This window comes from Mesorhizobium sp. M1006 (assembly GCF_040318825.1).
Taxonomy (GTDB): Bacteria; Pseudomonadota; Alphaproteobacteria; order Rhizobiales; family Rhizobiaceae; genus Mesorhizobium.
The window spans coordinates 230,687-285,166 of sequence record NZ_JAMYMZ010000002.1 but is presented as its reverse complement, the minus strand read 5'-3'; the positions used below and the strand labels follow the sequence as shown (position 1 = coordinate 285,166).

General features: G+C 61.1%; 59 protein-coding genes, 1 tRNA gene and 6 pseudogenes (2 of these 66 only partly in view). 39 read left to right on the top strand and 27 right to left on the bottom strand.

What is annotated here, in order from left to right; translation table 11 throughout:
* From NKH60_RS03115 to NKH60_RS03100, 4 genes are all read left to right on the top strand, one after another.
* On the top strand, positions 1–191 hold the final stretch of the coding sequence (locus tag NKH60_RS03115) for a type II toxin-antitoxin system VapC family toxin (protein WP_352871140.1). 400 nt of this gene lie to the left of the window's left edge; the window shows 191 of its 591 coding nt (coding positions 401–591); the start codon falls outside the window, past its left edge; the stop codon is at positions 189–191.
* Positions 188–385, top strand: a complete 198-nt coding sequence (locus tag NKH60_RS03110) for a hypothetical protein (protein ID WP_352871138.1) — start codon at positions 188–190, stop codon at positions 383–385. Before NKH60_RS03115 ends, NKH60_RS03110 begins: the two co-directional genes overlap by 4 nt.
* A gap of 505 nt (positions 386–890) precedes the next feature.
* Positions 891–1,763: a ferritin-like domain-containing protein gene (locus NKH60_RS03105; protein ID WP_352871137.1), complete on the top strand. Its 873-nt coding sequence runs from the start codon at positions 891–893 to the stop codon at positions 1,761–1,763.
* A gap of 402 nt (positions 1,764–2,165) precedes the next feature.
* Positions 2,166–3,404 (top strand): tyrosine-type recombinase/integrase, encoded by a 1,239-nt coding sequence (locus NKH60_RS03100; RefSeq protein WP_502907730.1) that lies wholly within the window; start codon positions 2,166–2,168, stop codon positions 3,402–3,404.
* 400 nt (positions 3,405–3,804) lie between these two features.
* Here the strand turns inward: NKH60_RS03100 and NKH60_RS03095 are convergent.
* A pseudogene (locus NKH60_RS03095) lies at positions 3,805–4,519 on the bottom strand (HoxN/HupN/NixA family nickel/cobalt transporter).
* 168 nt (positions 4,520–4,687) lie between these two features.
* On the bottom strand, positions 4,688–5,584 hold the full coding sequence (locus NKH60_RS03090; protein ID WP_352871135.1) for a class I SAM-dependent methyltransferase: 897 nt from the start codon (positions 5,582–5,584) through the stop codon (positions 4,688–4,690).
* 146 nt (positions 5,585–5,730) lie between these two features.
* On the opposite strand from NKH60_RS03090, the gene NKH60_RS03085 reads away from it, so the two are divergent.
* Positions 5,731–6,336 (top strand): TetR/AcrR family transcriptional regulator, encoded by a 606-nt coding sequence (locus tag NKH60_RS03085; protein WP_352871133.1) that lies wholly within the window; start codon positions 5,731–5,733, stop codon positions 6,334–6,336.
* A gap of 215 nt (positions 6,337–6,551) precedes the next feature.
* On the opposite strand, the gene NKH60_RS03080 is transcribed toward NKH60_RS03085, so the two are convergent.
* The 3 genes from NKH60_RS03080 to NKH60_RS03070 all read right to left on the bottom strand — a co-directional run bounded on the left by NKH60_RS03080 (position 6,552) and on the right by NKH60_RS03070 (position 11,527).
* Entirely contained in the window at positions 6,552–7,505 is a 954-nt protein-coding gene (locus tag NKH60_RS03080; protein WP_352871131.1) for an ATP-grasp domain-containing protein, read from the bottom strand.
* Positions 7,506–7,828: 323 nt separating this feature from the next.
* Positions 7,829–9,052 (bottom strand): acetate/propionate family kinase, encoded by a 1,224-nt coding sequence (locus NKH60_RS03075; RefSeq protein ID WP_352871129.1) that lies wholly within the window; start codon positions 9,050–9,052, stop codon positions 7,829–7,831.
* A 51-nt stretch (positions 9,053–9,103) separates the two neighbouring features.
* On the bottom strand, positions 9,104–11,527 hold the full coding sequence (locus tag NKH60_RS03070; RefSeq protein ID WP_352871128.1) for a phosphoketolase family protein: 2,424 nt from the start codon (positions 11,525–11,527) through the stop codon (positions 9,104–9,106).
* 265 nt (positions 11,528–11,792) lie between these two features.
* Here NKH60_RS03070 and NKH60_RS03065 point away from each other — a divergent pair, with 265 nt between their 5' ends.
* On the top strand, positions 11,793–12,161 hold the full coding sequence (locus NKH60_RS03065) for a hypothetical protein (RefSeq protein ID WP_352871126.1): 369 nt from the start codon (positions 11,793–11,795) through the stop codon (positions 12,159–12,161).
* A gap of 172 nt (positions 12,162–12,333) precedes the next feature.
* Here NKH60_RS03065 and NKH60_RS03060 read toward each other — a convergent pair whose 3' ends face one another.
* Positions 12,334–12,525 (bottom strand): hypothetical protein, encoded by a 192-nt coding sequence (locus tag NKH60_RS03060; RefSeq protein ID WP_352871124.1) that lies wholly within the window; start codon positions 12,523–12,525, stop codon positions 12,334–12,336.
* Between NKH60_RS03060 and copM the strand changes: the two genes are divergently transcribed.
* From copM to NKH60_RS03010, 10 genes are all read left to right on the top strand, one after another.
* Positions 12,524–12,958: a CopM family metallochaperone gene (copM, locus tag NKH60_RS03055; protein WP_352871122.1), complete on the top strand. Its 435-nt coding sequence runs from the start codon at positions 12,524–12,526 to the stop codon at positions 12,956–12,958. The two genes, NKH60_RS03060 and copM, sit on opposite strands and share 2 nt — an antisense overlap.
* Before the next feature lie 12 nt (positions 12,959–12,970).
* A complete protein-coding gene (locus NKH60_RS03050; protein ID WP_352871120.1) occupies positions 12,971–13,249 on the top strand; it encodes a DUF5676 family membrane protein in 279 nt (92 codons plus the stop codon).
* 19 nt (positions 13,250–13,268) lie between these two features.
* Positions 13,269–13,715, top strand: coding sequence for a hypothetical protein (locus tag NKH60_RS03045; protein WP_352871118.1), 447 nt, complete (start codon positions 13,269–13,271; stop codon positions 13,713–13,715).
* A gap of 13 nt (positions 13,716–13,728) precedes the next feature.
* Positions 13,729–14,040, top strand: a complete 312-nt coding sequence (locus NKH60_RS03040) for a DUF2933 domain-containing protein (protein ID WP_502907727.1) — start codon at positions 13,729–13,731, stop codon at positions 14,038–14,040.
* Positions 14,041–14,042: 2 nt separating this feature from the next.
* Positions 14,043–14,711, top strand: a complete 669-nt coding sequence (locus tag NKH60_RS03035; RefSeq protein ID WP_352871116.1) for a methyltransferase family protein — start codon at positions 14,043–14,045, stop codon at positions 14,709–14,711.
* Positions 14,635–15,972, top strand: coding sequence for a multicopper oxidase family protein (locus NKH60_RS03030; protein WP_352871114.1), 1,338 nt, complete (start codon positions 14,635–14,637; stop codon positions 15,970–15,972). Before NKH60_RS03035 ends, NKH60_RS03030 begins: the two co-directional genes overlap by 77 nt.
* Positions 15,894–16,190 carry a multicopper oxidase domain-containing protein gene (locus NKH60_RS03025; protein ID WP_352871203.1) on the top strand — a complete coding sequence of 99 codons (297 nt, stop codon included), beginning with the start codon at positions 15,894–15,896 and terminating at the stop codon, positions 16,188–16,190. Before NKH60_RS03030 ends, NKH60_RS03025 begins: the two co-directional genes overlap by 79 nt.
* A gap of 52 nt (positions 16,191–16,242) precedes the next feature.
* The gene (locus NKH60_RS03020; RefSeq protein ID WP_352871112.1) at positions 16,243–18,405 is read left to right on the top strand and encodes a copper-translocating P-type ATPase; all 2,163 of its coding nucleotides are present in this window, start codon (positions 16,243–16,245) and stop codon (positions 18,403–18,405) included.
* Positions 18,402–19,694, top strand: coding sequence for an MFS transporter (locus NKH60_RS03015; RefSeq protein WP_352871110.1), 1,293 nt, complete (start codon positions 18,402–18,404; stop codon positions 19,692–19,694). The genes NKH60_RS03020 and NKH60_RS03015 overlap by 4 nt, the downstream gene beginning before the upstream one ends.
* Positions 19,695–19,757: 63 nt before the next feature.
* Complete coding sequence (locus NKH60_RS03010) at positions 19,758–20,204, top strand: pyridoxamine 5'-phosphate oxidase family protein (protein ID WP_352871109.1); 447 nt, start codon at positions 19,758–19,760, stop codon at positions 20,202–20,204.
* Between the two features lie 207 nt (positions 20,205–20,411).
* Here NKH60_RS03010 and NKH60_RS03005 read toward each other — a convergent pair whose 3' ends face one another.
* The 4 genes from NKH60_RS03005 to NKH60_RS02990 all read right to left on the bottom strand — a co-directional run bounded on the left by NKH60_RS03005 (position 20,412) and on the right by NKH60_RS02990 (position 23,663).
* Positions 20,412–20,759 (bottom strand): hypothetical protein, encoded by a 348-nt coding sequence (locus NKH60_RS03005; protein WP_352871107.1) that lies wholly within the window; start codon positions 20,757–20,759, stop codon positions 20,412–20,414.
* Between the two features lie 2 nt (positions 20,760–20,761).
* The gene (locus NKH60_RS03000) at positions 20,762–21,340 is read right to left on the bottom strand and encodes a hypothetical protein (RefSeq protein WP_352871105.1); all 579 of its coding nucleotides are present in this window, start codon (positions 21,338–21,340) and stop codon (positions 20,762–20,764) included.
* A 293-nt stretch (positions 21,341–21,633) separates the two neighbouring features.
* Positions 21,634–22,947 carry a glucoamylase family protein gene (locus tag NKH60_RS02995; RefSeq protein WP_352871103.1) on the bottom strand — a complete coding sequence of 438 codons (1,314 nt, stop codon included), beginning with the start codon at positions 22,945–22,947 and terminating at the stop codon, positions 21,634–21,636.
* A 71-nt stretch (positions 22,948–23,018) separates the two neighbouring features.
* Complete coding sequence (locus NKH60_RS02990; RefSeq protein WP_502907726.1) at positions 23,019–23,663, bottom strand: CBS domain-containing protein; 645 nt, start codon at positions 23,661–23,663, stop codon at positions 23,019–23,021.
* Positions 23,664–23,942: 279 nt separating this feature from the next.
* Here NKH60_RS02990 and NKH60_RS02985 point away from each other — a divergent pair, with 279 nt between their 5' ends.
* From NKH60_RS02985 to NKH60_RS02975, 3 genes are read left to right on the top strand one after another with little or no spacing between them, the layout of a single operon-like run.
* Positions 23,943–24,650 (top strand): ABC transporter ATP-binding protein, encoded by a 708-nt coding sequence (locus NKH60_RS02985; RefSeq protein WP_352871099.1) that lies wholly within the window; start codon positions 23,943–23,945, stop codon positions 24,648–24,650.
* A 5-nt stretch (positions 24,651–24,655) separates the two neighbouring features.
* Complete coding sequence (locus NKH60_RS02980) at positions 24,656–27,019, top strand: ABC transporter permease (RefSeq protein ID WP_352871097.1); 2,364 nt, start codon at positions 24,656–24,658, stop codon at positions 27,017–27,019.
* A 3-nt stretch (positions 27,020–27,022) separates the two neighbouring features.
* Positions 27,023–28,240, top strand: coding sequence for an efflux RND transporter periplasmic adaptor subunit (locus tag NKH60_RS02975; RefSeq protein WP_352871095.1), 1,218 nt, complete (start codon positions 27,023–27,025; stop codon positions 28,238–28,240).
* Positions 28,241–28,737: 497 nt separating this feature from the next.
* Here NKH60_RS02975 and NKH60_RS02970 read toward each other — a convergent pair whose 3' ends face one another.
* Both NKH60_RS02970 and NKH60_RS02965 read right to left on the bottom strand, forming a co-directional pair.
* A complete protein-coding gene (locus NKH60_RS02970; RefSeq protein ID WP_352871093.1) occupies positions 28,738–29,172 on the bottom strand; it encodes a YqaA family protein in 435 nt (144 codons plus the stop codon).
* A gap of 24 nt (positions 29,173–29,196) precedes the next feature.
* Entirely contained in the window at positions 29,197–30,054 is an 858-nt protein-coding gene (locus NKH60_RS02965; protein ID WP_352871091.1) for a cation diffusion facilitator family transporter, read from the bottom strand.
* Here NKH60_RS02965 and NKH60_RS02960 point away from each other — a divergent pair.
* A complete protein-coding gene (locus tag NKH60_RS02960) occupies positions 30,006–30,323 on the top strand; it encodes a cytochrome b (protein ID WP_352871089.1) in 318 nt (105 codons plus the stop codon). The two genes, NKH60_RS02965 and NKH60_RS02960, sit on opposite strands and share 49 nt — an antisense overlap.
* 189 nt (positions 30,324–30,512) lie before the next feature.
* Here NKH60_RS02960 and NKH60_RS02955 read toward each other — a convergent pair.
* Both NKH60_RS02955 and soxR read right to left on the bottom strand, forming a co-directional pair.
* Positions 30,513–30,598: transfer RNA gene (locus NKH60_RS02955), tRNA-Leu, on the bottom strand.
* A 305-nt stretch (positions 30,599–30,903) separates the two neighbouring features.
* Entirely contained in the window at positions 30,904–31,329 is a 426-nt protein-coding gene (gene soxR / locus NKH60_RS02950) for a redox-sensitive transcriptional activator SoxR (RefSeq protein ID WP_502895522.1), read from the bottom strand.
* 94 nt (positions 31,330–31,423) lie between these two features.
* Here soxR and NKH60_RS02945 point away from each other — a divergent pair, with 94 nt between their 5' ends.
* From NKH60_RS02945 to NKH60_RS02930, 4 genes and pseudogenes are all read left to right on the top strand, one after another.
* Positions 31,424–32,146 carry an SDR family NAD(P)-dependent oxidoreductase gene (locus NKH60_RS02945; protein ID WP_352871087.1) on the top strand — a complete coding sequence of 241 codons (723 nt, stop codon included), beginning with the start codon at positions 31,424–31,426 and terminating at the stop codon, positions 32,144–32,146.
* On the top strand, positions 32,143–33,267 hold the full coding sequence (locus NKH60_RS02940) for an S-adenosylmethionine:tRNA ribosyltransferase-isomerase (RefSeq protein ID WP_352871085.1): 1,125 nt from the start codon (positions 32,143–32,145) through the stop codon (positions 33,265–33,267). Before NKH60_RS02945 ends, NKH60_RS02940 begins: the two co-directional genes overlap by 4 nt.
* Positions 33,201–33,627 (top strand): annotated as a pseudogene (locus NKH60_RS02935) (type IV secretory system conjugative DNA transfer family protein); the annotation flags it as partial. The gene NKH60_RS02940 and the pseudogene NKH60_RS02935, both read left to right, overlap by 67 nt.
* The gene (locus NKH60_RS02930) at positions 33,628–33,996 is read left to right on the top strand and encodes a CopG family transcriptional regulator (RefSeq protein ID WP_352871201.1); all 369 of its coding nucleotides are present in this window, start codon (positions 33,628–33,630) and stop codon (positions 33,994–33,996) included. It begins immediately after the preceding pseudogene.
* Positions 33,997–34,070: 74 nt separating this feature from the next.
* Here NKH60_RS02930 and NKH60_RS02925 read toward each other — a convergent pair whose 3' ends face one another.
* Positions 34,071–34,715, bottom strand: a complete 645-nt coding sequence (locus tag NKH60_RS02925) for an FMN-dependent NADH-azoreductase (protein ID WP_352871083.1) — start codon at positions 34,713–34,715, stop codon at positions 34,071–34,073.
* A gap of 137 nt (positions 34,716–34,852) precedes the next feature.
* Here NKH60_RS02925 and NKH60_RS02920 point away from each other — a divergent pair, with 137 nt between their 5' ends.
* Together NKH60_RS02920 and NKH60_RS02915 are read left to right on the top strand one after the other, a co-directional pair.
* Complete coding sequence (locus tag NKH60_RS02920) at positions 34,853–35,704, top strand: LysR substrate-binding domain-containing protein (protein WP_352871081.1); 852 nt, start codon at positions 34,853–34,855, stop codon at positions 35,702–35,704.
* Positions 35,705–35,841: 137 nt separating this feature from the next.
* Positions 35,842–36,093 (top strand): hypothetical protein, encoded by a 252-nt coding sequence (locus NKH60_RS02915; RefSeq protein ID WP_352871079.1) that lies wholly within the window; start codon positions 35,842–35,844, stop codon positions 36,091–36,093.
* Positions 36,094–36,220: 127 nt separating this feature from the next.
* Here NKH60_RS02915 and NKH60_RS02910 read toward each other — a convergent pair whose 3' ends face one another.
* Positions 36,221–36,478 (bottom strand): ATP-dependent DNA ligase, encoded by a 258-nt coding sequence (locus NKH60_RS02910; RefSeq protein ID WP_352871199.1) that lies wholly within the window; start codon positions 36,476–36,478, stop codon positions 36,221–36,223.
* A 141-nt stretch (positions 36,479–36,619) separates the two neighbouring features.
* Positions 36,620–36,979, bottom strand: coding sequence for an OB-fold nucleic acid binding domain-containing protein (locus NKH60_RS35095; protein ID WP_502907725.1), 360 nt, complete (start codon positions 36,977–36,979; stop codon positions 36,620–36,622).
* Positions 36,980–37,267: 288 nt separating this feature from the next.
* Between NKH60_RS35095 and NKH60_RS02900 the strand changes: the two are divergent.
* From NKH60_RS02900 to NKH60_RS02885, 4 genes and pseudogenes are all read left to right on the top strand, one after another.
* Positions 37,268–37,429, top strand: a pseudogene (locus tag NKH60_RS02900) (hypothetical protein); the annotation flags it as partial.
* 185 nt (positions 37,430–37,614) lie between these two features.
* On the top strand, positions 37,615–38,655 hold the full coding sequence (locus tag NKH60_RS02895; protein WP_352473011.1) for a glycosyltransferase family 2 protein: 1,041 nt from the start codon (positions 37,615–37,617) through the stop codon (positions 38,653–38,655).
* Positions 38,630–39,322, top strand: a complete 693-nt coding sequence (locus tag NKH60_RS02890) for a class I SAM-dependent methyltransferase (protein ID WP_352871077.1) — start codon at positions 38,630–38,632, stop codon at positions 39,320–39,322. Before NKH60_RS02895 ends, NKH60_RS02890 begins: the two co-directional genes overlap by 26 nt.
* Positions 39,300–39,755 carry a GtrA family protein gene (locus NKH60_RS02885; RefSeq protein WP_352770920.1) on the top strand — a complete coding sequence of 152 codons (456 nt, stop codon included), beginning with the start codon at positions 39,300–39,302 and terminating at the stop codon, positions 39,753–39,755. The genes NKH60_RS02890 and NKH60_RS02885 overlap by 23 nt, the downstream gene beginning before the upstream one ends.
* Here NKH60_RS02885 and NKH60_RS02880 read toward each other — a convergent pair.
* From NKH60_RS02880 to NKH60_RS02865, 4 genes and pseudogenes are all read right to left on the bottom strand, one after another.
* Positions 39,752–40,384 carry a hypothetical protein gene (locus tag NKH60_RS02880; protein ID WP_352871075.1) on the bottom strand — a complete coding sequence of 211 codons (633 nt, stop codon included), beginning with the start codon at positions 40,382–40,384 and terminating at the stop codon, positions 39,752–39,754. The genes NKH60_RS02885 and NKH60_RS02880 overlap by 4 nt on opposite strands.
* Positions 40,371–41,528 (bottom strand): putative hexosyltransferase, encoded by a 1,158-nt coding sequence (locus tag NKH60_RS02875; RefSeq protein ID WP_352871073.1) that lies wholly within the window; start codon positions 41,526–41,528, stop codon positions 40,371–40,373. The genes NKH60_RS02880 and NKH60_RS02875 overlap by 14 nt, the downstream gene beginning before the upstream one ends.
* A 101-nt stretch (positions 41,529–41,629) precedes the next feature.
* Positions 41,630–41,698, bottom strand: a complete 69-nt coding sequence (locus tag NKH60_RS02870; RefSeq protein ID WP_352819499.1) for a hypothetical protein — start codon at positions 41,696–41,698, stop codon at positions 41,630–41,632.
* Between the two features lie 26 nt (positions 41,699–41,724).
* Positions 41,725–41,844, bottom strand: a pseudogene (locus tag NKH60_RS02865) (phosphatidate cytidylyltransferase); the annotation flags it as partial.
* A 24-nt stretch (positions 41,845–41,868) separates the two neighbouring features.
* Here NKH60_RS02865 and NKH60_RS02860 point away from each other — a divergent pair.
* The 3 genes from NKH60_RS02860 (at position 41,869) to NKH60_RS02850 (ending at position 43,262) form a co-directional block, all read left to right on the top strand.
* Positions 41,869–42,072 (top strand): DUF6074 family protein, encoded by a 204-nt coding sequence (locus NKH60_RS02860; protein ID WP_502898610.1) that lies wholly within the window; start codon positions 41,869–41,871, stop codon positions 42,070–42,072.
* A gap of 106 nt (positions 42,073–42,178) precedes the next feature.
* Complete coding sequence (locus tag NKH60_RS02855) at positions 42,179–42,784, top strand: cupin domain-containing protein (protein ID WP_352835337.1); 606 nt, start codon at positions 42,179–42,181, stop codon at positions 42,782–42,784.
* Positions 42,774–43,262 (top strand): hypothetical protein, encoded by a 489-nt coding sequence (locus tag NKH60_RS02850; protein WP_352503494.1) that lies wholly within the window; start codon positions 42,774–42,776, stop codon positions 43,260–43,262. Before NKH60_RS02855 ends, NKH60_RS02850 begins: the two co-directional genes overlap by 11 nt.
* A 220-nt stretch (positions 43,263–43,482) precedes the next feature.
* Here the strand turns inward: NKH60_RS02850 and NKH60_RS02845 are convergent, their stop codons facing one another.
* A complete protein-coding gene (locus NKH60_RS02845; protein ID WP_352871070.1) occupies positions 43,483–46,908 on the bottom strand; it encodes an acyl-[ACP]--phospholipid O-acyltransferase in 3,426 nt (1,141 codons plus the stop codon).
* A 27-nt stretch (positions 46,909–46,935) separates the two neighbouring features.
* On the opposite strand from NKH60_RS02845, the gene NKH60_RS02840 reads away from it, so the two are divergent.
* Positions 46,936–47,181, top strand: coding sequence for a hypothetical protein (locus NKH60_RS02840; protein ID WP_352835342.1), 246 nt, complete (start codon positions 46,936–46,938; stop codon positions 47,179–47,181).
* Positions 47,182–47,795: 614 nt separating this feature from the next.
* Here the strand turns inward: NKH60_RS02840 and NKH60_RS02835 are convergent.
* Positions 47,796–48,287 carry a hypothetical protein gene (locus tag NKH60_RS02835; RefSeq protein WP_352835345.1) on the bottom strand — a complete coding sequence of 164 codons (492 nt, stop codon included), beginning with the start codon at positions 48,285–48,287 and terminating at the stop codon, positions 47,796–47,798.
* 60 nt (positions 48,288–48,347) lie between these two features.
* Here NKH60_RS02835 and NKH60_RS02830 point away from each other — a divergent pair, with 60 nt between their 5' ends.
* From NKH60_RS02830 to NKH60_RS02815, 4 genes and pseudogenes are all read left to right on the top strand, one after another.
* Entirely contained in the window at positions 48,348–48,524 is a 177-nt protein-coding gene (locus NKH60_RS02830) for a hypothetical protein (RefSeq protein ID WP_352835348.1), read from the top strand.
* 98 nt (positions 48,525–48,622) lie between these two features.
* Positions 48,623–48,898: a hypothetical protein gene (locus NKH60_RS02825; protein WP_352835350.1), complete on the top strand. Its 276-nt coding sequence runs from the start codon at positions 48,623–48,625 to the stop codon at positions 48,896–48,898.
* Positions 48,899–49,174: 276 nt separating this feature from the next.
* Positions 49,175–49,684 (top strand): ferritin-like domain-containing protein, encoded by a 510-nt coding sequence (locus NKH60_RS02820; RefSeq protein WP_352612666.1) that lies wholly within the window; start codon positions 49,175–49,177, stop codon positions 49,682–49,684.
* 555 nt (positions 49,685–50,239) lie between these two features.
* Positions 50,240–50,626 (top strand): annotated as a pseudogene (locus tag NKH60_RS02815) (hypothetical protein); the annotation flags it as partial.
* Between the two features lie 261 nt (positions 50,627–50,887).
* Here NKH60_RS02815 and NKH60_RS02810 read toward each other — a convergent pair.
* Complete coding sequence (locus NKH60_RS02810; RefSeq protein ID WP_352612663.1) at positions 50,888–51,286, bottom strand: hypothetical protein; 399 nt, start codon at positions 51,284–51,286, stop codon at positions 50,888–50,890.
* 255 nt (positions 51,287–51,541) lie between these two features.
* On the opposite strand from NKH60_RS02810, the gene NKH60_RS02805 reads away from it, so the two are divergent.
* Entirely contained in the window at positions 51,542–53,128 is a 1,587-nt protein-coding gene (locus NKH60_RS02805; RefSeq protein WP_352835352.1) for a serine hydrolase, read from the top strand.
* A gap of 287 nt (positions 53,129–53,415) precedes the next feature.
* On the opposite strand, the gene NKH60_RS02800 is transcribed toward NKH60_RS02805, so the two are convergent.
* The 3 genes and pseudogenes from NKH60_RS02800 to NKH60_RS02790 form a co-directional block, all read right to left on the bottom strand.
* Positions 53,416–53,673: an RES domain-containing protein gene (locus NKH60_RS02800; RefSeq protein WP_352871066.1), complete on the bottom strand. Its 258-nt coding sequence runs from the start codon at positions 53,671–53,673 to the stop codon at positions 53,416–53,418.
* 43 nt (positions 53,674–53,716) lie between these two features.
* A pseudogene (locus NKH60_RS02795) lies at positions 53,717–54,025 on the bottom strand (RES family NAD+ phosphorylase); the annotation flags it as partial.
* A protein-coding gene (locus tag NKH60_RS02790; RefSeq protein WP_352472974.1) for an XRE family transcriptional regulator crosses the window boundary here: on the bottom strand, positions 54,026–54,480 show its 3' portion. Its footprint extends 229 nt past the window's final position; 455 of the gene's 684 nt are visible here — the last part of the coding sequence; the start codon falls outside the window, past its right edge; the stop codon is at positions 54,026–54,028.

Below are 54,480 nucleotides of genomic sequence, written 5' to 3'. Positions count from 1 at the left end.
TGAGCAATCTGCCCAAGAGGGAGGGGCACGAGCGCCGCTTCCTAAATGACGCCCTCGTGTTCCTGCAGGCGCGTCAGTTGGGTGCGAGCGTGCTGACCGGCAACGTCCGCGATTTTGATTTCCTCACCCAGATTCTGCCGACGGGACGGATCATCCTCTATCGAGCTCCGCCGAAACGGCGGTCATCATGAACGTCACGGTTGGTCCTCCTGTCGATATTCTCCACGAACTGGAACAGCTGGATCGGGGGCCGGCGACTGACGTCAATCATCTGCAGAATACGCCGGCCTTTCTGGGTTTTGTGAAGTTCGGTCAAACTCGATACCCCACATTAGATCCGGCTCTATTTTGCGGTTTTCGCTTGCCTTGGCGGCCCGGCAGCTAGGCTTGGCCTGTCTCGTCCGTGGCCAGGGTTCCGGTTTGGCGGCGAGTGCAACCGGGATCGCGGACCGGCTTGATTACGCAATGAAAAGTACAGCGTCGAGACGACTGCACCTCTACCCGCTTATCTGGCATCACACCTTCCGGCAATCTCGTTCGGTCCAAACCAAGTGCAGCGCTTTTCTGCGATCGAGCTTGAGCAGCTTTTTGATGTTCCGCAGCTTCACCGCGCGAACGAAAAGTGGTCGTTCGATAGCGGACGTTTCTCCCAGTTCCGACGCGGGCGTAGCCTATCCGGCTCATAATGTGTCACCTGAATGTCTAGGCTCGAGGCTTGGTCACAAATAGTCGATACCAACTCAGACGTTACGCGCCCAGAAAGCCGATGATCCGGAGCACGACCGCTGCAAAGTCCGACCTTTACAGGAACATTTCGCCTATCGCGGAGTTGGGCGCGTTGCCCGCGATAAGGTGCCAACGGTGGTGCCGGCGGGCTTTTGGAGGAAGCCATGATACGTGCCATCCCTTCACTCCACCTTTCCCGTCGCCGCGCATTGCAATTTGGGCTGGGAGCCAGCCTCGCCGCCACGACGGGCCTGGCGCCGGTTTCTCGCGCCTATGCCAAGGAGGAAGTGCAGGACGAGGACATCTTCCGCTTTGCGCTCAACCTGGAATACATGGAGGCCGAATATTATCTTCGCGGCACCACCGGAAAAGGCATCGACGCCGCCGATGCCGGTTCGAAACCCGGCGATGTCGTCGGCGGAAAGAAAGTGTCCTTCGAAACACCCGCCATCGGCGAATTCATGCAGGAGGTTGCTGAAAACGAACTCGCGCATGTCCGGTTCTACCGCAAGACGCTTGCAAAGAACGCAGTCGACAGGCCGGCCATCGATTTCGATGCGGGGTTCAAGGCGGTTGCGGAGGCAGCGGGCCTCGGGCGGGACTTCGATCCCTTCGGCAACGAAACGAACTTCGTTCTCGGCGGCATGCTGTTCGAGGATGTCGGCGTCACCGCCTATGCCGGTGCCGCGACGGTTCTGAAGAACAAGGACTTCCTCGCCGCCGCCGCCGGCATATTGGCGGTCGAGGCCTATCACATGGGAATGGCGCGCTCCACTCTATACCGGAAGGGAGAGAAAGCCTGGAAGGCCGCCAACGCCGTCTCCGATGCACGAGACAAGATCGATGGGCCGGAAGACAAGGACCAGGGCATCCAGGTGAATGGCAAGGCCAATTTCGTTCCTTCGACGCCCGACGCGATCGCGTTCACCAGGACGCCGCAGGAAGTGCTGCGGATCGTCTATCTCACCGACAAGGACGGAGTGAGCAAGGGCGGCTTCTATCCGGAAGGGATGAACGGGACCCTGAAGAGCACCTGAGTCGCTCGCGACAGGCGATCGGATCGCCGGAAGAGATGCAGCGGGCCTGCGGGCGGCACTGCTGGTACGGCTGCGCGACGATCACGAATCAAATCCGCCGCAGGAGTCTCACGCTCCCGGTTTGTCCATCCTAACGATGCCAACCCCGGCGGATCGGGAGCCTTCCATCGCATCGATTTTGAGCAGCTCTTGTTCTGACCCCTTGTTGACCGCGGTTTTGAGCGACCGGATATGGCCTAACTTTATCCGGCGGTATCCAATCGTACGATAACCGATTGTAGCTACTAGCTTTTTCGGCCCGTCCAATCATCCATACCTAACCGGATTTACGCCACGGTTGATTTCTGGCTGCACCCATACTGCACCTGAAATCGACTTTAATGGAGGTTAGGAACGCCCAAAATCAAGCTCACCAAGACGATCGTCGATGCTGCAACGGCCGATCAGGAACCCTACGAACTTCGCGACACCATCATACCGGGGTTCTTGCTGAAGGTCACCCCGACCGGGCGCAAGATATTCATGGTGGCCTACGCCGCCGCCAACGGCCAGCGGCGGAAGCCCGCCATCGGCCGCTTCGGCGAAATCACTGAGGAGCAGGCTCGAACGATTGCCCAGAACTGGCTCGCCGACGTCCGCAAGGGCAAGGACCCGAGCGCCGAACGCTCCGCCGCGCGAAAGGCACCGACGGTCAAGGAACTCTTCGGTCGCTTTATCGACGACTATTCCGAAAGCCGAAACAAGCCCTCGACCGTCACATCCAACCGGGGGTACGGGAAGCTCTACATCGTCCCACACCTCAGCCAGATGAAGGTGCCCGACGTTACGCGGGCCGACATCGCGACCCTCATGAAAAAAATGTCGAGGACCCCGACAAATGCGAACCGCGTCCTCGCGGTCGTCCGAAAGATGTTCAACATGGCCGAGGTCTGGGGAATTGCGGCCCGACGGGTCGAAGCCATGCCGACATGTTCCCAAGTTCCCGGAACGGGGAGAGACAAGGCTGATCACCGATACGGAATTGAAGAGACTCTACGCCTACCTCGACAGGGCCGAAACCGAGGGCCTGGAGCATCCCTTCATCCTCCACGCAGTCCGGCTCCAATTCGAGTTCGCCGCGCGCATGTCGGAGATCCGGCAGCTCGAATGGGCTTGGATCGATCTAGACAACCGGCGCATCGAATGGATAGCAAGACCGGCGTTATGTCCAAGTCCATGAGCGCGGAGGCGGCCCGGCTGTTCAGGACGGCCCCGCGCCTCGAGGCCTCGCCCTTCGTTTGCCCATCAATCTTAGATCCAAACCTCCCTATGTCGAAGCACACCTACTATCACGGCTGGAAGCGCATCCTTGAGCGGGCCGGCCTGCCGCACATCGGCACGCACGGCATCCGACACCGCTCGGCAACCGACATCGCCAACTCCGGTGTGCCGGTGAATGTCGGCATGGCGCTCACCGCGCATAAGACTGTCACCATGTTCATGCGCTACGTCCACACCGAGAATGACCCAATAAGACCCGCCGCCGAGGCCGTGGCGCAGAGGCGTCTGACCCTGATCGGTGGCGCGCCAGCAGTCCCAGCCGCAACGCTCATTCTCGAGCCAGTCATCGCGCCCCCCCACCATCGCCCCCGAGCCCGCTGAACCGCTGACCCAGGCGGCAGATCAGAAGCCGTTCGATCTTGCCGACGGCAAATACTCCTCACGCACCAAACTCGGAAATTACAGGCCGTTCCGCCATCGTAATGGCCAGAGCCGGGCAGTGCCTCCCGGAACCAGGCGCGCAGACGGTGAGCAGGATTCCTCCGGTTTCGAATAACCCAACACAGTAGCGCTGGCCGCCGCCGGACATCCTCTGTCGCGCAATTCGTGGGTGACGCAGCCTGAGCAGCCACTTGCCGTCGGGTGACGACCGCCTCGCCCGCGGCGCCGCGCATCCCTGCACAACGTTGACACTCTGCGCCACCCACGTAGGACAGAAATCGCTACAGCGGAGTTCGACAGGCTGCAGCGCTCCTGCACCGACAGTCGTGTCTTTGTCAAATCAGCGAAGTAAGATTTCATGGATCGCGAGGGCGATCAGGGCAGCGCCAGCCAAAACCCTCGACAGAGCGGGTGATCGCTTCGAACAGACGCGACCTGCCTTCGACAAACCACACCAGGCGTTCGCGCGGTAGGATCGAGAGAATTGCGACGGCTGACAGCGTGATCGCCACGCCAATCATCATCGTGCCAGCGAACAGGATGCCGGCCGCCGGCACGCCGCGCGCGATCGCAAACGTCATGACGAACAGCGTGAGCGGACAAGGAATCAGTCCAGCCATGACTCCGACGGCTTCGCCTCGTGGTTCCGATGATGCCCATGGCCGAGTGCTCGCCACAGCATCCATACGCCGATCAACCCAAGCAGTCCGCGGCTGATGTCTTCCAGCAGAGGAGCGCGGCCAACGCTCCCCAGGGCGATTGAGACAAGTGGCGAGGAGAGGACCGCAGTCAGAACTGCTGTTGTCACATGGGTGATCGATCAGGGTTGTCGATACGAGGAAGCCTCGAGAAACCTTTGCGTCCGAACCAGCCAGATACGTCGCAAGGACCGCCTTGCTGTGTCCTGGTGTCAGCGCATGCGATGCACCGAACAGAATGCCCATCGGCAGAAAGGCCGTGAAGGCCGGCCAACCGCCACCGGCCGCAAGCAGTTTGATCTGCTCGGCCAGCGCCAGGTAGATCGTGCGTCGGAACTCGGCATTGGTTTGGAACATCATGCTGGAACCGGCCTCATTCTCAGGTCAATTCATGGCGCATGGCGAAGATTCACTTTCGGGTTCTTGTTGCAGCTGGCATTGCAAGCAGACCGAATTGGGATGTGCCCACTGCCTATACATGGCCCTTTTTCAGAACAGGTCGCCATTCAGCCAGCCTTGGCATGATCACGGCGCGGCCGGAGACGCCTGGCATGGCTGGTCCTCTTTCGTCGTCGCGCAAATGTAATTCAGGTTCTTGGTTCCGACGGCGCCGATAGCGCTGACCTGGAAACCGCTCTCGGTCAACAGCGGGGCGACCGAATGCATATCGACGTGACCATGCTTGTGGAGCCTGGGCAATCTTGACTTGCGCACCGGCCTGCCGAAATCGATGAGCAACAGCCGGCCTGCTGGCTTCAGGACGCGTGCCGCCTCGCGGATGAAGGCCGATCGAGCGGGCTTCGACAGATGATGCAGCATCAGCGTGCCGACGACGATGTCGAATTGCGCGTCCTTGAAGGGAAGCTCCTGCGCCGTCCCGTTGACGAAAGTCAGATCGAGACCGGACCGTTCGGCCTTGGCGCGCGCCCTCTCGATCATTTCGGCCGATGCGTCGACGCCGGTGACACTTCCGCCCGAACCGACCAGCCGCTTCGCGGCAACGGCAAGGGTTCCCGTTCCACAGGCCACATCGAGCACCGCTTCGCCGGGCTGGAGCTTTGCCGGGCGAATCATGAGCTCGCGAAAGCGGCCCTCGCGCCCAAAGGTCAGAACGCGCGCAAGCAAGTCATAGGCCGCCGCCCGATGCAGGACGATGCCGATGCCCCTGTCGCTCGCGCTCTGCGCAGCGTTGCCGACGAGCCCCCCGTGACGCAGGCTGCCCCACAGCGCCAATCCGGCGATCACCGCAAGGACCAGGCCGTGGAATGCCGCCGTCCAGGCGCCGGCCTGAATATAGCCAGTGCCCAATTTGGCGAGGACGAGGAAACCGGCGACCAGCGACAGCTTGGCAAGCAGGGCCAACGCAATCACCTTCTTGCGCGAATGCGATCCGTTACCGGCGTGATGATCAGATGAGTGCATGTCTGGCGACCTTCTGCTTCATTGCGGCGTGCCCAAACCCGATTTGAGCTCCTGGACTTGGCGTATCATAATGGACACAATGTCTGGAAATGCTGTTGTCGGACACCGGACCGCCGAATGTCCGAAACCGGGCACCGCAGTGGGCCATGGCCATGAAAATCGAACGGGCGGGCGAGCGGAACACGATCGATCGACGCGTCGCGCGGACGCGCGGCCTGCTGCAGGACGCGCTCATCGCCCTGATCCCGGAGCAGGGATATGCCGCCATCACCGTCGATGACATCTGCCAGCGGGCCAATGTCGGCAGGTCGACCTTCTATACCCACTACGCCGACAAGGATGCTCTGCGCAGCGCGACCATTGAGGCGCATCTGCGGTCGATAGGCCGCAGGCGCGAGGCGGCAGGTCAAGAAACAGGTGGCCGCCTGTTCGAGTTCAGCCTGCCCATGTTCGAGCACGCACACGCATTCCGACCGCTTCACCACGCATTGCTTGCAAGCAGCGGTGACACGATCCACGACGAATTGCGTGAGCGTATCCGGCGAGCCGTCCGGGAAGAACTGGTCGAAAAACGGATCGGCGATCGCGGCATGCCTGCCGAATTCGCCGTTCAGTTCATCGCCGGCGCATTTCTTGCAGTCCTCGCCTGGTGGGTCGCCACCGACATGAACCTTTCACCGGCACAGGCCGACGACCTGTTCCAGAGGATGGCGGGAAAAGGCATCGGAGCCTGGGATAGGCCAGGCTCCTGAACGGTGATTGGCCTTGGAGCAGCGGACGTCGCGCTTGACCAGCTAAAAGCCCAGCGTAGCTGCCTCGAGCGCGACGTATCGGGCCGGCCTTGGCGAAGGTGACGATGGCGAGAAGCTCCACAGCGGCTCGCGCAGCAGCTGGCATGGTATCTGACCATGGCGGAGGCCGATCCCGCCAGGCGTGATGGTCCTCCTGCTGACACCACCTTGCACGTTCAGATGACTAAGACCGGAGCAAACCCGCCGCCGGGAGTTCTGAAATTCGTGGTCTGGCCCTGGTAGAGGCGCGCGGCGGCGAGCAACAGCTGCCCGTCATAAGTATAAAGGCGCACGTCCATCTTGCGCGGTGCGGGTGCGCCATCCATCTCGATCATGCGCTGCCCCGGTGCGGCAAATGCCTGGGCCACATAGCCACCCTGGGCGATCTCGGCCCACACCCCCTTCGTTACCTTGTCGCCTCGATAGACCGCTTTGCTGCCATGACCGGAGAGCGGCTTGAAGAACATGTCCTTGCGCGATTGCCACATGGCATCCGAATTGTCCGGCGTGACGAGCGTTGTCCGCGGAATACCATTGAGCCGCGAGCGCATCTCCGGAGAAAGGCCCAATGCTTTCAGCGCCTTTGGATCGGACAGCAATGTCAGATTACGCTTGCTCGCATAGAGCGCATGGTTGTGCGGATTGGGCGTGACCACCACCGCGCCGTCCTGATAAGCCGCCCTGAGCACTGCATGCTCCGGCCGATCGAGGGTAAAATCGACCAGGCGATTGTAGACGAGGTCAATCTCCTGTCCGCCAAGCCGAAGCCTGCCGCCATCATACTTCAGCTCACTCGCGTCGCCGATCATCGCGTCGATGCCGTGCTTCAGCAATAGCTGCCGGGCTAGCACGAATTCAGGATAGAGATACTGCTCCGTAGGCTGGTCATCGACGATGGCAATCGTTCGCGGCGAGCCGGCTCCGCGCTGATGGCGCCATTCGTTCTCCAACATCGCAATGACACTGGTTTCGAAGTGATCGTCCCTGGCTCCGATCAACGCACGATAGACTTCGGAGCAGCAGGCCTTCTGTGCCCTGGCCAGCAAGGCATTGAGGAAAGCGCCGCCAGCGTTGGTGTTGACCTCAATCAGCTTGGGCCCCTGATCGTCGAGGTGGAAGTCGTAGCCCATCAGAGCGCCGACGGGTCCAAAATCCCTTTGCGCGATTTCGGGAGCCCAGGAGAGGACCGTTTCGCGGTAAGCTGGCAACTTTGCTGTTGCCTCGATGGCGACGACGATTGCTTGCATCTCATCGAGCGCGGATGCGGCGAGGAAGACCGGAACGTTGGAAAACAGATGCGGCCGCGACGCTATGAAGGTTTCGCAGAAGCCGGGATCGCCGGCCTCGTGGTTCAGCGCTGCCCAAAGCGCTGTTCGATCGAGCGTGATGCAGAAGCAGTTGCGATTGCGTCGCGCCGACAGGGACGTGGTGACTTCCGCCACGCCGGAGACTGTTAGCATGTCAGTGTTTCCTCTGCGATGGAGTGCTGGGGTCCTGCCCAGCTCGGCGTCGGCGCAGAGAGCAGCTGGCTGGCAACGGCTCTCTCTTCATCCGTAGGGATTACAAGAACCTCGACGCGTGAATTGGTAAGGCTGATGATCTCCTTGGCGTTTCGGTTCCGATGATGATCGATACCGACACCAAGCCAGCCGGCAGCAACTCCGATTTTCTCCCGGATCGCTGGCGCGTTTTCGCCGATGCCGGCAGTGAATACCAGAGTGTCCAGACCTCCGAGAGCGGCGGCCAGCGATCCGATCTCGCGCGCGATGCGATAGACAAACAGGTCGATCGCCTCGGTGGCGAAAGGATCGTCCGAGCCGATCAGCGTTCGCATGTCACCGGAGATTCCCGACACACCGAGCAGACCGGATTGGTCATAGAGAAGCGTGACCAGTTCGTCGGCCGAGAGCTTCCTGTCCTGCAGGAGGTGGAGAATGATCCCCGGGTCGAGCGCGCCGCAACGCGTGCTCATGATCAGGCCATCCAGCGTCGAAAATCCCATAGTCGTGGCGATGCTTGCTCCGGCACTCATGGCGCACATGCTGGCGCCGCTGCCGAGATGGGCAACAATTGCCCGGCCGCCGGCCCCGGCGCCATAGCGGTTGCGCAGCCGCGAAGCGATGTGGCTGTAGGACAACCCGTGAAAGCCGTAGGAAACGATACCCGCCTCGGTCATCGCACGTGGAATGCCGTAGATCTTCGCACGGCTCGGGCGGGTTGAATGAAACGCTGTGTCGAAGCATCCGACCTGCATGGCCTGCGGGAGGAGGTCGGCAGCCAGCGCCACAATCTCGAGATTGATCCGCTGATGGATCGGCGCCATCGGCTCGAGCCGGGCGAGCGCGTCGAGCGCGGGCGCATCCAGCAGCGTCGCTTGCGTGAAGTCGCGGCCGCCATGAACGATCCTATGCCCCACCCTGCCTATGCGGCGCAGGAGATCGCGATCGCCAAGGAGGGAGACGACGGAAGTGAATGCTTCGCCGATGTCGATCGGTTTCTCGCCCAGGCCCTTCAAGATCTCCGGTCTGTCACCTGCGGCCTCGGCATGCAGCTGCGGATGTCCGCCAAGCGAGGCGATGTGGCCGCGCAGCAGCAGGGGCAGGCCATCGCGTTCCTCGAAGACAGCGAATTTCAGGCTGGAGGAACCGCCGTTCAGGATGAGGATAGCGTCAGTCATGGGTTCGTCCGATGTGCTGTCACCGCAGCTCGCTGAAGACGTGTCATCGGCTCAAGCTGGGCGGATATGCGTCACATCCAGGTCCTGATCCCACTTCCAATCAAGTATCTCCGGCATATCCTGCCCATGGGCGCGAATATAGGCTCGATGTTCAAGCAGCTTGCTGTCCATCGCCTGCTTGAGACCGACTTGAACGCTCTTGAGTTCCGGGACCCGTTCAAGCACGCTTTTGACGAGATGGAACCGATCGAGGCCGTTCAGAACGGTCATGTCGAAGGGCGTCGTCGTCGTGCCCTCCTCGTTATAGCCACGCACGTGGATATTGTCGTGGTTGGTACGCCGATAGGTCAGGCGATGAATGGCCCAAGGATAGCCATGATAGGCGAAGATGACGGGTTTGCCGGCGGTGAACAATGCGTCGAAATCGCGATCTGGCAGCCCGTGCGGATGATGCTCCTTGGGCTGCAGTGTCATCAGGTCGACGACGTTGACCACCCTGATCCTGAGCCCGGGGGCGTGATGCCGGAGGATCTGCACGGCCGCAAGCGTTTCAAGTGTCGGAACGTCGCCGGCGCACGCCATGACCACGTCCGGCTCTTCGCCGTTCTCGCTCGATGCCCAGTCCCAGATGCCGATCCCTGTCTTGCAATGGACGATGGCCTTGTCCATCGACAGCCACTGCCACGATGGCGGCTTGCCAGCGACGATGATGTTGATGCGGTTCCATGTCTGTAGCACGTGATCGGTCACGCAAAGCAAGGTGTTGGCGTCCGGCGGCAGGTAGACGCGCACTATGTCGGCCTTCTTGTTGAGGGCAACGTCGATGAAGCCGGGATCCTGGTGGCTGAAGCCGTTGTGTTCCTGATGCCAGACATGGCTCGACAGCAGGTAGTTCAGGGATGCGACCGGCCGCCGCCACGGAATGTGTCGGGAGGCATCCAGCCATTTCGCATGCTGGTTGAACATGGAATCGACGATATGGATGAACGCCTCGTAGCAGGAAAACAGACCGTGCCGCCCGGACAGCAGGTAGCCTTCAAGCCAGCCCTGGCAGGTATGCTCGGAGAGGATTTCCAGAACCCTGCCGTTGCGGCTGAGATGAACGTCTTCCGGCAGGGTCTTTTCCATCCAGGCGCGCTCGGTGACTTCGAATAGGTCCTGAAGCCGGTTCGAGGCGGTCTCGTCGGGACCAACGATGCGGAAGTTCTTTGCCGCCTCATTCAACTGCATGACGGCGCGCAGGAACTTGCCCATAGCCCGTGTTGACTCGGCCTTCACCGCGCCTGGCCGTTCGACCGCCACCGCATGGTCGCGTAGCGAGGGCAGATCGAGCGACCGGCGCAACAGGCCGCCATTGGCGTGCGGGTTGGATCCCATCCGCCGCGTAGCCCGGGGCGTGGTGGCGCGGATCGATGCGATGGCGACGCCGGCATCATCGAACAGTTCCTCAGGCCGATAGCTTCTCAGCCACTCCTCAAGCAGCTTCAGATGCGCCGGGTTTTCAGCGATGCCGGATAAAGGGACTTGGTGCGAGCGCCAGAATCCTTCCGTCTTCAGCCCGTCGACCTCCTTCGGGCCGGTCCAGCCCTTGGGGCTTCGCAGCACGATCATCGGCCATTTCGGTCTCAAGGCCGATACCGCGGAACCATCACGCGCCGCGCGCTGGATCGCCTGGATGCGGTCGAGCGCATCGTAGAGCGTGGTCGCCATCAGCTCATGCATCAACACCGGATCATGCCCCTCGACGAACAGCGGTTCATAGCCATAGCCAACGAACAGCGCTCGCAGTTCTTCTTCGGGAATGCGGCCTAGGATGGTGGGATTGGCGATCTTGTAGCCGTTCAGGTGCAGGATCGGCAGCACCGCACCATCGCGTGCCGGGTTGAGAAATTTGTTCGAATGCCATGCGGTGGCAAGCGGTCCGGTCTCCGCCTCGCCGTCGCCGACGACACAGGCCACGACGAGATCAGGATTGTCGAAGGCAGCACCATAGGCATGGGATAGTGCGTAGCCCAGCTCGCCTCCTTCGTGGATCGAACCCGGCACGTCGGGAGCGGCGTGGCTAGGAATCCCGCCTGGAAAGGAGAACTGCCGGAACAGCCTGCGCATTCCCTGCTCGTCCATCGAAATGTCGGGATTGAGTTCGCTGTAGGTGCCCTCCAGATAAGTGTTTGCCACCATGGCCGGGCCGCCATGACCGGGACCGCAGACATAGATGACGTTCGCGTCCCGAAGCCGTATGGCGCGATTGAGATGGGTATAGATGAAGCTCAGGCCCGGAGACGTTCCCCAGTGACCGAGTAGGCGCGGCTTGACGTGCTCCAGCCGTAAGGGCTCGCGCAGCAGCGGATTGTCGAGCAGATAGATCTGCCCGATCGTCAGATAGTTGGCGGCGCGCCAATAGGCGTCGATGTCACGCAGCTCGTGTTCGGACAACCGGCTGGTGGGGATCGGTATTGCCTTGTGCTGGGTCATGCCTGTCTCTCGTTGCCGATTGCGAATGCCGCCGGATTGCGACGCGCCCATGCTCATCGAACCCTAGCGAATGGATACCTACGCGTTCGCGCACCCTTCAGCCCGCCATTGTTCGGCTGACCTTCTAGATGCTCGCCCGATAGGGATTGCGTGCATCTCCGGGAAAAGCTGGGAAAAGAGGGCTCGCTGAAACTAGGCGCTCTCCCAGAGCCGCGGCATTGATTTGCATCAATGTGGCGGCGCACAGTTGCGCTAGACTGAATGCATGAAAATCGCGTTGGCTCAGCTTCGGTTATGGGTGGCCGTGATCCTCCTGATCGCGGGCGGTGCCTTTGCCGCTTCTGCAGTTGGCGCCGGTGCCGGTGACGCTGCGAGGCTCTCGACGAGCGCAACGCAGAAGGCGATGGGTCACGTCGCGTCCACAGACCAGGACAACCATCGCGCCCCTTGTGATGACTGTCTGGATTGCGTGCATTCGGCTGGTTCGGGCTGTTGTGCTGCCAGCACTTCCGTCGACCAATGCGCCGTTCTTCATCACGCGCCGGTTGCCGTCCGCTTCATCGTGGGCAAGGCATTCCTGCCCACGGGCATCGACGCCGAGGCTCTCCTGCAACCTCCCCAAACCTTCGCCTGATATCGCGCCGTCGCGGCCCTGGGGACTGTTGAATCCAGCAGTGCCTGTCAAGCCACACAACGCGCGATGATCCGCGACACCATAACCGGCAGCGGCGATCTGGGCTGCCTTGCGCACCATTTGGCGTTCGCCTGTCGGTTCATACCAACGAAAAGGAATTTATCGTGAAAACTCATCTTCGATTCATCGCGCTTGCCGCATTCGCAACCCTGTCGGGCGCGGCTTTTGCACAGACAGATCCGCACCATCCGGCGGTCGACGCACCACAAACGACGACAACGGCACCGGCCGCGGCGGCGATGCCGGGCGGGTCGCCCGAGCAATGCACGGTCATGATGTCCACGATGCAGAAGATGAAGCCCATGATGGAGAAGATGGCTCCCATGATGCAGCAGATGATGCCGATGATGCAGCAGATGATGCAGGGCGGCATGATGGAGGGTGAGGAAGGCGGAATGCAAGGCGGGATGATGCAGGGTCAAGGCGGCATGACGCAGGGCGGCGGCATGACGAACATGCCGATGGATACCGCCAACATGTCAGAGGCCTCCAGAAATTATATGCAGGCGATGAAGCGAATGGAACCGCCGATGATGCAGGGCGTCCAGGCCGCCGATCCCGATGTCGCTTTCGTCCAGGCGATGATCCCTCACCACCAGGGCGCCATCGATATGGCACGGGCCGTCCTGCAATACGGCAAGGATGATCGGGTCAAGGTTTGGGCAAATCAGATCATCACGGCTCAGCAGTCTGAGATCGCCGCCATGCAGGAATGGCTCAAGCAACACGCGAAGTAACAGGAGGAAGACATGGACAAACTCAGCGTTCTGTCCGTCGGCATTGCGCTGGGCGTGACGTCGGCCCTGATGAGCATGTTCTGCGCTTTGGCCTTCGCCATCTGGCCGGATGCAACACTCGATTTCTTCAACGCCATCATGCACGGGCTCGACCTCAGCGCGGTCAGGTCTACAGCACCGATAAGCCCTGTCCGAGATCTCTACGGCGTTCTCGGGCTTGGCATCCTCGGACCGTTGGCGGGTGTCGTTTACGCCTCGATCTACAATGTTGTCGGAACGGGGCGCCGGTAGGCAAGTCAAGGTTCAGCCCATGAAAGCCACAGTCAATCCATGGACGACGTCGTCCGTCACTCTTGCCCTGGCGGGGATGATCATCGCCGGGATCGGATTGTATTTCATCGCCCTCAGGCCACCCCTGCTGCCCGAGGACGTCCGCTATATCAACCTCTCGGCGGCCGAACTCGAAGCCATCGGTCCACGGCTTGCGATGTGGCTCACCCAGGTTTTCCGGGTGCTCGGCGGCTACGCCTTGGCCGCCGGCGTTCTCCTGGTTGCGCTGGCAATCACTGCGTTCCGGGCGCGCCATCCGGTCGCGGTGGCCGGCGCTCTGGTCGGAGGAGCGTCATCCATCGGCTTGATGTCGATGGTCAACTTCACGATCGGCTCCGACTTCAGGTGGCCCCTGTTCGCCTGCGCGCTGGTCTGGGCTGTGAGCCTCATTGCCTATGGGCTCGAAAGCTCCAATCGACACAAATAAGGGAACCTATCCCATGAATACCAACAATGTTCACCGCATGTCGGATCCTACGACCGGGCCCGAATCACAACCGAAAGCTGAGGCTGACGGTTTTTGGACTTCGAAGGCCGGTCTGGTCACGATCGCTTTCCTGCTGATCGCCGCGTTTTTCCTTCTCACCGAGCACCGAGCTCACACCTTCGGTGTCCTTCCCTTTCTGCTGCTGCTCGCCTGTCCTCTGCTTCACATGTTTCACCGCGGGCATGGCGGTCACAGCGGTCATCCAAGGCACAAGGAACCCGAGCCGGGCGCGCAAGACAGCACCACCCACCATAAAGGAGCATGACGATGGTCGAGCAATCTCCTGCCTATGGCCTCTGGGGCCTGGTGATCGTCAATTCGGCGGTTTTCATCCTGTTCGCGTTCAGCTTCTTCAAGCCGCGAACCGGTGGTGACTGGCTCTCCTTCGGTGCCTTCAGCGCCTTCCTCGTGGCACTGTTTGCCGAAATGTATGGCTTCCCTCTGACGATTTACCTGTTCTCGGGGTGGCTGCAGTCGCGATACCCCGGCGTCGACTGGTTCTCGCACGATGCCGGTCACCTCCCGGAGATGATGTTCGGCTGGCGTATCAATCCGCATTTCGGCCCGTTTCACGTTCTCAGCTTCTTCCTGATTGGCGGCGGTTTCATGCTGATCTCGACTGCTTGGCGGGTGCTTTACGAAGCGCAGCGTCACAATCGGCTCGCAACGGGTGGGCCATATGCCTCCATCCGGCACCCGCAATATGTCGGCTTCGTCCTCGTCATGGCGGGGTTCCTCGTGCAGTGGCCGACGCTGCTGACGCTGGCGATGTTCCCCATTCTGGTCGGCATGTATGTGCGGCTCTCCTTCATCGAAGAGCGTGAAGCGAGAAAGGAATTCGGCGACGCATACGACCGTTATGCGGCCCGTGTGCCGGCCTTTTTCCCGCATTTGGCCAGGCTGTTCGGTTCCAGCCGCGAGCGCCGCGCGCCCTGAGTGTGTTGAACGAAACAACGAAGTTCCCAATCGAAGAGAAGGAACGATTATGAAACGTCGAGATATCCTGAAGGGCGCGGTTGCAGGCGCCGCAGCTTTGGCAATCCCATCGAGCTTGATTGCGGCAGCCTCCGCCAGTCAGTCAGGCAGCCAGACGCTTGGTATCTCGCGCCGCACCATCGAGGTGAACGGTAAAGCTGCAAGCGTCTTCGGCCTGCGACGGGCCGACGGCGCCCCCGGTCTGCACCTGCGGGCGGGCGATGCCTTCAATGTCCTGCTTCGAAACGAGACGCCCGAGCCGACGATCATACATTGGCACGGCCTGACGCCACCGTGGCCGAGCGATGGCGTCCCCGACGCGCCACTACCGCTCATCGGCGCTCTAACCGACCGCAGTTTCGATTTTCCGGTTGGCGAGCCCGGCACCTTCTGGATGCACGCCCATACGCTGCAGGAACAATTGCTGCTCGCGGCGCCGCTCATCGTCGCCGCTCCCGCCGATGAGGCAAAAGACGAGCAGGAGGTCGTCATCCTGCTCCACGATTTCTCGTTTTCATCGCCCCAGGAGCTGCTGGCTGGGCTGAAGGGTAAGAACGCCGGCGGATCCATGCCGATGGACGGCATGGATATGTCGGGAGCGAAGACCGACGCCATGGCAGGGATGAAAGATGGCGGCATGGCGATGGATATCAACGACATCGAGTATGACGCCTATCTAGCCAATGACCGGTCCCTGAACGACCCCGAGATCGTGCCGGTCGAACGGGGCGGACGCGTGCGCGTGCGGATCATCAACGGCGCCACGGCGACGGCATTTACAATCGATTTTGGGGAACTTGAAGGCGAACTGATCGCGGTCGACGGTCAGCCTGTCGAACCGGTCAGAGGCCGGCGGTTTCCGATGACAATGGGGCAGCGCATCGACGTGCGCCTGCAGTTGCCGCGCGACCTCAGCCCCTCCTTGCCGATCCTGGCGCTGCGCGAGGGAAGCAAGGAACGGACCGGAATTATCCTGCGCCCGGCGGGGGCTGCGGTGGCCAAGCTAGAGACGGCGGCTGATGTCGACGCCCCGGTTTTGGACCTGGCGCTCGAGGCGCAACTTCGAGCAATCGCGCCGCTTGCATCACGCCCTGCCGAAAAGACGTTCGAAATGGCGCTGACCGGCGATATGGCGGCCTATCGCTGGGGACTCGAAACCAGTGCTCCCATCCTCTGGATCCAGGCGATCGCGTCGAGGTCACGCTGCGCAATGACACCATGATGGCTCACCCGATGCACCTTCACGGCCACCATTTCCAGCTGGTCGCGATTGACGGGCAACGCTTCCGGGGCGCGGTTCGCGACACCGTGCTGGTGCCGCCGATGCGCTCGATCACCATCGCCGTCGATGCAATCAATCCCGGCAAATGGGCGTTCCACTGTCACCATCTCTACCACATGGCGAGCGGCATGATGTCGACCTTTGCCTACCGAAGCTGAGACACCGCAGGCGGTGCGACTGCCGCCACGAACCGTGGCACGGAGAACAATGATGAAAAAGGTCAATCTGGAAGTGCGCGACCTTGTCGGCATGATGGATTTCGCGGCGGTCGAAAAACGTCTCGCGGCTCTGCCCCCTGCAGCCAAGGCGCCGCACGACGCCATGGCTCATGAGATGGGACACGGCGCCGGCATGGACATGCAGGGCATGGTCAAGGACATGCGCAACCGGTTCTTCATCAGCCTGGCCTTTTCTCTGCCGATTTTCGCCATGGAGCCGATGGGTCTGGGCGAGCCTTGGTTGCGCCCGCCTTTCGGACTGAGCGAAGACGTCGCGATGTTTTTCCTGGCCAGCGCCGCGATCCTCTACCCGGTCTGGCCATTCCTCGTCGCCGCCTGGCGGGCCTTGCGCAACGGCGTCCTCAACATGGCCGTGCTGGTGGTGCTGAGCGTTGGCACCGGCTACTTGTTCAGCGTCGGCGCGACCTTCTTCTTCGAGGGGCAGCAATTCTATGAGGCGGCGAGCGTGCTGCTGGTGTTCATCCTGCTCGGCCATTGGCTGGAGATGCGCGCACGTGCCGGGGCGTCGGCCGCGATCAGGGCCCTGCTCAACCTCGCCCCGCCCAGGGCTTCCGTCCTCCGTGGTGGCAAGGAGATCGAGGTTGCAACCGCCGACGTCGTGCTCGGCGACATCGTGGTCCTGCGGCCCGGCAACAAGCTTCCGGTCGACGGCGAGGTGGTCGAGGGCACGTCGACGATCGACGAATCGATGCTGACGGGCGAATCGATGCCGGTGACCAAGAAGGTTGGGGACAAGGTCATCGGGGCGACCATCAACAAGAGCGGCACGCTGCGCTATCGCTCGACCAAGGTGGGTGCTGACACCGCTCTTGCCCAGATCGTCAAGCTGGTCCAGGAGGCCCAGAACTCGAAGGCGCCGGCGCAACTGCTCGCGGATCGTGCTTCGCAATGGCTGGTGCTCGCCGCGATCCTCATCGGGCTTGCGACCTTCGCCGTCTGGTTCTGGTGGCTTGGCCAGCCCCTGCTGTTTGCGATGACCTTGACCATAACCGTCTTTGTCATCGCTTGTCCCGATGCGCTCGGCCTCGCCACGCCGATGGCCGTCATGGTCGGCACCGGTCTTGGCGCTTCAAACGGCATTCTGTTCAAGAATGCCGCGGCTCTCGAGGAGGCGACCAAGCTCAACGTAATCGTCTTCGATAAGACCGGCACGCTCACCATGGGCCAGCCCAAAGTTGTCGAAATCGTGCCAGCCGCCGGCGTTTCGCCGGACGAGGTTTTACAAGTCGCGGCCGCCGTGGACCAGGGCTCCGATCATCCGCTGGCCGTTGCCATCGTCGAACGGGCCAGGGATATGAAGCTTCCCAAAGTTTCGGGCTTCCTTAATATCGAAGGCAAGGGCGCCACAGCCGCCATCGGCGGGGGCCAGGTTTTCCTCGGCAACCGGCGCCTCATGGACGAGCAGAAGATCGATCTTCTGGCGCTCGGTGACGAGGCCGAAACGCTCAAGGGCGAAGGCCGCACCGTCATCCATGTGGCACGCTCTGGCAAGCTGCTCGGGCTGATCGCGATCGCCGATACGCCGCGCCCAACAGCCATCGCAACGATTGCTAAACTGCACGAGCAGGGCGTGCGCGTAGCGATGCTCACGGGAGATAATGCCGGCACCGCCAAACGCATCGCGGACGTGCTCGGCATCGACATCGTGCTCGCGGACGTGCTGCCAGGGCAGAAGGCGGAAAAGATCAAGGAACTGCAGGGACAAGGCCTCAAGGTCGGCATGGTCGGCGATGGCGTCAACGACGCGCCAGCGCTGACGCAAGCCGATGTCGGGTTTGCCATCGGTGCAGGCACAGATGTTGCCATTGAAAGTGCCGACATCGTGCTGATGAAGAGCGATCCCTACGATGTGGTCGGTGCGATGACGCTCTCGCGCGCCACGCTGCGCAAGATGCACCAGAACCTGTGGTGGGCGGTCGGCTATAACCTCATCGCCTTCCCGATCGCGGCGGGCGTGTTCTACCCGTTCCTGCTGAGCCCCGAGCTTGCGGCGCTGGCAATGTCGGGCAGCTCGGCTCTCGTGGCCATCAACGCCCTGCTGCTCAAGCGAACCAGGCTGGAAGGCATTCGACCTGCCGCCGCATCGACGACCGAAGGCGTCGCTCATCAGCACCCGCGCGGCTCGCTGGCATGACCGTGTCGATGCAAGCTCGCCTGCCCACGTCTCGATGGGGCCTGGGCGCAGTCCTGGCCTCGGCCTTTGTCGTTGCGCTCGGCTACGGAATTGTCTTGCCGGTCCTGCCGATGATGGTCGAGCGGCTTGCCGGGTCCACCGACCCGGCATTCAATGCGCGGCAGATTGGCCTTTTGACCGCTGCCTATGTCGCTGCGCCGGTGGTCGCCGCTTTCCTCTGGGGGAAGTGGTCGGATTTGATCGGTCGCAGACCTGTCCTTGTCATCGGCCTGATCGGCTTTGCCGTGACCTTGGCGGCATCGGCGCTGGCACCGAGCTTGCTCGTTCTTTATATCGGGCGGATCCTGAATGGCGGCTTCGCCGCTGCCGTGGGGCCAACCGCCCTTGCGTTCATTGCCGACACCGAAGGCGGGGCCGGCACTGAAGGCGGGGACGATCGCCGCACAAGGGCGTTCGGCTGGATGAGCATGGCGTCGATCGCAGGCTTCCTGGTCGGGCCGACGCTTGGCGGGCTCGCTGCGGAACTGAAATTCGACTTGGGCGCGGCGACTGCTCCGCCACAGGCGGTCCCCTTCTTTCTTGCGTCCGGCCTCGCATTAGTAGCAGCCCTTGGCGTGTGGTTTGCGCTGCCTGGCAAGTTGCCGGGGGCCCGTGCCGAGGTGAGCAAGAGCGGCTCGTCAATGTTCGCACCCGGAGAGCTCCGGCTGCTCGTTCTCGCCACTGTCGCCGCGGCGGGGCTTGGCGCATTCGAGGTCGGGCTCACTCTGCGAAACGTTGAACTCACAATGGGTCCCGCCGCGCTCGGCCTCATGTTCGCGACATGCAGCGTTGTCATGTTTGCGGTCCAGGGCCTCGTCTTTTCGCCGCTCGTCAAACCGGCAGCGGCGAGGCTGCTTGTGGCTCCTGCCTTCCTGGTGATGGCGATCGGTCTGGCAGTTTTGCCGACACTAGCCGGGCTCACGGAAATGCTGTTTGCGGTTTCCGTGGTTTCGGCGTCGGCCGGCGTGATCAGCCCCCTGCTCGCCTACTGGGTGTCCCACATCAGCGCACGAAGCCAGGGGATGGAACTCGGTATCCAGTCGGCAGCGGTCAGCCTCGGGCTGTCAGTGGGCTCCGCGGCCGCCGGCCTGCTGTTCGGTTACAACTGTCTGCAAGGCGCTGCCTTCCTCGTCGCTGCCGCAGCCATGGGTCTAGCCGCAATCGCAAGCCTGAAACTGCCGCGGCCATTGGCGCCCGCGCGTCACGAAGCGCGGCCGATCCCCGCTGACCAAACGGACGCAGCAGTTTGATCCAGGTCATTGCGAGTGCAACTGCCAAGATGTGAAATGTAAGAAAATAGGAGGGTCGCATCGATGCTGATCCGCACGCTTTCCACTTTGGAATGCACGAAAATGCTGGCAGCCAATCGCGTCGGCCACTTGGCATGCGCGAAGGACGGGCAACCCTACGTCGTGTGTTTCAACTACGCCTACGCTGACACTCACCTCTATGCGTTTTCCTTGGTAGGCAAGAAGATCGAATGGATGAGAGCCAATCCCTTGGTGTGCGCCCAGGTCGAGGAACACGGCCAAGGACGCGGATGGAGAAGCGTCATTGTCGACGGCCGCTTTGAAGAACTGAGTGACCGGACCGGCCACGAGTTTCAACGCGGTCATGCATGGGCAGTGTTGAGCAAGCACACGGACTGGTGGGAACCAGGCGCGCTCAGGCCGGTCACACCTCCCATGTCAGACAGCACGCCGCATGTTTTCTTCCGGATTCTCGTAGAAGAAATTTCGGGCCGGGAGGCAATAGAATAGGCTGTTTTCCGGTAGATTGGAGCGTTGCACGGAACGGAAGCACCTTGCCGGCATTGGATTGCGCCGGCCCGATCGTTTTTCAGCCTTTGAATTCTCAGCTCGACGTTTCGATCGGCGCCGATGATCGCGAACGTCCGGTGGCAAGGGGAAGCTATAGATCGCGCGAACTTGGCCGCTTTCGACGGACCAAGCCCGCGCATTCTCTCTCTACCTGCCCTGGATGAGGTCCATGACAGGCGGGAACGTCAGCAATACGCCTACCGCCAGCAACGCGAAAGACACAGAAAGGACCTTTGCCATTTCCACGTTCTTTGGGGCCCACCTGCGCGAAAGGATAAACCAGGCAACCAACCAGACGAAGACTGCGCTGGTCGAGACGCCGGACAGGGCGCCGGTTGGCGTGTAGAACGTGAAAAAGTGGTTGATTGATGTAAAGGCATCGCCGGCCAAGGCGAATATCCCCATAGCGGCAGATCCAATTCCAGCGGCCAGGATGGCGGCCGCACCGAGACCGTTGGGAATCTCGTCAGGCCTGATAGGCTTGATATTGGCCATGACTATTGGCCCTCCTGTTCACCGGCGATGATCTCGATCATTGCGCCACCACGAACCGGAGCGTACTTGTTGAGAAACGCTCCAAAAGCTCCCGCGACTCCTGTCGCCACGAAAGCAACGACCGCAAAGCCGATGACGGCAGTGCGTATCTGCTTCTGCTTGGCCAACGCCGGTCCGTATTTGGCAAAGACATAGGCGACCATGGTCATGGCAATTGGCGCAAGCCAAGCCACATGCTCCTTCCACTCCATGCCCAAGCTATGCCACGCGGATGTTTTCGGGCTGGAGGTGAGCAGGAACTTTGGATAATCGGCCAGATCGGCAACCCCTGGGGGTACCGCCGCTCGATACCATGGATACACAATGTAAGCACCCGACAGCACCGCTCCCCAGGCAAGGATGACCATTACCGAGAGATAAAGCAAAAGCAGATTGTGTTCTCTGGCGCTTGGGATGGATGGGGCTCCAGGCGCAGACATTCGATAGAGTTCGGCAATCGCTGCCGAAAACGCTAGCATAAATAGCGCTCCAAATCCCATGCCGTGGAATACTGTCATAAGATCACGAAAAGAGATTTCCATGATGTCATCTCCTACGTTTACAAGCTTTGATCAAAGGCCGATGGGCGCGTTCCGCTTTGATCGAAATCAATTTGCGACATCCGACAACATTATTTTGAAGCTTTATTTGACCAAATTTGCCGCTACCCTGCTTCGTAATCCAAGACGCCTACGCGCAGCTGTTGGCGGCCGGCGCTGAAGGGGTCGTGAGGACGGACCTCCATTCCGCATCCGCCGAATGCGATTTCCCTTGCCGGCTTAACGCTCGCCTATTTCTCAGCCTTCGTATCCACCCGAACTCAATCCATGCCGAATCAAGCAGCCGGCGTCGACTCCTGATCGAACTCTCCCAGCCAGCCGCCTTTAAACCCCGCTCGTTGCAGACCGCTTCGGATATAAGGGCTCGAGCGCATCAATCGCCACAAGAGGCCGCTGCGTTCGTTCTCGATCATCAGCACGACGGGGCCCTCGTTGAGGCCGAAGTGCCAAGGCGAAACCCACCACCCAAAGGCGTTGCCGGATGTTCCTGGATGCGTCGGATTGAAGGCCGCCTTGAAACCATAGGCATGGGCGGCCTTGAGCTTGGCTTGGTGGATGCAGAAGCTGATCGCCGGCCGGACGATTTCGGGAGCAAAAGGCAGGGAGGCAGCGACCGACCATGGAGCGAGCGTGCCATCGTCGGGACCATAGGGCACGCCGCGCGCGACATAGCCCTCGAACTGGCGTTGGATGCCGTTCAACTTCAGCGTGGAAGGGCCTGGGCCCTCGCTTGCGGTGATGCCCCAGCAGTGTTCGCCATAGCCCTCAAATCCACGCGGATTTTCAACTGCGTAACGTTGATGGACGATGGTGGCGCGTCGGCTGTTCTCGAAATAGTCGCTTGCCTTGCTGCGCATGAACGCATCCTGCATGCCGCGAAAATCGATCCACACGTGGGAGAGCTGGTGGATGAACAGCGGTCCCGCATAGAGGTAGTCGTAGCCGTAACTGTGCTCCCATCTGAAGGTCGAGGTCCAGGCCGTGTAGCTGCTTTTGGGTAAGGGGTGGGTCGGCGAACCCAGTCCCAGGACATAGAGCAAGAGCGCTTCGTCATAGCCTTCCCAGCGATACTTCAGGAATCCGTGCTCCGGTGTCCAACCATGGGTGACCGTCTCTCCCCCATCTTGCGCCCAGCGCCAATCGGCTCGGTGATAGAGCGCATCCGCCAAGGTCCGGATTTCCGTTTCGGCCTCGGTGTCGGCATCGAAATACTGCCCGGCAGCCAGTGCGCCCGCCAGCAGGAGCGTGCTGTCGATGGTCGACAGCTCGCATTGCCAGGCCCGCCGGCCGGTTTGCATGTCCAAGAAGTGATAGTAGAAGCCGCGATACCCCGTGGCGTCTGGCTCCGGGCCCTGTGGACTGTTCCAGAAGAAGCGCAGCGTTGCCAAAGTGCGTTCCGCAGCCGCGCCTCGGCTGATAAATCCGCGCTCGACTCCCACCGGATAGCAAGCCAGCGCCAAGCCGGTCGCCGCGATGCTTGCGGGCCAATTCGCTTCGGTCTTGTCCAGAATGAGACCGTTGGCAGGGTTCGCCTCATGGATGAAGTAGTCGAATGTCTCCCGCTGCAATATCGCCAGATCGTCTTGCATGGCCGAGGTTTCACCAGATGGTTGGTTTCCGAAGGATGCGCCTGCATCGCTGTAGCCCCTCGAACCGCTATTCACGGAAGGGCCAGGTACAAATGGTCGTACACACCTTTAACGCCCCTGACACCCTCGGCAACCACGCGGACGGTATCCCGTTCACGCTGCGATGAGACCGTTCCCGAAAAATGCACCAGACCATTGCTGACCCTAAGCGTCAACGCGTCTCCTTTGACGCCTGCGTGCTCTCGCAGCCGGGTGAGAATGCTGCGCCGGATCGCATCGTCACCTGCCGCCGTGTCGTCGTCGAATTTCGCCGCAACGACGACACGCAAAAGATCGGCGCGGCTGACGACGCCGACCAGACGCTGTCCTCTCATCACCGGAATGCGCTTGATGCCGTGCTCCTGCATCAGCATAACAATTCGCTCTATTGGAGTTTCCTCGTCGGCCGTGACGACATCCGACGTCATCAGATCCGCCACTTTCCAGCTGTGGCCCTTCACATAGCCACGCGCCTCATTTGGCGAGATCGCTGCGGGGCCGAGTTCCGACCTGTGCAGGAAATCGCCTTCGCTCACAATCCCAACCAGTCGGCTGTCGTCGTCAACGACCGGCATGCCGCTGATGCGATGATCCAGCATGATCTGGGCGGCGTGCCTTACGCTGTGGTCGGGCGACACCGTAACGACGTTTGCAGTCATTTCATGCTTTGCTCTCATCTGCCTTTATCCCTAGGTCAGTTCAAGTGAAGGGCGCCGGAGCACCAATCGCTGGCATCGTAGCGTAGATGCCGCCGACCTCCTTGAGGCAAATCAATACCGGTTCGGAACCGGCCGATCCGGGCGACTTGGACGCTCACACCACTCCCTATTGATGGCGGGTGCTGGCATCGGTGACGGCCCTCGGATCGCCTGTTTTGACTTGCATCAATGTCGCGCTCGCCTCGACGGGTGACTGTGGCAAGCGACGCGACAGATGCCTCAAAATCCCCAACGGCCATGGCTGACACCGTCTTCACTGCAAAAGCGCTGACCAAAACCTACACCTCGGGCGAGACGCAGGTGCTTGCGTTGAGTAAGCTGGACCTAGAGATTTCGGCGGGAGAGATGGTTGTTCTGCTTGGTCCGTCGGGCAGCGGGAAGTCGACCCTGCTCAACATCATGGGCGGGCTTGACCATGCCACGAGCGGCCAGCTGTTCTTCAGGGATCAGGAACTGACCAATCTGGACGACCGGGGGCTGACCGCCTACCGACGCCAGCACATCGGGTTCGTTTTCCAGTTCTACAATCTGATCCCCAGCCTGACGGCTTACGAGAATGTCGCTCTTGTCACGGAGATTTCCGACAATCCGATACGCCCGGACGAGGCCCTGGCGCTAGTCGGACTCGAAGCGAGGATGCATCATTTCCCGGCTCAGCTCTCCGGTGGTGAGCAGCAGCGCGTGGCCATTGCCCGCGCCATCGCCAAGCTCCCCGATGTCTTGCTCTGCGACGAGCCGACCGGCGCGCTGGATTCCAAAACGGGCATTCGGGTGATTGAGACATTGCTCGGCATCAATGCGCAGCTTGGCACCACGACACTGATCATCACGCACAACGCCAGCATCCAGGATGTCGCCGACCGCGTGCTGTTTTTTGCCGACGGCCAAATCTCTAGAATTGCCAAGAACGAGGTGCGCCGGACTGCCGCCGAGCTTGTCTGGTGATCCGGATGCGCGCGCTGGACATCAAGCTTCTTCGCGACTTCGGCCGGCTCTGGGCGCAGGCGCTGGCGATTGCACTCGTCATCGCCGGAGGCGTGGCGACGCTCATCCTCGCGGTCGGCTCCTACCGTTCCCTCGATGAAACGCGCACCGCATACTACGAGCGCTACCGGTTTGCCGATGTCTTTGCCACGGTGAGCCGCGCGCCAAGGACGCTTGTCGATCAGATTACAGAGATTCCTGGCGTTGCTTCGGTCGACGCGCGAATAGCGAAGCTCGTGCTTATCGACATACCGGGCTATCTGGAGCCGGCAACGGGCGAAGTGATTTCCCTGCCGCAGAGCGATGACGCTTCGCTCAACCGCCTCTACATGCGCGTTGGCCGCATGCCAGAGCCTGGACGAGCCGAAGAGGTCGTCGTGAACGAAGGCTTTGCCTTGTCACACGGCTTTCAGCCCGGGGCCCGCTTCTCGGCAATATTGAACGGCCGAAAGCGCGAACTGACGATTGTCGGGATCGCGCTGTCTCCCGAGTTCATCTATGCGGTCGGACCCGGCGACATCATGCCGGACGACCGCCGATTCGGCCTCATCTGGATGTCGGAAAAGGCGCTCGCCAGCGCCTATGATCTCGACGATGCGTTTTCGTCCGTTTCGTTGAAGCTGCTGCGTGGCACCTCCGAGAGCGAGGTCATGATGCGTCTCGATACGATGCTTGAGCGATACGGTGGGCGAGCGGCCTATGGCCGGAAGGACGAGACTTCGCATGCCTGGCTGAACCACGAACTCGACATGCTCAACAATATGAGCCGGACGCTGCCACCGATCTTCCTTCTGGTGTCGGCATTTCTGGTCAATCTCACTCTCAGCCGGCTGGTTGCCCTGGAGCGCGAGCAGGTCGGGCTCATGAAGGCGCTAGGATACAGCAACGCCAGCATCGTCACGCACTACCTCAAGTTCGTCATCGTCATCGTGATGATCGGCATTTTGATCGGCAGTGCAGCGGGCACGTGGCTGGGCATGCGTATCACCGGTCTTTTCGGCGACTTTTTCCATTTTCCGTTTCTCGTCTTCACCAAGAGCCCTGACCTCTACGTCATTGCCGCCGCGCTTAGTCTCGTCGCTGCAATCATCGGGGCCGTGCGTGCGCTTGGGGAAGTCGTGCGATTGGCGCCGGCCGTGGCGATGCAGGCGCCGGCGCCTCCGCGCTATCGGCGACTGCTGCCGGCGAGCTTTGCAGTCGATAGGTTCATGTCGCAACCGACCACGATGATGTTGCGCAACATCACTCGCCATCCAGTCAGGTCATTGTTCACCTCGCTTGGAATCGCACTGGCAACAGCCATCCTGATCGTTTCACTCTTCACCGGCGACGCGATGGAGCAGCTCATCGACGTGACGTATTTCCTGGCCGACCGTCAGGACGCCACCGTCAGTTTCGTGGAAAAACGCCCGCTGAACGTCGTCCGGCAGATCGCGCGGCTTCCGGGCGTTCTCTCGGCCGAGCCTTACCGCGAGGTGCCCGTCCGCATCAGGAACGGAAACATCGAGCGACGGATCATGATCAGCGGCAGGCCGCGTAATGCCGATCTCAACCGCATCATCGATGTCGACCTGCGTCCGGTCGTCCTGCCGGAAGCGGGCCTGGCGATTTCGAGCATGCTTGCGAAGATTCTCGGGGTGAGGGTCGGTGATTCCGTCGAAGTCGACCTCCTCGAAGGAACGCGGCGGACCGTTGTCGTCCCTGTGACAGCCTTGGTCGAAGATTACTTCGGCATCCGCGGAATGATGGATTCGGAGACGCTCTCACGCCTGATGCGCGAAGGGCCGTCGGTAAACAGCATCAATGTCAGCTTCGACCAGAACAGCCGCGGAACGTTCTATGCTGCCATCAAGGGCATCCCCATAGTCGGTGGCTTGGCTCTGCAGCGCGTCTCGCTTGCCAATTTCCGAAAGCTGGTTGCTCTTCTGATCACGACGATGGCCAGCATCTACACCGGGCTGGCTGCAGTCATCGCGTTCGGTGTCGTCTACAACAGCGCACGTATCTCGCTTTCCGAACGGGCGCGGGAGCTGGCCAGCTTGCGCGTCCTCGGCTTCACTCGCGGTGAGGTATTGCGCATTCTCCTCCTCGAACTCACCCTGCTCACTGTGGTCGCGCAGCCACCTGGCTGGCTCATTGGCTATGGCCTTGCCTGGATCATGCAGAAGAACCTGGCCGGCGAATTGATGCGGGTGCGCCTTATCGTCGAGCAATCCACCTACGTCTTCGCCAGCACGATTGTGATCGCCGCGGCAGTGCTTTCCGCGCTCGTCGTTCGCCGAAGGCTCAACGAGCTGGACCTTGTCACTGTTCTCAAGACACGAGATTGAACCATGCGTGCGATCTGGATGAAACGAACGTTGGGAATTGCGGCCGTGCTGGCGATGGCCGCCGGCGCTGTCTGGTTCGCATGGCCGCGGCCAATTGCAGTGGATTTGGCAACGCTGACGAAAGGTCCAATGGAGGTCACGATCGATGACGAGGCGAAAACGCAGGTGCGTCACGTCTATACGGTGTCCGCTCCCATCGCTGGCAAGGTCCTGCGGATTTCCCCACCTCGCCACATCGGAGATCAGGTCACCAAGGACGAAACCGTCTTGGCGGTGATGCAGCCGACACTGCCGAGCTTTCACGATGCGCGCACCCACGAGGAACTGCTGGCGGGGCTGGCTGCGGCCGATGCGACGGTAAACCTTGCGGCAGCCGAAATGCGCCGCATCGAGGCCGCGCTGGCATTTTCGCGAACGGAGCTCAGGCGGGCCGAAGCCCTTGCCCGCACCGAGGCGATCTCTCTCAAAACCCTCGACGGAGCCAAGTTCGACGTCGAAACCAATGATGCGGCCCTGGCCAGTGCGAAGGCTCAGCTGGAGGTCCGCCGAAACGAGCGTGACAGCGTTGCAGCCCGGGTCGGTGAGCAGTCGGGTGTTGCACCAGAGCCAGATCCTGCCTGCTGCATACAGTTGCATGCCCCCGTAACCGGCAACGTCCTGAAGATCATCCAGGAGAGCGAAGGAGTCGTCCAGGCCGGCGCGCCGCTGATCGAAGTCGGCGACCCGCTCGATCTCGAAATTGTCGCGGACCTGCTGTCGACCGACGCTGTCCGTATCAAACGAGGCGCGCCCGTTTGGATCGACAATTGGGGTGGCCCGCCAATCCAGGGCCGCGTCGATCGCGTCGACCCAGCCGGTTTCACCAAGGTCTCCGCACTTGGCATCGAGGAGCAACGCGTCCGCACGACCATCGACTTCACTGATCCTCCCGCGAAATGGTCTGCGCTAGGACACGATTATCGGGTCATCGTGCATGTCACGATCTGGAAAGCCGAAGACGTCCTGACCGTGCCGGTGGGCGCCCTGTTTCGACAAGGGAACGACTGGGCGGTGTTCGCGGTTAAGGATGGCCGTGCGCGGGCGAGTATCATAAGGGTCGGAGAGCGAAACAATCGGACAGCGGAGGTTCTGTCAGGCCTTGCCGCAGGCGATCCCGTGGTGCTGCACCCGAGTGACAGGATTACGGACGGCGTGAGAGTAGCGGAGCGCGTTGTTCAATAGGCTAACGCACTTGGCGTGGCTCTCAGGCTTTATATTCAGCCAGTTTTGGCAAGCCGTTCACACTAATTCTTCCGCCGACTGCGGCGGGAGGGGAAGAACGGACATTCCTTCGAGCTCTGTCGCAACTTGGCGTACGCGCGACGGGGAGAGGAAGTGAAGCCCCCCTGTCTCCTAAGAGCGGCCGCGTTCGAAACGCATGCGGCATCGACTGACCGCCAAGTCGTAACCGATGAACAGATTTGGAGGGGACCGTAAACCGGAATGCGGATCTGACGATCGTTGCCTTGCCATCCCGAGCTTCCAAAGTCGCGATCGCGCCAGAGAACGGGCCCACTTGCCCCGGGGGAACGGGGCGTCGAAGCTGGCGGGCAGACGGCAGCGTGACAGACCGGTGATCTGCCTCCGTAGTCCGCCTAAATTAAATCAGACGGGGCTCTTCGGCTGGTTCCTTCGAACCAGCCGACCTAACCAGCTCAGCTTGGAGAAGATTCGCGACGTCAGATGACGCTCAGCGTCAAGGCGGCAAGAACGAGATAACGGCTGAGCTTGGCGGCAGTGACCAGCAAAAGGAAAACCCGAAAGGGCTCGCGCAGGACGCCCGCGACGACGGTTAGCGGATCACCGACAACCGGCAGCCAACTCAGCAGGAGCGACCACTTTCCGCAGCGGCGATACCACACTTGCGCGCGCTCCAGTTGCGCTTGGTTCATCGGAAACCACCATTGGCTCCGGAATCGCTCGATGCCCCGCCCGAGCAGCCAGTTGATCACCGATCCAAGCACGTTGCCGACGCTCGCGACTGCGATCAGCAGCCAGGGCGAGTAATCCGCAAGCAACAGCCCGACCAGCACTGCTTCCGATTGCATCGGAAGGATCGTAGCGGCGAGCAAGGCCGCCAGGAACAGACCAGCATAGGCCGCGAGATCCGTCATTGAACCGCATATCCGCTAGTCGACCTAATGATGGTGACCTTCGGGTTCGACCATCTTGAACGGCAGCACCTGTTCGCGATCTTTCGCAATCAGCACCAGCCTTGCCTGGAATTCATGCGGCTCGGCAGGGGCGACGGTGCTCTCAAGGCGGTGATGGTTGGCGCCGACAGGTTCGAGGCGAATCGTTTCTGGCCCGCCGGACCGGTCAATGAATACCGTCGCCGTCAGATCGTCGGCATGCCGGTCGATCGTCAGCCGCATCCGCTCGCCGGCCGGTGTGTCGACGATTTCCAACGTCCCTTCAGCCAGATCGCAGGCGACCTTGAGGGGCTCCGGCGCATGATGGTGAGCATGAGAGTTTTCCGCGCCAGTGACGGCCGGCGCGGCCGGGCTCAACAGGCGGACATTGGGTTCCGCCAACCCCGGCAAGTGGGCGAACAACTCCTCCTTGAGGGCTTCGGTAACACCCAGCACGTCCTTGGCCGTTGCCGCATCGGCGACGCTGATGGCGACGTCGGCATGCAGGCGATGACCGATCCAGCGTGCCTGCATGCTATGGACATGCTCGATGCCGGATATGTGCTCGGCAGCGTGATGGATCTCGCCGACGATGCCAAGTTTGACACCGTCCAGCATGCGGGTCAACACCGCTTTCGACGACCGCCGGACGATGGCGAAGATCGCCACAGTGATCAGAAGTGCGATGATCGGATCGGCAAGCGGAAAGCCCAGCCAGATGCCGATAGCGCCGAGCACGACCGCCAGGCTGGTAAAGCCGTCGGTGCGGGCACTCCGAGCGGTTTGCGAGCGTTTTCGTCCATTTATCTCTCTACGTGATAATTCTTGCCGTCCTGATAACGGGATGGCTGGGCTATCGGCCAATGCCTTTCATGCCTCCTGCACGGCTTTTCGGAAACTTGCCCGTGCCGTTGGCGCCATCCGGCGGCGCGCTGTCGGCAAGGGGTTTCGCGTTCGTCCATGCAAAGCTGGTCTGGATATTGCTCGGATTCGTCGGCGTTCATGTCCTGGCCGCGATGGTGCATTTCGTGCTTCTTCGCGACGGTGTCATGCGAAGCATGTTCTTCGGGAAGTCGAACACCGCTTCGCGGCAAGAGAACGCGCAGCTTACTGTCGACGATGAAGCCGGCTGATCACGCCATGACGGCCAATCTCATGTCGGCCAATCATCTTACTGCCGGAGCTCGATACGCAAACGCGAAAAAAGGACAACACACCTACCTCCCATAATTGCGCAGCTTACGCGCGGCCCTCGCGGCCCGCTTGGGAACTCGCTCCAAGGGATCCAATTGTGCAACAGCCTTGCACGAGATTTGAGAAGATGGTGCGGGTGGTCGGGCTCGAACCGACACTCCTTTCGGAACTGGATTTTTGAATCCAGCGCGTCTATCAATTCCACCACACCCGCAAGGTGCTAACTCATTGACCTCTTAACGACCTCTTAACGCTCTCATGCCGCACCTAGGTAGAAAGTGGCAGTTTGAGAATTAGGCGGCCCTCAAGTCCTAGCCTATTGAACTCTATTCCTATTGCCCTGTGTGCTGAAGCTAGACGCATCCTGATTTTGAGACAAATGCAGGAGCTGTCCGATTCAGCGCGATTCCTGAATTGACATCAGGGCCGCCGCGCCCTGACCTTACCGGGCCGCAGCGTCTCGCACCTAGCGAAGTCTTGCGCTGCCGAGTTCTGCAAAGGGACAGGCACGCTGCCAACTCACCCCAGCCAATACCTCGGCCCCGGCCCCTTGCGTCCTGCCATATCGGCAGGGTTCGCAAGGCTACACCGGTCCATCGACAGGCAGCCGCAACCGATGCACTCGGTAAGCCCCGACCTCAGGCGCTGCAACTCGGCGATGCGCTGGTCTATGCGCTTGGTCCACTGGCCTGATAACCGCGACCAATCCCGACGCGACGGCACGCGATCGGCTGGCAACTTGGCCAGCTCGGCGCCGATCTCCTCAAGCGTCAGCCCAATTCGCTGCGCGAAGACGATGAAGGCGATTCGACGCAGCACGGATCGCGGGTAGCGTCTGTGTCCCGAGCCGGCCCGCTCGGACGCGATCAGCCCGCGCTCCTCGTAGAAGCGCAGGGCCGATGAGGCGACGCCGCTGCGCCGTGACACGTCGGTGATGGTCAGCATGGAATCCATGCATGAATGAAAGCACAATTCCCGCTTGACTTCAAGTTAACTTGAACTTGTAGCAAGAGGCATACGGATTAAGGGAGCACTGGCAATGCAGACGAATATCGAACTTCAGGGACTTCGCGTGGCGGTCACGGGCGGCACGTCCGGCCTCGGACTGGCGCTTGTGCGCCAGCTTGCCGCACAGGGTGCGTGCGTCGCCTTCGTCGCCCGCACGGCCGCGAACGTCGCACGCATCGCTGACGAGACGGGCGCGCACGGCATTGTCGGCGACGTCGGCAAGAAGGAGGACACCTACTCGATCGCGCTACAGGTAACCGCGAGCCTCGGCGGGCTCGACGTCCTGATCAACAATGCCTCGAGCCTCGGCCCTGTCCCTCTGGCGCTCCTCGCCGATACTGAGTGCGAGGAGCTGGAAACGGCGCTCGCCGTCAACCTGGTCGGCGCGTTCCGGCTGACCAAGGCTCTTTTCGGTGCGCTTGCGGCGTCCGCGCGTGGCGGCCGTGGCGCGCTGGTGATCAACCTTTCCAGCGACGCCGCGGTGAACGCCTATCCCGGCTGGGGAGCATACGGCGCGAGCAAGGCCGCTCTTGCCCATCTGACGGCGATTTGGGACGAGGAGGCGAAAGCAGACGGCATCCGGCTCCTCGCGCTTGACCCCGGCGATATGGACACCCCACTGCACGCGCTCGCGATCCCTGATGCTGATCCGGCGACCTTGAAGCGCCCCGAGGAGGCAGCTGCCGAGATCATCGAAAAGATGCTCGACGCGTTGCCGGTCCGCTCTACGCTTCTGGCCGGAGCACATGGATGATTGCCGCCGATCGTCCCGATCGGCGCTCCGCCAGGCTGTTCGTCGTCGAGGCGGACGGCACGATGCGCGACCTGCCGCGAGCTGGACTCGCGACGCTGTTCAACCCCGGCGATCTGGTCGTCGCCAATGACGCCGCGACCTTGCCTGCCAGCTTGCACGGCACGCATGTCCCAAGCGGTGAGGCGATCGAGATCCGCCTGGCGGGCTGGCTATCGTTTCCCGATCCAACCCGATTCGTGGCGATTGCCTTCGGCTCGGGCGATCACCGCACGCGCACGGAAGACCGGCTGCCTCCACCTCCGCTGTTACTAGGCGATCGCCTCCGGCTCGGCTCGCTTGACGCCGTCGTCGAGCGCCTTCTCAACCATCCACGCCTTCTCGAGTTGCACTTCCCAGGCAATCGCGCAGCGGTGCTTGCAGGACTGGCGCAGCACGGCCGGCCGATCCAATACGCGCATGTTCCCGAGCCGTTGGCACTGTGGGATGTTTGGACGAAGATTGCCGCCGAGCCGGTCGCGTTCGAGGCGCCATCGGCAGGCTTCGCGCTCGACTGGCGCACGCTCCAAGCCTGGCGTCGGCACGACGTTGGCTTTGCAACACTCACGCATGCTGCGGGCGTCTCTTCTACCGGCGATCCCGCGCTCGACTCGCGCCTTCCCTTCGACGAGCCATACCGCATCCCTGGGCACACCGCGGCGCAGGTCGCGTGGGCGAAGCTGCGCGGCAGCCGCATCATTGCGATCGGCACGAGCGTAGTGCGCGCACTTGAGGCAGCCGCCAATCCCGGCGGCAATGTGCGTGCCGGAAATGGCATTGCGACAGGGCGCATCGCGCGGGGCACGCGGCTTCGCGTGGTCGATGCGGTTCTCACGGGCGTCCACCAGCCCGGCGAAAGCCATTTCGAGCTCCTGCGCGCCTTTGCCGACGATGCTCTGCTCGCCAAGGCCTCCGCAGCCTTCATCGCGTATCGATACCGCGCGCATGAATTCGGTGATTCCATGCTGCTCAGTCGCCAACCGCTGCTTCTATCGCGCGAACGGAACCGTGCCGAGGTGCTCCCGAGATGCGCGCCATGCGCAACTATGCGGGCCATCGGCTCTCGCCCTGGCTTGGCCATCTGATGGTGTCGCGCTCCGAGACCGCCAGACCGTTTCTAACCCGGGCGAGATCATGCAGCTCCCGCCCGCCGACGAGATCGTCATGGGTGGCGGGCACGCCGCCGATCCGCGGGAAGAAGGCGCGCTACGAGGATCGCCGTTTCAAGGACCGGATCATGGCGCCGCCGGTGCTTACCAGGCCGGCACAGCCGGGCACAGACGACTGGAGCCCGGCTGCCGCTTCGGGCCAGGCCGGCGAGCATCGTGTCGGCCGACGCAGCCGGCGCCGCAGACATCGGCGACGAAGATCCAACGGGATCGGAACGGCGTCACCAGCCCGAGCTGAACCGCGCCGCGCCGGTGGAGAAGAGGGCGCCGATCGAGATGCTCGCGGCCCACGCGGCACGACGTGACCAATCGCGCACGCTGATTGCAGAGGCGGCCATCGCATCCTTCCTGTCGCCGGACGCCGCCGAGCGACAACAGGCCGCGACGACCAAGCGCCTCGACCAGCTCGATCGCCGCATGACGCGCATGGAGCGCGATGTCGGCATCTCGGTCGAGATGCTCGCCGTTTTCGTGCGCTTCTGGCTTACCACCAATCTGCCGCTGCCCGGGCCGGCGCAGGCCGCAGCAAGGGCTCAGGCTGGCGAGCGCTACGACGCCTTCGTCGCGGCGCTGGGGCGCAGACTCGCCAAGAACCCAAAGCTGCGGCAGGAGATTTCCGAAGATATCCCGGGCGACCCTGTGTAGCGAAGGCGACCCCGCTGGTCGCTCCGCCTGGAGCGCAGCGAACACATGCGCAAACAGTCCAGCCGATGACCGCTTCACTTGAGATCAAACTCAAGCGCGAGCCGTTCTGCCTCGAACTTTGCGTTCGCACGCGCCGCCTGCTCAGCTTCAAGCCCAAACAGCGTGCGCTCGATCAAAATTGAATCGATATCCGTCACTCCGATCAGCTTAAGCCAAGCCTCGACGTAGGGTCTCTGGAAATCGTAGCTCTCGCCCGGCGTCCAAGTTGAAGTTGGCGCATAGTCCAAGCCCCGAGCATAGATCACAGCGGCTCGATTGGCTTTGACCCGCCCCGCGAATCCATCATCGTCGAATGAGAACAGCACATCCTTCTGCGAAATGAGGTCGATCAACTGCTTAAAGCGATAAGGAATCGAAAAATTCCAGAGTGGTACAGTCAGCAAGATCTTGTCGGCCACTAGGAAGGGCTCGGCGAGCGTCTCAATCACATCCCACACGCGTTGCTGCTCGGGCGTTCGCCCTTCGCCATATAAGCCGGCATATTTGGCGTTGAGTGCCGCTTCGCCAAATTCCGGCAAGGGCTTCTCCCAGATGTCGTACGTTTCAATCGCATCGTCTGGGTGGACACGCCGGTAGACGTCTAGAAAGGCACGACCGACCTCGATTGAGGCGGACATCGTCTTTCGTGGCGAACACTCCACATACAACAGCTTGGTCATGGTTCGTCCCTTCGCGGTATCGGAAATCTTCCCTCGCACTCGGCGAGAATGACCGCGACGCATAAAACGCACAAACGAATATATTCACTGCCATTTAGCGGATTTATGGGTTAATAGCATGATGGAGGAGATCCATCATGTTCGAGACCGAACTGCTGCGTAGCTTTGTCACTATCACGGAGGCTGGCGGCTTCACACGCGCGGCAGCCGTTCTGAACTCGACCCAATCAACCGTGAGCGCTCAAATCCGACGGTTAGAAGAACAGGCTGGCCAGACCTTATTCGCGCGGAGCACGCGATCCGTCCAACTCACGCTAGCCGGTGAGACGCTGCTTGGTTATGCCCGCACGATCCTTCGGCTGAATGAAGATGCGCGACTGAGGCTCTCCGGCAGTCGGCAGGACCAGCGCATTCGCCTGGGAGCGTCTGAAGATCTCGCCAGCTCTTGGCTGCCACGCATACTGCGCCGCTTCGCCGGTCTCTATCCCGGCGTGCAGGTCGACCTTGAGATTGGAATTGGCCCACGTCTGGTTCAGATGCTCGACGGGGAAGGACTAGACGTTGCGGTGAGCGGCGCGTGCGACGGAAGCTTCGACGGTTCGGTCCTGTGGAGCGAGCCGTTGGTTTGGGCGTTTGCAAAGCAGGGCGTGCTTTCCACACCGCCTCAACTCGCCTTCTTTCCCGAGTCCTGCCCCTATCGCGACGTTGCGATTCGGACCCTGGCCAAGACACGAACCGAGTGGCGGATCAGCTGCACAAGCTCAAGTTTGGCGGGTGTGCGCGCTGCGGCGCTCGGTAGTTTCGCGGCTAGCCCGTTGCCCCAGAGTCTCGTTGGGCAGGGCCTGCGAGCACTTTCGGAGAACGAGGGACTGCCGGCCTTGCCGGACGTCACATACGTTTTGAGAGTTGCACCCGGCGAACCTTCGACTGCTGTTTCAGCGCTCATCACTGTCATACAGAGCGCATCGGGTATGAATACTGCGGCTTGAATTGCCAGGGCATGCCGACCTGCCGGGATCGCGATCCGATCCTGACGGCAGTGGACCATCTGCGGGCATATACGATAGGCCGGAAATTGCCCTCGCAGGTGCCGCTCGCATTTATGACCAGCAAATGGCGACGGCGTGTGCGCTCAGATGGCACCCATATCGACCTGCGCGCCTGGGAAGTGGCGGTTCTCGTTCATCTGCGGGAGCGCCTCTTGCGGGCCGGTGATATCTGGGTCGATGTTAGCCGCGCATGGCGCGGTTTCGAGGATTATCTTCTGCCTCGGCCGATCTTCGCCCTGATGCGCGCCGAAGGACGGCTCGGGCCTGCAATCCCCGACAGCTGTGCGGAGTGGCGGGCCGAGCGCACCGCCACACTCGACGCGAATTGAAAGGCCAGGCATGTCGGTCGAAAACAGGCCTTCCAGTCCGCTTTGCGATCGACGAACGGCAGCTTCGCAATGCTCTCTCCGTTCAGGAACAGCAGATCGAAAGCAAAGAAGACAAGATCGCCTGCGCTCATCCATAGCGGCCCTGCAACCGGCTGAAAGAGGTGGCGCCGTCTGCCCGGATAGCGCACAGCTCCCCGTCGACATAGGCGTCTTTCACCGGGAGCGCGCGCAGAGCCGCTATCGTCGCTTGATGGCGATGCGACCAGTCAAGGCCCGTCCAGGTCAGCAATCGGATGTCGCTCCCCTCGATGCGCGCATGCATCCGGTACCCGTCATACTTGATCTCGTGAAGCCAATCGGGGCCGTCGGGCGCTTCGTCGACCAGGCGCGTCAGCTGAGGCTCGATCCATTTCGGCGGATGCGTTTTATTCGGCCTGAGGGATCCACCGTCTTCCGCGTCAATTGAGATAAAGCATCGTCATGCGGGCCAGACTACCACATGATGACGGTATATCCGCTGCAGCTTCTATCGGAAATCCCGCGTCTTCACCTTGATGCTTGATGCGATCGATGTGCTCGTATGGATCGACGATGTTTCGGCCCTTCGGCAGGCTCCGCGGATCGACACCCGGCGCGCCGTGATGGGCTTCGTCACGCCGGCATGCGGCACGGGAAACGGCGTCTCGCGGTTTCCCAGGCTGGCCAGCTCGGCCGACAGGTCGGTCAACTGATGGGAGACGAGATGCACCACCTTCCCTTCCCGCTGGATGCGGCCGCGCACGCCGAGCATGGCCGACGAAAGAAGCACGCGACGGAATTTCTCGAATACCTTGACCCAGACGACGACGTTGGCGGCGCCCGTCTCATCCTCCACGGTGAGGAACATGACGCCTTTGGCCGAGCCTGGCCGTTGCCGGACCAGAACCAGGCCGGCAGCCTCGAGCCAGCTTCTGTCTCGCGCCTGCATGGCCTCCTGACAGCTCACGATGCTGCGGCGGCGAAGATCGGCACGCGCCGGATGGCTGCGCAAGGTCAGCCCGATATGGCCATAATCCTCGACAACGTCGCGGCCGGCCGTCATGGGCCTGAGCGCAACAACAGGCTGGTGGATCTCGGGCAAAGTCCTCTTCTCACGGCAAGCAGCGGCCGCAAACAGCGGCAGAGGTTCGTCGCGAAACCGGCAACGCTGTCCAACGGCGTGCGCACCCTGGTACCGCTATACATCAGCGCCGGCACCCGCGTCGTGGTGATGACTGCCGATGGCGCCTACGTGGAGCGCGCGAAGGAGGGCGTGCAGCGATCTTCAGGGCGGTCAAACAGCTTTGTGCTGGCGTAGTCGCCAGACGAACCTCGCTGGCGACCTATCGAGTTCGCGCCTCGGTGCGGACGCTCATCTCTCACTGAGAACCGGCATTTAATCAAGAACTAGCTAAATTAGCAGTTTCTTGCACACCTTTGGAACTTTGTAGCTTTCGTTACATTTTCAACCGCATGCGAGACTCTGTGGTCCACGGCCCTGGAATGACGGTGAACAGATCACCGCCTCGCTACTCGCTCGTCCTGCCCATATACAATGAAGAACAGGTGCTGCCTCGGCTGATCGAGCGGATCAGTTCGCTTATCGACCGGCTGGACGGCGAAACCGAGGCCATCTTCGTCGATGACGGAAGCCTCGATGGAAGCGTCGAATACCTCCAAAAAGTGGTTGCCGCCGAGCCGCGCTTTCGGCTGATCGAATTTTCCCGCAATTTCGGCCACCAAGTGGCGATTACCGCCGGTATGGATGCCGCTGCGGGCGATGCCGTCATCGTCATGGATGCCGACCTGCAGGATCCGCCGGAAGTCGTTCTCGATCTGGTGGCCAAGTGGAAGGAAGGCTTCGAGATCGTCTATGCCCGCCGGGTCAAGCGCGAGGGCGAATCCTGGTTCAAGCGCTTTACGGCAAGTCTTTTCTATCGCCTGCTGGAGAAAATGACGTCGGTCGATATTCCGCGCGACGTCGGCGACTTCCGCCTGGTCGGCCGCAAGCCGCTGGAAACCTTCAAGCGTATGCCCGAACATGACCGCTTCGTCAGGGGCATGTTCGGCTGGATGGGCTTCAAGCAAACGACCGTGCCATTTGAGCGCCACGCGCGAACCCTGGGCCAGACCAAATACCCATTCTGGAAGATGGTGCACCTTGCGGTTCACGGCATCGTCAGTTTCTCCGAGAAGCCCTTACGCCTGGCGCTCTGGGGCGGATTGGCCATTTCCGCGCTTGCGGTGGTCTTTGGCGCCTATGCCATCTTTGCCTCGTTTTTTGAAACCGGCATCATTGCCGGGTGGACATCCACGGTGGTGATCGTGTCGCTCCTGTGCGGCATCAATCTTTTCATGACCGGTGTGGTCGGGCTCTACGTTGGCAGCATCCACGCCGAGGTGAAACGCCGCCCGCTTTATGTGATTAACCGGCTCACCGGCTTCGACGAGGCGATGCGTACCGTCTCTGGTGAGCGCCGCCTATCGTTTCACAAGCCCAGGAGTGGAGTCCCCGCCAATGGCCGAACTCTTCGACAGCTATAATTCCAACTATGGCGAGGCGGTCGAAGGGTCCATCCGATTTTCCGGACTCGGGCACGACTTCTTCCTTGTCGCCAAGGCGGACCTGCTGCGGCGTCTGGTGGTCGAGCGAAAGCTTCGGCGGGGTGGGGCGGCTGTAAGGGCGCTGGATATCGGCTGCGGCGTCGGTTCGCTCCACCCCTACCTCGACGGCGCTTTCGACAGCCTCGATGGCTGCGACGTGTCGGAGCAATCAATTTTGCGCGCCGGCCAGGACAATCCAGGTGTGACCTATAGGGCCTGCACGTCGCCGAGTCTGCCCTACGGGGATGGCGCGTTCGATCTGGCTTTTGCCAGTTGCGTCGTCCATCACGTTCCGCCCTCCTCCTGGTCCGATTTCTTGCTGGAATTGCGGCGTGTCGTGCGGCCAGGTGGCGTCGCCTGCATCATCGAGCACAATCCCTATAATCCCCTGACGCGTCTTGCGGTGTTCCGGTGTCCGTTCGACCACGACGCGGTCCTCCTCAACGCTGCCAACGCAGCGTCCCTCTTTCGGGAGACCGGGTTCCGGGACATCCGATCCGAGCATTTCCTGCTGCTGCCGTCGGCAAGGCCTTTCGCCAGAAGAGTCGAGCGCGCGCTCGCGTCGCTGCCGCTTGGAGCGCAGTATGCCTGCAGTGCGCAAGTCTGAGGGCCCCTCGACCAGCGACGCCGGCCTGAAACTGCTGGTGCGTTTCGGGTCGGTCGGCATCGCTGCAACGATCCTATATGCAGTGATGGCCACCGCTTTGGTCGAATGGCAACGGTTCGGCCTCTCGCCGGTCGGTGCCTCGCTCGCAGCTTATACCGCTGCCGCCCTGTTTTCTTATCTCGCGCATAAGTTCGTGACCTTCGCGTCGAGCGGATCGCATCGATCGGAGGCTCCGCGTTTTCTCTTGCTGACGGCAACCGGCTTCGCGGTGGCTTACGCGGCGCCGGCGCTTTTGACGGCGAAACTCAGTCTGCCGCCGATAATTGCCATCCTGGTTACATGCTTGCTTGTTCCAGCGGTCAATCTCCTCATGCTCGACCGCTGGGTTTTTGCGCAGCGAAGACGCGGCCAGCAGCGCGATCGCCCGCCCTAATCCGCGTCAATGGGATCGAGCCGGAGCGACAACAATTTGATGGAGCGCTTATAGATGTTGCTGGCGGCAGGAGTTTGCGGAATGCCGTCGAGGTAGTCGAAGGCAATGTCGAGTGTCTTGGCCTCGCCGAGAGCCGCCGGTGGGATGACGAACGAGACGGTGCGTGGCTCTTTGCCGGACAGCGTCACCGCATGCACCCGAACGCCGTTCACCGAGATCACAATCCTTTGCGTGATCTGTGGCGGACGAATGACGGCGGCCATTTGCAGCGTGGCAGTCAGGCCGTCGCGAAGCGGCGGTATGTCCAGGCGAAGCCGCGAGGTCTCGCCCAGCGAATGGGTGCCGTCGGCTACCGGCCCCGACCAGCCACAGACCATCATGCCGGTTGCCTTTTTGGCTCCGTCGGACCGGAACGACACCGTCTCGCCAAGTGTGTAGCTGCCGACCGCATCGCGATTGAGGCAGGTCGTCGTCCGGTCGATGTAATAGGCGCGATAGTCGGCATTGACGTCTGGATTGAGAGCAAGCGCAAGCATGATGATTTCCGCCCCGGCCAGAACCGCCGCCAGCGTGTAGCCGCCAAGCGAGGCCGCGCGCCGATGCGAGCCCGGAGTGCTAGACCAGGGCAAGATAGCCCCCGATCCACGCGACGGTCATGAAATAGCAGGCGCCCAGGAAGAGACCCAGAGTCGCAAGAAAAGTCAGCTTCGACGCCGACAACAACGTGGTCAGCAACATTGTCAGAGGCGCAAGCCCAATGACGTATCTGACCATCGAGGCCAGGTTGGTGATCAGCGGCAGGATGATGCAGCAGGCGCAGAACAACGCGGCGCCATATTGCCTGCGAACCGCCAGAACCGCCGATAGCGCCAGTCCTATGAGTGCGGCGAGCGCGCTCCATTGCGGCGCCGTAGGCAGCCATCCAGTCGTCGGAACGGCCGAGAGTCCATCCCATATGAAGGCGAGCGGATTGCCCGCCACACGTCCAAACGCACGCTGGACGTGCAGGAAGGCAAAGCCGTCCCCGACCGTCAGATAGAGGAACAGGATGTAGGCGAAGAAGCCGGCAGGCGAGATGAGAATTGCAACGAGCAGATCCGGTCGGCCAAGCACCCAACGTGGGAACGAAAGCGCCGATCCGCCCTTTGCGCGGTAATCCCTGAACATCTGAATGACGGTCGCAAATACAACAAGCACTCCGACGAGCCTGGTTGCCGACAGCAGAGCCGATGACAGCCCCGCGGTCAGATAGCTGGAGCGTTTGAGTGCCAGAAAAACGCACGACGTCAGGAGCACGAAAAGAGGTTCGGTCAGGAAAGTCGTAAAATGAAAGGAGAACGGGCCGCTGAGCAGAAAGGCGCAATATAGCACATAAGCGCGCATGTTCTTCTCGAGCAGCGGCCACGCCACCAGACAGGCCGCGTAGCTGCACGCAACCGATGTGATCGACGCGAGCAGTATCGTCGGCAAAGGGAAAACAGACCGGATTGCCGCCACCAGCATCGGATAGAATGGGAAGAAGCCCCAGCGTCCGACATTGCTCTGGTTTGGAATGGGAAAGCGCTCATAACCGTGTTCGGAAATGTCGACATACCACGCGCAATCCCACCGGCAGAGCGCCTGGGCATAGGCTGCGAAGCCTGGTTCCGCCGAGATCGAGGCAAATGCCGCATAGCGGATGGCCAGTCCACCGACGACGAATAGCAGCGGCACCACCACGACCGCAATAAAGCGGCCACCGGCGTTCGGACGCGCGACAGCTTCGAGCGCCATAATCTGCCTCCACCCGTTCAAGTGACTGGCGCCACTCAAAGCTAGATGACGCGCGCCCGGGCGAATTCAAGGCATGCAACGCGGCTCAGATGGCGATAGAGCTACCCCGCGCTTCTGAGCCAGACCAGCATCTCGCCGGGGTCGCGATTGTCCCAGGTAAAGTACGGCACGGCGGTGAGTTTCGCTTCCGCCACCGCGCCAGGAGATGCCGGCCGAACAGCTTGCCGAAGATAAATTGCAGCACGTCGCTGCCTTGCACGGTGATGATCAGGAAAGCGATCAGCAACAGGTTGCGGCCTTCGAAGCTTGGGCGATCCGGTGAGGTGATCGATCATTCAACATAAGCGCGTTTCCGCTGAATCGGCGGCGGAAATTGGTCGAAGGTATCGCCCGGGTCCTGGAATCCAAAAACCTGGAGGACGCGAATGCCTTCTGGCGCAGCACCGCCAAGACAATTCTCGTTCAACTCCGGCAGGCACAAGCTGAGCGGCCGACATGCGGGCGCTTCTCTGAGTTTCAGTTCTCCTCACGGGCCGCAGCTTAATAGCGGCCATTCGGCAAAAGGAACAAAGTGCGGTGTCGCTGGTTGAGATTTGTTGAGACCAGAGCGGAGGCTTTCGCCGCTGTCTCATCCAGCGCAAGGATTCGCCGTGGGCATTCTCGAGAGCCTGAAGAAAGCTACCGAGCAGGCGACGGGTATCGCGCGACCGAGAAAGCAAGATCTCGCCGAATTTGTGAAGATGAAGAAGCCACTCGAATTTCGGTTCAAGGATGACGGCCTCGTGCCGAACCACCCCTTCTGGCCGTTTGTCGTCTATCGCGGCGCCGTAAGGTCGGTGGAACAATTTGATTCCGCAGCCGTGCCGGAAGAGCTTTTCGAGGCCAATGGCTGGTGTAGCGGCTGGCGGGACGGCATCTACCACTACGTCCATTACCATTCCCGCAAAAATGAAGTGCTTGGGGTTGCGGGCGGCACCGGCAAGGTTCGGTTCGGGGGCAACAGGGGCCGTACATTGTCCTGGAAGGCCGGCGACATGGCAGTTCTTCCGGCCGGCACCGGTCACCAATGTCTCTCCGAGTCTGCTGGTTTCCTGGTGGTCGGCGCTTATCCCGCATCCGAGGCTTATGACGAATGCACGACAGCCCAGGAACATGAGCGGGCATTACGAACGATTCCCAAGTTGGCCGTCAACGCAAGGATCCGGTCTATGGGAGCAAAATGCCGCTGGTGTCAGTGTGGAAAAAATGAAGCTTGAAGATGAAGTCCGCCACGTTTCCGAAGACTTGGACGATGATGTACTGAGTGACGCTGTGCGGGCGCTGCATCGTCGGGTGAAGATCGTTCATGATTTCGATATCCCCTACATTGCTGGCTACAGCAAAGATGGCAGGACGATTTATATCGATCGCCATATGCCTCGCACTATGGATTGGAAATCGGCCAAGGTCCGGCTTGCCCCATTTCTGCTAACGCACGAAATCGTTGAAAAGGCGCTCCTAGACGAACTCGGGCTTCATTATCTGCACGCGCATCAAATCGCTCTTCGAGCCGAACGCGATGCAGTGAAGGCGGCGGGTGTTGGCTGGTCCGCTTACCAGGCCTTCAACAAAAAGAACGAAAAACCGATCTCCGAAGAGAAGCTCAAGAAGATCCCCAAGGATCTTGACCTGACGCCCTACCGCGACATGAGTGACTTTTCAACGCTAGAGCGTCTGCTGAAGGCGCAACGATAGTCGGACAAGCCAATGGTCCTCGCTTGCCAGTTCTATGACCGCCGCCTCGACAGTTCAACATCGACGAGCTCGCGGCACATGTGCAAATGAGCGCATCGACCCTGCACCATCGTTTTCGCCAGCTGCAGCTCGTTCGCGTGGCGCTGCGTGCACCGAACTTTCGCGGTGGTCCCGTGTTCTCAACCGAGATACACAAAAGTTACCCGTAAAAGCGAGTCGTTCAAGCCGCTTGGGTTTTCATGTCTTCGCCGCTCACCATTTTGATCACAGCGGAGAAATCGAGCTTGCCTGAGCCGAGGACAGGCACTTTCGCAACGACGCGCACTTCGGCCGGCACCATCAGGTCCATGGCGCCGTTGGCCCTGGCGAAGGCCAGGAATTCGGCACGCGTGGCGTTGACAGCCTCGGTAATGAGGACCAGCTTTTCGCCCTTGCGCGCATCTGGCACGGCGGCGACTGCCGAGAGCGAGCCTTTCCACAATTCGCCCGCCAGCGCCTCGACGGCGGCCAGCGAAACCATCTCGCCACCGATCTTGGCAAAGCGCTTCGCGCGGCCTCGAATGGTGATGAAGCCGACGTCGTCGACGGCGACCACGTCACCGGTGTCATGCCAGCCGTCTTCGAGCGGCTCGAGCACGCCCGGCTTCTCGGTGCGCAGATAGCCCGCCATGACATTGGGCCCGCGCACGAAAAGCCGTCCGCCATCCTCGACGCCAGGCACCGGGTCCAGGCGGTACTCCATACCCGGCATGATTTTGCCGACACTGCCGGAGCGGTTGTACATCGGCGTGTTGATGGAGATCACGGGCGCGGTTTCGGTCACGCCATAGCCTTCGAGGATGCGCAGGCCGAACTTTTCCATATAGGTCGCGCGCGTAGAAGCCTTGACCGGTTCCGCGCCGGCAAAGCAATAGCGCACTGAGCGGAAGTCGTAAGGGTGTGCCGTACGCGCATAGCCGCTGAGGAACGTATCGGTCCCGAAGATGATCGTCGCGTTCGATGCGTAGACCAACTCCGGCACCATGCGATAGTGCAGCGGGGAGGGATAGAAATAGACCGGCACGCCCGAGATCAGCGGCAGCACCGTACCTGCTGTCATGCCGAACGAGTGGAAGATCGGCAGCACGTTGAAGACCTTGTCGCCCGAATGGAAGTCGATACGCGAGGCGGCCTGGGCGGCATTAGCCAGGATGTTGCGATGGGTGAGCACCACGCCCTTAGGCGTGCCTTCAGAACCTGAGGTGAACAGGATCACCGCCGGTTGGCCGGGCTTGCGGGCGACCCGGGGTGTATTTTTGCGCAAAAGGCCGAGCAGCTTGTCCTTGAGGCCAATGGTGGCCCTCAGATCATCAAGCCACACAATATCTACCGAGCGGCCGAGTTCCTCGACCACGGCGCCAAGTTTCGCTTGTTCGACAAAGGCGCGTGAAGTCAGCACGGTGCGCACCTCGGCGGCCTTGCAAGCGGAGAGGATGTTGGCCGCACCGGCAGTGAAGTTCATCATCGCCGGAACCTTGCCGGCGGACATGACGCCGAGCAGCGTCGCACAGGCGCCGTTGGCATTGGGCAGCATGATGCCGAGCGTCTGCTGGCCGGCATAGAGGTTCTTGAATTTCTCGCCAAGCACGGCGGCGGCTGCCAGCAGCTTGCCGTAGCTCAGCGAACCGGTGACGGGGTCCTGCACGGCCAGTTGCTTCATGCCGCGTTCGCTCGCCGTCTGGATGATCTTCTCCAGCACAGTCTTGTCGATGTCCTGGGTGCGGAAGACGAGATCCGACATGACCTGGTAGAGGGCAGCACCCGCCGCTGCGCGGCGCTTCCGGCCCTTGAGGTCCGGCGGTACTTCAAGTTTGGCCGGTTCTAGTATCGTCACCCTGACCTTTGGGAACAGCTGGCGGCGCACATGCAGCGAACTCAGCCGCGAAAAATAGCTCTTCTCCAGGCCGTCGATGCGCACTGGCACGATCATCGAGCCGGTCTTGTCGGCCACCATGGCGCCACCGTCATAGACCTTCATTAGGCCGCCGGTCACGGTGATCCGGCCTTCGGGGAAGATGACAAGCGGATCGCCGCCTTGCACGGCCTTGATAAGCGTGCGGGTCGACATCGGCTTGGCCGGATTGAGCGGCAGGGCGCGCGCAAGTTTCATGAACGGCTTCATCCACCAGGCTTGGGCGATGGTGTAGTCGATGGCAAACACCGGCTCCTCATCCGTCAGCGTCAAAGCCAATGGGCCGTCGAGGAAACTGACATGGTTGAGCGCCAGGATGGGTGCCGGGCCGGCCGCCTTAAGGTTTTCCAGCCCCTCCACCTCCAGACGATGGAAGGCTCGGAACAGAATGGAAACGAAGTCGCGGAAGGCGTTGGTTGGCAGATATCTCAGCATCAGCCAGGCGGCGACCACGTTGAGTGCGGCGAGGCCGAACAGGATACCTCCAGTGGAGACGCCCACTGCTTGAATCGCGGCGACAAGTATGCCGCCCACCGTCATGAAGCCTGCATTGACGATGCTCACCGCGGCGACGACGCGAGCGCGGCTGGCTTCGGGCGCCCAGGCTTGTACGGCGGCGAAGGTTGGTACGACAAGAAAGGCGCTGGCAATAGCCATGCCGGCAAGGTCGATCGCAACATGGACCGTGTTTGGCCCGGCGAAGAATATTGCGAGCGTTTCGGCCCCGATCGAAGGCTGCATGCTCCAGATGATCCAGGCCAGGTCCAAGCCGAACAGTGCCATCAACGCAGTGCCAACCGGGGCTGGCAAGAGCACGATGCGGCCCTGCGACATCCATGCGGCTATGGCAGAGCCAATGGCGATCGACACGGCGAACACCGCGAGATAGGCGGTGACAGCGATTTCTCCGCCACCGAGCGAATCCTTGACCAGTGTAGGCAGGATCGAAAGGACAATGGCCCCGATCAGCCAGAACCACGACGTCATCAGTCCGGCGCGCCAGATCCGCTTGTCGGCACGCAAACCGTTCACCTGTCGCCAGGTCGAGCGAAAGATGTTTTTGTCGATGACTAGGTCGGGAGCCGCAGAACCGGTGGACGGGATGTAGCGGCTGACAAACCAACAGGCCACGGCAAGGACCATCATGATCGGCCCGAATACCGAGACCCCAATGCCATCGGCCGAGACGACGCCTCCGGCGATAGTGCCGCCGAGGATGGCGGCGAAGGTTGCCGATTCGATCCAGGCATTGGCGCGGGGCAATTCCTTGCGCTCGAGATGATCCGGCAGGATGCCGTACTTGATCGGTCCGAACAGTGCCGAGATGATGCCGAACATGAGCAACGCGATCATCAGCACCGGGATCGACGACAGGGTGATTCCAACGACAGCGACAGCCGCAGCGGCGATCTCGGTGAATTTCAGCCGACGGGCGATGAGCGCCTTGTCGAACCGGTCGGCGATCTCGCCACCAACGGCGGACAGGAGCAGGAAAGGAGCCATGAAGACGGCACCCGCCAGCGTAACCAGTGATGCAGCCTTGTCCGCCGCCAGGGTGAACAGAATAAGGAACACCAGCGTGTTCTTGAGGAAATTGTCGTTGAAGGCGGAAAGGAACTGCGTCCAGAAGAGAGGCGCAAAGCGCCGTGACCTCATCAGATGGCTAGTCGTATGGCCGTTCGTGGCGATTTCCATTGGGGCGGCTTCCATTGGGCAAGACCGTTGAACATCGTGGCCGTATCGATCAGCGGTCTTGCGCGGTTTGAGCTTCTTGTAGTGGGAACCCGGTTACACTTCGTTACTGCGGCTCAAATCGATCAGCGGCTTTTGGGTTTGGGGTCTTCTAGCCGCTTCATGCGGCTCGCCTCTTCTGCGTCTCGCAGGGTCTTGGTGATGGTGATCGAGGTATGCACGAGCCTGATCGCCGCCATCGGGCAGAACCCCTTCGCGGCAAAGCTTGCTCCATGAAATTGATGGCGCCGTCATTATCGAAGCGGCGATGGCGAAATTGGCATGGTGAATGTTTGCAGGCGCTTGAACCCTTGGGAGCATAGCTGTTGAAGGTCATCGATATTATCTTTTGGTTTCAGGGTGAGGTTGCGCCGGCGTTTGTCTGTCTCCAGGCCGGATACAATCAAGCGGTCTTGCGACGGTCCGGACGAACGCAGCGTCAACGCTGCTCCGCAGCAGCGGGCTGCAGACGGCGGTTGCCAGCCAGTTTGAGGCGCAGTTGCCGCAACCACTTGCCATCCTCTCCGAGCGGATCGCAGGACAGCTCCGCGATTCTGAGCACTGCCAAATCGGTTCCACTGCCGAATGGAGGATGAGACGCATAAGCGAGTTTCCGGACCGGAAGCTATGCGTTGGGTTGCCCAAACGATGCAGAGGCGCTGCTGTGTTGGCGCGACACGCTCGACCGCAGGTGCGGACGGCATAAGAATTTTGGAGAGGCCCGTGGTGACTGGGGATTGCGCCGGTATTGACGACGCGCGAAGACTGGGTCGATATCTGGGCGAAGGCAGCCCCTGCGACGCAGCTTCATACCGGAGAATGGAGGCCGCGCTGGGAGGTTGTTGCTTCGGCTACCAACTCAAAGTGATTGTCTGGGAGAGTTCGGCGATGTCGCCATAGATCATCGAACCTGTGACGAGAAAACATTTATCACCGAGGACTTCGAAGAGTGAGCTTGCCGCTGTACAAACCGGCAAGTTCTTCGAATTGGCATACGTGCCGAGGGTCGCGGTTTCGACCTTACGGTGGGTCGCCGTTTCGACCTTACGGTCCTTGGCTTCGGCACAGCCGACACTGATCGAGAGGATTGCGATAGCAATGAGAGTCGTCTTGCTCATATTTTGCCCCTGGAGCCAGCTCTTGTCGGGTAAGGCGCGCGATGCATCAAAGTAGCACCGGCCCACGATCGGCTTCATCCATCGATTGGAGGAAGCGGGCTCATCCATAATTAGCAATATCTTGAGTAAGGCGCCGAGCGCACCAGACTCATGGACGGCGCGCGGAATTTCCATTCGTGACGAGGTGGCGATCCCGGCCGCGTTCGCAAACGGGTCACCCAGCACTGCGTAAACGTCTCGATTCCGAGCTATAGCTTTCCGCATTCGATCATCGATCATACCAAGGTGAAGAAGGGGCAGCAGATCGAGCTTACCGGAGAGATCACGCGCGTAGACGAGGAAGGCGGCAGGGTGACTATCGATCTGGGACCGCTGGTGACGATCGACATCGACAAGGTCAGGCTGGTCGAGAAGTACAGGACGCCAAAGCGCAAGAAGCCGCTGCGCGACATGGTGGATTAGCTCGCGGACCGCCGCTTATCCACGCGACATCGGTACCACTCAAACGAATGGCAATTTTCTGTCTGAATGCGTTTAGGGTCCATGCTCGGAGACCACGCATGGCTATCGCGCGGGAGACAGGTGACTCCCCGTTTCAAGGCTTCGAGATGATACGAGCACCGAAAAGTCAGTTCCTTAGACCAAAAGATCGGGCGATCTGCCAGCGGGTGGTCGACCAGGTAACCGCCGATGCCAAATGGTACAGCACCCCGATGGACGGTCAGATTCTGGCCTCGACCACGCTGAATCTCTTTCAATCAGGGGTCGTAAACGAAACGAATTTGCTGGCACATGTTCGCGCGCGGCGCCACGACTTCACTAAACTGACAGGCTAGATCCTTCGCCCTCCCAGTGCCAGTTGGACTTTGTAATGGAACGCGCAGCAGCGAGCACGTGTGGTTGATCGGCGCGTCTCGCGTCCATGGCCCGTTTTCCTGGCGCCGATCTTCCGCGATCTTGGCCCTCACCCGCATTGCTGGGGATTTCGTGAGGTGAATTGAGATCCGCCGACGGCGCCGATCCTCTGGAAGGATCAAGCCTGTTCCGCGGCTTTGCTCCGGAACAATGTCTTCTTCTGAAAGTTTTTCCTTAAATAGCAAAGGAGATTCGAAATGTCAGAAAGCCGGGAATGGTTTGTCCAATGGCTTAGAGACGCTCATGCCATGGAAGAGCAGGCAGAAACGATGTTGAACGGGCAGTTGAGCCGTATCGAGAATTATCCCGAACTGAGCGACCGGATCCGACAGCACCTCGACGAGACCAAGCAGCAGGCTGCCCGGCTGAAGACTTGTCTAGATCAGATGGACGAGGGTTCATCCATGATGAAGGATGCTGGCGGTAAGCTGACGGCGATGGCGCAATCGCTGAGCGGCGTCTTCGCTGGAGACGAGGTGATGAAAGGATCGCTCGCGAGCTACACGTTCGAGCACATGGAAATCGCCTCCTACACGATCCTGATTGCCGCCGCTCGATCGCTCGGCGAAACCGAGGTTCTTCGGGCTTGCGAAGAGAACCTGCAAGAGGAAGTCGCGATGGCGGATTGGCTGAAATCCCGTCTTCCCTCCACGACCGAGCAGTTCCTTGTGCGGGCCGAAGCCGACAGTGACAGCGCCAAGCGGTGAGCGGGTGGGACGCAGTCATCGTGAACTGGGTGATGGGGGATTCGTCCGCCAGCGCGTCCCCTTCGTGAAGGCTGGACGACGAACACGCCTGGCTGGCAGGCGGTTGTCGAGTTGCGCATTTCCAGAAATTGCTACGACGAGTGATGCTAACATTGCGGCGTCGTGACTTTTGAGTTGAAGCGTTCGTCTGCGCAAGCCTGGTCGAATACGCATTGGCAATAGCCAAGATCGGAAGGGCTAGTGCAGCGCTCGGCGAGATCAAGCTTGAGGGGGCGTGTTAAAACGTTCGAAACGAGGTCGCGATAGTGGAATGCCCGAGAACACTCCTCCCTGATCACTGAGCAGTGCGTGCGCAGGCACCGGCAGCGCCAAGCCGGATGGAAGAAAGTTCGTCCCGACAGCGGCAGGGCGCACCAGCGACGGGGAGAGGTTTCTGTCAGCGTTCCAGTCAGCCCAGCCCAACGAGGGAACTTACATGGCGCGACGCGGCGTATCTGATGCCTCCGACGGGGCGTTCGGCGGCAATTCATGCATTCATGATGCTCAAATCTCGCGTGGAAGCTTGCCATGGTCATGCGTCGAGAAGCGGGCTCTGCCCTGCCTGACAGCTACGACACCGAGCGTCGGCCCCTTATTCACGGCACCCTCGCACAAGCACTCGCGCGGCTTCAGAAATGGTTCAAGGATCCGGCAAAAAGCCTGCCTCCGCAGGTCGATCTGGTCGAGGGATTGCGAGGCCGTCAGGTAGCGCTGGCCCAACACAACGCCTTCCGCAGTCATCGTGAACACCGCAGCCGGGGCGTTGGCGCTGGCCTCGCTTGTTGCGCAGGTTTCGCCATCCACCCGCACCTCGAACACCCGTCCGTGCACCCCAAACTCAAATGTCTCGCCCAGCCGTGCCCGTTCGGGCCGGAACCGTGGAAGTCCATTATGCCGACCTGACCTTGCCTTTCACGAGGCGGTCACCGCGCGGCGTCTTTTGGCGAAAGGCGTCGCGAAGTTGATACTCGCAAAATCGTCTAAATCGCGCTCGCGAACTGGTCGATGCAGCGACTAGACGACGGCAGCTGCCGCCGTAGAAATGCGAGCAGTTTCAAATCGAAGGGTGGCCGATGGCGCTTGCTCCGCGGTGTCGACTCCATCAGGCTTTCAAGCTAGCGATCCTGGCGGAGTCTGCCTTCGAAACATCCGGCAATCTGGCGTTCACTTGACGCCAAGGGCGTCCTTGAGTTCTGCCAATTTTTTCATGCAGCCTTGCTCGTCGCCAGCTTGGGACATCTTGTGAGCTTCCGCCATTAGCTGGCTAGGATGTTCGGCATTCTGGGCGCTACGGTTGCCAGTCACTTGCTCCTGATGAGGTGTGGTTGGCTTCACATTTCCCGCCGTTGATCCGGTGATTTCAGGATTACCCCCCTGCTGCTTGCCGGCCATGACCTCCTCTTGGTGCTTCGTCGCCGGGATGCCTGATTTATTTGGGCTCGCGCCCGTTTCGGCGGTGATGACGTTCGGCTCAAGCACTTTCAACTCTTGGCCGCAGTCGGCAAAGCCTGGCGACGCGAAAGCAAGGACGAGCGCCGACGCGCTTACTATTCGTATAAACATGTGAACCTCCGATAGGCTTTTCCGTATGTCGAGGAAACGGCCACATATCCAAAGAGTTCCTGGTGGGGCCGGTCCATAACAAGGTAATGAGGATATATTCCATCGACCCTGACAGTGATCCCACAGGTGCTTTCGCATGTCGCCCTGAAGCCGCCCAGCACGGAGGATAAACATATCATTGGAAAATACCGCAACCATCTTTCATCTTGCCGCGTATGGTCCGATCATCTGCCGGTGCAAGTTTGAGGACATGCAATGAAGAAGGTCGCTGCTCTCCTGGTATTTTCCCTCGTAGCCATGCTGCCCGCCATGGCAGCCGCGCAGTCCTACGTGCCGGAGCTTGGGCCATCGCCGCCGCAGGATGCTATGCAGCTGTATCCCGGCGGTGTCGAGAAGGCGCTGGCCGCGCTGCCGGACATCGTCAAGAAAGTCAAGGAAGCATCCGACGTTCCCGGCTTCGCCGTGGCGGTGGTGCATGGCGGCAAAATGATCTTTGACGAGGGGTATGGCCTTCGCGACAACCGGGACGACACTTCTAAGGTCAGCAGCACCACCATTTTCCAGGTCGCCTCGGTGTCGAAGTCGATCTCGGCCACGGTGGCCGCGATCGCCATGACGGAGGACCACAGCTTCGACTGGGATACCCCGGTCGGCAAGGTCTGGGACGGCTTTCGCCTCAATCTCGACTATGTCTCGGGCAACGCCACCATCGGCGATTTCTTCGCTCATCGCTCGGGGCTGCCGATGGCGGCGGGCGACGAACTCGAGGATCTCGGCTTCCAGCGCAAGCAGATCGTCGGGAGCCTGTGGATGGTGCCGCTCGATCCCTTCCGCATCTCCTATCACTACGCCAATTTCGGCACGACGATCGGCGCCGAGGCAGTGGCCCACGCCGAGAAACAGCCTTGGGAGCCGCTGGCCAAGAGCCTGTTGTTCGATCCGCTCGGCATGCGCTCGAGCAGCTATCGGCACGAGGACTTCATTGCCGCCGGCAAGAACCGCGCCCTGCTGCATGCGCGCGTGGCGGAGAATGTGTTCGAGCCGCTCTATGATCGCGACCCCGACCAGCAGGCGCCGGCGGGCGGCGTCTCCTCCAGCGCCCAGGATCTTGCCAAGTGGATGATCCTGCTGCTTGGCGACGGCACCTATAGCGGCCAGCCCATGATCGACCCCAAGATCCTGCAGCCCGCCATCACACCGCAGAGCGTGACCTACCGCGGCGAGACGCCCGATACGCGGGCCAGCTCCTATGGCTATGGCTTCAATGTGGGGGTGAACGCCAATGGGCGCACCACCATGGGCCATTCCGGCGCCTTCCTGCTCGGCGCCGGCACCACCTTCCAGATCTTGCCCTCGGCCGATGTCGGCATCGTCGTGCTCACCAACGGCTCCCCCGTCGGCGCCGCCGAGGCGGTCGCCGCCAGCTTCATGGACATCGTGCAATATGGCCAGGTCACCCGCGACTGGTATCCCTACATCAAGCCGCGGTTCCTGGGCTACTACAAGCCGGTGGGCGACCTCGCCGGCAAGGACAGGCCGACGAACCCCGCCAAGGCGCGCAGTCCATCCTTCTACGAGGGCCAATATACGAGCAACTATTTCGACACCGCCACCGTGCGGGCCGATGGCGACAAGCTGATGCTCGAACTCGGCCCCAAGCCCATGCAGTTCACGCTCGAGCACTGGGACGGCGACACCTACGCCCTCACGCCCCGCGGAGAAAACGCGCCGACCGGCTCGCTGTCATCGGTGAAGTTCGTTGGTTCCCCCGGCGGCATTCGCGCGCGGGTGATGACGGTGGACTATCTCAATGAGAACGGGTTGGGGCATTTTCAGAGGTAGGGGTGGGGCGTCGGGTGCTCCATGCACCCTATGCCGTCGAAATGGCGAACCGGCCGTCTGCAAGGTGATGCCAGAGATGCGGATTTGTGTGACGGTTCGCTTCCGGGCGTGGAAATCAGGAAGCCGGCATTTGCTCGGGAGCTTCCGACAAGCTACGTCGGCTTTGGCCAGCCGCTGATCCGAAGCAGACCGACGGCTCCCGGCCGGTCGTTCCGTTGCTCCGGCTTAGTGGACGCTTCTGGCGCTACAGCCATCTTCGCCAAGCGATACGGATACGAGCTGCATCTTCACACCAACCCCACCCTGAAATCCTCCAGAACCTGAGCCAGCCCTCGCGCGCCGAGAAGTGTCACAACATGCTTCGCCTGAAGCTTCGGTACCGCGCGATCGTAAATGACAAGGCTGGTCGCCTCGTTGAGGCGCGAGGGATAAATGATCCCGTCGGGCTGAGATGGGTGCTCGTGAAACGCCAGTGACCACCGGCGTGCCAGGTTCTGGCGCTGTGCGCGAACGACATCGGTCGGCACGCCCATTCGAATGGGCATTGTCGCCTCTGAGATCGACCAGGCGCAGGTCCGCGTTGGTCGTGATCTGCGCATAGCGCCGTCGGGTCAGTTCCACCTCCTCTATTGGAAGATCGTCAAGGATTGCTTCGCGGCGGTCGCGGAGCACGGTCTCGAGGAAGCACACCTTCAGGAAGTCACCGAGGTAAAGAGCGCCAAACCGGTTGGCGTCAAGACGGCGTCGAGGATCGCTGAAGCGGCTCGGCGACTTCCCGTACCCCAATGGATCAGGATAGGTGCTCCAGTAGATCCGACCGAACGTCCGACCGCGCGGTATGGTCTCGATTTCGAGCTTTGCGCGCCCGAAATCGGCTGGAGGTGGAACGCCGGGCATTCAGTCGAAATCGCCCCTGGCCATGCCTTCCGCCGCGGCCAAAACCGAGGCGTCATCGCCTTGCTGAAGGGCTCGAAGGCCGGTCCGGCCATCGAGGGCGCCATGGCGCGACACCAGAAACCGGTAGACGGCCCAGGCACTGTTGCCCAACATGGCATGCAGCGCCTGCAATGCCCCGAACGGACGACCGTCCTTGTCGAGTTGCCAGACAGGAAAGCGGAAGCCGCGTTTGGCGCCATCGATGCCGAGCACCTGCCCACTCTGCCGCCTGGCGTTGACTGTCACGCGCGAGGTGCCAAGCAACTTGGCGAAGGCTTCAGCGCTCAGCATCTCCTCGCCGGCGACAATTTCGGCGACACGCTTGTGGCCACGCGCGCGCGCTCCGGCAAGAGCCGCCTCGAGTTCGGCATCGGGCTTGCCTGTATCCTCGAGGGGAAACACATCCGAAGCGATCG

What these genes read in the sequence shown, in the direction of transcription:
- NKH60_RS03050 (WP_352871120.1), top strand. Translation starts at nt 12,971, where the DNA reads ATGGACAAACTCAGCGTTCTGTCCGTCGGCATTGCGCTGGGCGTGACG.
- NKH60_RS02895 (WP_352473011.1), top strand. Translation starts at nt 37,615, where the DNA reads ATGACGGTGAACAGATCACCGCCTCGCTACTCGCTCGTCCTGCCCATA.
- NKH60_RS03065 (WP_352871126.1), top strand. Translation starts at nt 11,793, where the DNA reads ATGAAAATCGCGTTGGCTCAGCTTCGGTTATGGGTGGCCGTGATCCTC.
- NKH60_RS03045 (WP_352871118.1), top strand. Translation starts at nt 13,269, where the DNA reads ATGAAAGCCACAGTCAATCCATGGACGACGTCGTCCGTCACTCTTGCC.
- NKH60_RS03030 (WP_352871114.1), top strand. Translation starts at nt 14,635, where the DNA reads ATGCGGCCCGTGTGCCGGCCTTTTTCCCGCATTTGGCCAGGCTGTTCG.
- NKH60_RS02940 (WP_352871085.1), top strand. Translation starts at nt 32,143, where the DNA reads ATGATTGCCGCCGATCGTCCCGATCGGCGCTCCGCCAGGCTGTTCGTC.
- NKH60_RS03010 (WP_352871109.1), top strand. Translation starts at nt 19,758, where the DNA reads ATGCTGATCCGCACGCTTTCCACTTTGGAATGCACGAAAATGCTGGCA.
- NKH60_RS02885 (WP_352770920.1), top strand. Translation starts at nt 39,300, where the DNA reads ATGCCTGCAGTGCGCAAGTCTGAGGGCCCCTCGACCAGCGACGCCGGC.
- NKH60_RS02990 (WP_502907726.1), bottom strand. Translation starts at nt 23,663, where the DNA reads ATGAGAGCAAAGCATGAAATGACTGCAAACGTCGTTACGGTGTCGCCC.
- NKH60_RS03090 (WP_352871135.1), bottom strand. Translation starts at nt 5,584, where the DNA reads ATGCACTCATCTGATCATCACGCCGGTAACGGATCGCATTCGCGCAAG.
- NKH60_RS02945 (WP_352871087.1), top strand. Translation starts at nt 31,424, where the DNA reads ATGCAGACGAATATCGAACTTCAGGGACTTCGCGTGGCGGTCACGGGC.
- NKH60_RS02995 (WP_352871103.1), bottom strand. Translation starts at nt 22,947, where the DNA reads ATGCAAGACGATCTGGCGATATTGCAGCGGGAGACATTCGACTACTTC.
- NKH60_RS02980 (WP_352871097.1), top strand. Translation starts at nt 24,656, where the DNA reads ATGCGCGCGCTGGACATCAAGCTTCTTCGCGACTTCGGCCGGCTCTGG.
- NKH60_RS02825 (WP_352835350.1), top strand. Translation starts at nt 48,623, where the DNA reads ATGGCTATCGCGCGGGAGACAGGTGACTCCCCGTTTCAAGGCTTCGAG.
- NKH60_RS02970 (WP_352871093.1), bottom strand. Translation starts at nt 29,172, where the DNA reads ATGACGGATCTCGCGGCCTATGCTGGTCTGTTCCTGGCGGCCTTGCTC.
- NKH60_RS02850 (WP_352503494.1), top strand. Translation starts at nt 42,774, where the DNA reads ATGAAGCTTGAAGATGAAGTCCGCCACGTTTCCGAAGACTTGGACGAT.
- NKH60_RS03040 (WP_502907727.1), top strand. Translation starts at nt 13,729, where the DNA reads ATGAATACCAACAATGTTCACCGCATGTCGGATCCTACGACCGGGCCC.
- NKH60_RS02975 (WP_352871095.1), top strand. Translation starts at nt 27,023, where the DNA reads ATGCGTGCGATCTGGATGAAACGAACGTTGGGAATTGCGGCCGTGCTG.
- NKH60_RS03075 (WP_352871129.1), bottom strand. Translation starts at nt 9,052, where the DNA reads ATGACTGACGCTATCCTCATCCTGAACGGCGGTTCCTCCAGCCTGAAA.
- NKH60_RS02920 (WP_352871081.1), top strand. Translation starts at nt 34,853, where the DNA reads ATGTTCGAGACCGAACTGCTGCGTAGCTTTGTCACTATCACGGAGGCT.
- NKH60_RS02985 (WP_352871099.1), top strand. Translation starts at nt 23,943, where the DNA reads ATGGCTGACACCGTCTTCACTGCAAAAGCGCTGACCAAAACCTACACC.
- NKH60_RS03105 (WP_352871137.1), top strand. Translation starts at nt 891, where the DNA reads ATGATACGTGCCATCCCTTCACTCCACCTTTCCCGTCGCCGCGCATTG.
- NKH60_RS03005 (WP_352871107.1), bottom strand. Translation starts at nt 20,759, where the DNA reads ATGGCCAATATCAAGCCTATCAGGCCTGACGAGATTCCCAACGGTCTC.
- NKH60_RS02820 (WP_352612666.1), top strand. Translation starts at nt 49,175, where the DNA reads ATGTCAGAAAGCCGGGAATGGTTTGTCCAATGGCTTAGAGACGCTCAT.
- NKH60_RS03060 (WP_352871124.1), bottom strand. Translation starts at nt 12,525, where the DNA reads ATGGGCTTCATCTTCTGCATCGTGGACATCATGACCGTGCATTGCTCG.
- NKH60_RS02930 (WP_352871201.1), top strand. Translation starts at nt 33,628, where the DNA reads ATGCTCGCGGCCCACGCGGCACGACGTGACCAATCGCGCACGCTGATT.
- NKH60_RS02800 (WP_352871066.1), bottom strand. Translation starts at nt 53,673, where the DNA reads ATGCCCATTCGAATGGGCGTGCCGACCGATGTCGTTCGCGCACAGCGC.
- NKH60_RS03110 (WP_352871138.1), top strand. Translation starts at nt 188, where the DNA reads ATGAACGTCACGGTTGGTCCTCCTGTCGATATTCTCCACGAACTGGAA.
- NKH60_RS02890 (WP_352871077.1), top strand. Translation starts at nt 38,630, where the DNA reads ATGGCCGAACTCTTCGACAGCTATAATTCCAACTATGGCGAGGCGGTC.
- NKH60_RS35095 (WP_502907725.1), bottom strand. Translation starts at nt 36,979, where the DNA reads ATGTTCCTCACCGTGGAGGATGAGACGGGCGCCGCCAACGTCGTCGTC.
- NKH60_RS02845 (WP_352871070.1), bottom strand. Translation starts at nt 46,908, where the DNA reads ATGGAAATCGCCACGAACGGCCATACGACTAGCCATCTGATGAGGTCA.
- NKH60_RS03000 (WP_352871105.1), bottom strand. Translation starts at nt 21,340, where the DNA reads ATGGAAATCTCTTTTCGTGATCTTATGACAGTATTCCACGGCATGGGA.
- NKH60_RS02875 (WP_352871073.1), bottom strand. Translation starts at nt 41,528, where the DNA reads ATGGCGCTCGAAGCTGTCGCGCGTCCGAACGCCGGTGGCCGCTTTATT.
- copM (WP_352871122.1), top strand. Translation starts at nt 12,524, where the DNA reads ATGATGGAGAAGATGGCTCCCATGATGCAGCAGATGATGCCGATGATG.
- NKH60_RS02925 (WP_352871083.1), bottom strand. Translation starts at nt 34,715, where the DNA reads ATGACCAAGCTGTTGTATGTGGAGTGTTCGCCACGAAAGACGATGTCC.
- NKH60_RS02805 (WP_352835352.1), top strand. Translation starts at nt 51,542, where the DNA reads ATGAAGAAGGTCGCTGCTCTCCTGGTATTTTCCCTCGTAGCCATGCTG.
- NKH60_RS03070 (WP_352871128.1), bottom strand. Translation starts at nt 11,527, where the DNA reads ATGACCCAGCACAAGGCAATACCGATCCCCACCAGCCGGTTGTCCGAA.
- NKH60_RS03035 (WP_352871116.1), top strand. Translation starts at nt 14,043, where the DNA reads ATGGTCGAGCAATCTCCTGCCTATGGCCTCTGGGGCCTGGTGATCGTC.
- NKH60_RS03085 (WP_352871133.1), top strand. Translation starts at nt 5,731, where the DNA reads ATGGCCATGAAAATCGAACGGGCGGGCGAGCGGAACACGATCGATCGA.
- NKH60_RS03020 (WP_352871112.1), top strand. Translation starts at nt 16,243, where the DNA reads ATGAAAAAGGTCAATCTGGAAGTGCGCGACCTTGTCGGCATGATGGAT.
- NKH60_RS03015 (WP_352871110.1), top strand. Translation starts at nt 18,402, where the DNA reads ATGACCGTGTCGATGCAAGCTCGCCTGCCCACGTCTCGATGGGGCCTG.
- NKH60_RS02810 (WP_352612663.1), bottom strand. Translation starts at nt 51,286, where the DNA reads ATGTTTATACGAATAGTAAGCGCGTCGGCGCTCGTCCTTGCTTTCGCG.
- soxR (WP_502895522.1), bottom strand. Translation starts at nt 31,329, where the DNA reads ATGCTGACCATCACCGACGTGTCACGGCGCAGCGGCGTCGCCTCATCG.
- NKH60_RS03080 (WP_352871131.1), bottom strand. Translation starts at nt 7,505, where the DNA reads ATGGGCTACGACTTCCACCTCGACGATCAGGGGCCCAAGCTGATTGAG.